This is a genomic window from Spirabiliibacterium pneumoniae (genome assembly GCF_014884995.1).
Taxonomy (GTDB): Bacteria; Pseudomonadota; Gammaproteobacteria; order Enterobacterales; family Pasteurellaceae; genus Spirabiliibacterium; species Spirabiliibacterium pneumoniae.
Genome location: NZ_JABMII010000012.1, coordinates 1 through 57,671, shown reverse-complemented (window position 1 = coordinate 57,671; position 57,671 = coordinate 1). Strand labels below are relative to the sequence as shown.

The window sequence follows — 57,671 nt, the reverse complement described above, 5'->3', positions numbered from 1 at the left end:
TAATGATCCGCCTGCTTATATGGCTGTAGATGTCAATGGTACTCAAATGGATCTCACCTTGGGTGAAAATGCAGATGTACCTGGATATAATGACCTACGTTATGATGAAAACATCGATAGCCGTTACAGCACAAATTATCAACATAGTGTGTTTGGTTATGTTATTGATAGAAAAGCGAAAACGAGCAACTTCTTCGCGCAGGGTGAAAGCACGCTCGAGGCGAAAATGCCATCTGAAGGCAAAATCAGTTATCACGGTGATACGCTATACTTCGCGGGTGGCGACTTACAAGAGGGCAGCGCAAATATGTCAGCTAATTTTGGTAAAAAAACGGTTGAAGGCGCCATTATTCATCGCGATGGGCATGAACTGGCCAACTTCCGAGGTCAAATTCACGGAAATCGCTTCACTGCGCATGAAGGCTTGAACGTAGACGGTGGCTTTTATGGCGACAGCGCACAGGAAGCGGCAGGTCAATTTGAAGGCCGTGTAAATGATAAAGAAATTACGGGTGCATTTGCCGTTAAACAACAATAATCACGCCCAGATCGCAAAAACCTCACGCAATAGTGAGGTTTTTTGTGGCATAAAGTGCGATAAAACCGCACTTTGTAGGTTTATTTTGCAGATTTAAACGCAAGTGTGCCTGTCAATTGTAGGGTTTGCGCTTTATCGTCTTGCAATTGGTATGGCAGTTTTGCTGTTGCGCCGAGGATTTGATAGCCGTCTTGAGCTTTGCGCAGTGTCAATTCCGCTACGCCGTCTTTGATGACCACATCGTCAAGATCGCCTGCTTGGTCTTCAAATTCAACATTGTTGAACGGCTGACCGTTGTAGGTAACCAACACTTTCAGTTTGTCGCCTTCTTTTAAGGTCAGGGGGTTGCTCAGTGGAGTGACTTCCAATTTCAAGCCAACGGGTTGGCTGTAAGCGTCATTCCAGGTGAAGATGCTTTTGCCGAGTTTGTAGATGTGGCGCGAGTCGAAAATAACGCCTTGCACTTCAGTGCGTGGTTTGTGGAAATGTTTGTCTGCGGTGAAGGTGAAATAACCGTAGTCGTATTCTGCGGTCATTAAGCCAACTTGCGCTTTTTCGTCTTTTAGGCTGACGTTGCCGTTTTGGAAGTCAAAGCCGACTTTCAAACGTTTGCCGTCGTTGTTGTAGGCGCTCACGCCGATCACTTGTTGAAAATCAGGCAACTCCCAGTGGTCATCAGCCCAAAATTGAATACCATAGCCTTGTTCTGTTTGCACAGGAAATAGGTTGTGGGCGTTGGCACTGGTGGCGAAAAGCCCTGCGAAGGCGAGGGCATAAAGTGATTTGAGTTTCATTGAAATATCCTCTTGTGAACAAATTGCTAAGGGATATTATCACGAATGAGAACCGTTATCAAAAAATAAAGTGCGGTTGACCGCACTTTATCGTGGCAAGTTGATTTGATTGCGCTCGTTATACAATGAGCGATACCCAAAATGTAGTGCGCCGAACAGCGACAAGCTGACCACGGTGCAAATGGCGATCATAATCGCAATTTGATATAACACGGCGGTGCTTGGCAGCGTGCCGGAGAGAATTTGTCCTGTCATCATGCCTGGCAGCGCGATGATGCCCATGCCGAGCATGGAGTTGAGGGTGGGTAAAAGTGCGGTTTCGACCGCTTGATTGACATAAGGTAGCAGAATTTTTTCAGGTGCTACGCCAAAATTGAGCAAGGTGCTTATTTTATCGTTTTCACTGCGCAGGCTTTCGCGAAAGGTTTTCAGCCCAAGGTTAAGTGCGGTCATGGCGTTGCCCATCATCATGCCACCGAGCGGAATGACATACTGCGGGTTAAACACGCTTTGGTTAGCGACCACTAACACAAAAAAGGCGAGAATAGATAGCCCCGAAAGGCTTAACGATAGCATGACTGCCAGTTTAAAGCGCGGATTGAGCATCGGATTTTTCGACAGCACGCGATGAATGGCAAAGACGATCATGGCTGCCACATAGGCGATGGTAAACAGCGGATTTTCATGCCCGAAAATATAGGTTAGCACCCAGCCTGCAATGATCAATTGTACTGTCATGCGTAAGCTGGCAACAAACAGCAGCTTAGATTGCTGAATATGATTTTTTTTCATCACATAAAGCACAATCAGCAACAAGATATAAACCAGGCTGAAATTCATCACATTCATGCTGACGGTGTTCATGCTGTCTCCTTGTGAATGGCGATGATATTTTGCGCAAAGTGCTGTACGATGTTGTCGTCGTGGCTAATGATCAGCGGCGTGATGATTTCTTGCTGGCAAAAGGCTAAAATGTCGCCCATGACACGCTTCGCAAGGCGTTCGTCAAGGGCTGATGTGGGTTCATCGAGCATGATCAGCTTAGGTTTAAGGCTTAAGGCAATGGCGAGAAAAACACGCTGCTGCTCGCCGCCAGAAAGGTGGCTGCAATCATTATCCAGCCCAAAATCCAGCGCTTGTGTGAGGGCGAGATACGGTTTGATTTCATCATCGCTGAGCGGAATTTTATCCAAATAGTGATAAAACAGGTTAAAGTTATCACGAATGGACCTCGCGAAAAGATAAAGCCGCTGATTGACCAGCAAAATCTCACGGCGCAAGGTTATGGTATCAAGGGTGGCAATGTCTTGCCCTTGATAGAAAATCGTGCCGCTATAAGGCGTGAGCGTGGCGTTAAGCAGCTTAAATAATGTACTCTTGCCTGCGCCGCTTGGCCCTTGCAAAAACGTTGTTTTTCCTTGTTCAATGCAGATGTTGGGATAACGTAGGCAGGTCTGTGCCGAATAGCAGACGTTGTCTAGTCGAATAAGTGCATCCATAAAATATCCTGATAAAATTTGTTACTATTAAGCCAAATCTTGAGGCAAATTTCAAATTGCAGTGGCTGTCTGACCGCACTTTGCTATTTGCGTAACTTCACTTGTGCGATTTTATGGTTAGCGCCTTTCACCAAAATCAGGTTTGCCCGTTCGCGGCTTGGCAGGATATTTTCTCGCAAGTTAAGCCCGTTGATGTTATCCCAAATATGATTGGCGGTGGCCACCGCTTCAGCTTCTGAGAGTTTGGAGTAGTGGTTAAAGTAGGAGTTAGGGTCACTAAATGCGCCTTTGCGAAAATTGAGGAAACGCTTGATATACCAACTTTTTAATAATGATTCTTTGGCATCGACAAAGATCGAGAAATCGACAAAATCGGAGACAAACAGGCGATCGGGGTGTTTGATGTGCTGGGCGCTGGTTTGCAACACGTTTAAGCCTTCTAGAATCAAAATATCAGGCTGATCAACCACATTAAACTGATTGGGGATGATGTCGTACGTCAGGTGAGAATAGATCGGCGCTTTGACCTCACGTTTGCCAGATTTTATATCCGAGATAAACTGGATTAATCGCTGCGTATCGTAAGAAATAGGAAAGCCTTTTTTGTGCAATAAATTATTTTTTTGCAAATAGTCCAACGGATAAAGAAAGCCGTCGGTGGTGATTAAATCGACTTTTCGTGGTTGCGGCCACTGGCTTAAGAGCGATTGCAAAATCCGCGCGCTGGTACTTTTGCCCACTGACACACTGCCTGCAATGCTGATAATATAAGGCACTTTGGGTGGTTTTACGCCTAAAAAACGGTGGAGCACCGCTTGGCGGGCCAGATTTTCTTCGATGTAATAATTGACCAAACGTGTTAGCGGCAGATAAATGGTGCTGACTTCATCCAGTGACAGATCTTCGTTAAACCCCAGCAGCGGCTCAAGATCTTGCTCGGTGAGTGTCAAGGGCACACTTTTACGCAATGCCGCCCACTGTGGGCGGTTAAATTCCATAAAGGGTGTGTATTTTTGGTCAGCTTTCATGACGTATCCTTTGCGTTCACCTAACGTCATAGTATCACGAGTTATCAATTAAACCTAAGTGCAAAAGCGCATTTTTTAAGCCGTCTTGCTCAATATCACCACAAACATAGTCCGCTTTTGCCTTGAGTTCGTTGTGCGCATTGCCCATCGCCACCCCAAAGCCGACCGCACTTATCATCTCCAAATCATTTAGCCCATCTCCGAAAGCCACAGCATTTTCTGGGGAGAGGTTGAAATGCGCAAGCACTGCGTTGATACCGCGCGCTTTCGAGCCATCACGGCTGAGCACATCCACTGCGTCTTCATGCCAGCGCACCGTGCGAAGGCGAGTTTGTAGCAGCGGTGATTGCGCCACAAGGTCATCATCACTTTCATCATAAAACGCCAGCATTTGGTAAACCGCACTTTGTTGATAGTAGTTCGGGTCAACGATATAACGCGCCGTAATAGGGCGCAGCGCGTTGTCAACTTTGTCGGTTTGACGGTTGACGGCAATGGCATCGTGGCCGACAAAAGCATAATCAATGCCCAGGCGGGTGAAAAACGCCACCATCTCTTCAATGTCGTCTCGCGCAAGCGGGAAGCTGGCAATGGTTTCGCCTTGATAACAGTTATATTGCCCATTGATGCTCACAAACAACGTGATCGGCAGCTCGGCGATCAGCTGATCAATGTCTACTGGCAGCGCACACAACGCGCGGCCTGTTGCAATGGCGGGAATGATGCCGTTGTCTTTGAGTTTGGTGAGTGCGGGCAACACGGTGTCGGGTAAATAGTGCTTATTTTTAACGTAAAGTGTTTCATCAATATCAAAAAATACGATCTTAATTTGTTGTGGTGAAAGCATAGCGTCCATTGATTAAGTGTAGTAAAGCGAGCATCTTACCATTTTTTCGCGCCTGATCGCATAATTGCGTTGAGAAAAATGTAGTAAAGCGCACATTTTGGCATGATATTGCCATGCAATCTTTCCACTTTTTATTGGCTAACGCGTTAGGTGCGCGCTGTGTATTATGCCATCAACGGTTGCACCTTGCGCAGTTTGGCGTGTGTAGCCGCTGTTATCGTGCGTTGTCTCAATGGGCTTATTGCGGGCGTTGTGGGCAGATTTTACCGCGCCATGAACAGCACTGTGGGCAGTGTTTACATCACCCGCCACGCTGGCATCATCTTGTGCATGTCAGCCCTTTTCAACCCCCATTGAGCGGCTTGATTCACCAGTTTAAATTTCAGCAAGGTTACGCTCTCGACCGCACTTTAGCCCGTTTGTTATTGCTGGCGATTAAGCATCATCAGCGGTTGTATCAAACGCCAATGCCCGATGAAATTATTCCCGTGCCCTTGCACACCCGCCGCCATAAGCGACGGGGCTATAATCAGGCAGAATTACTCGCACGCCAACTAGCACACTACCTCCAATTGCCCGTGAATCTCCGTGCGCTTGAGCGCGTTTATGCCGTTGCACCGCAGCGAGGGCTGAGCGCACGCGCGCGGCGTGAAAATGTTCGTCATGTTTTTCAAGCCACCCAGCGCTTTGATGGCAAGCATATTGCACTCGTTGATGATGTGGTCACTACAGGGGCAACGGTCAATGAGCTATGCCGAGTGCTTAAGCGCGCGGGCGCACGGGAGGTGAGCATTTGGTGTTTGTGTCGCAGCCAACGCCATTGAAGGCTGGAAAAAAGTGCGGTTTAGGCGTATGATAGCAGGCAAAATTCCGACAAATTAAGTCGGATATTCACGAACAATTAAGGACAGTTATGTACATTACCATTTCTCAAGCCGCCCAAGCGCACTTTCGCAAATTGCTCGATCAACAAGAAGACGGCACCAATATCCGCATTTTTGTCGTCAACCCTGGCACCCCGAATGCCGAGTGTGGCGTGTCATACTGCCCACCCAATGCGGTGGAAAGTGCGGACACTGAGCTGAAATACGACACCTTTTCTGCCTTTGTTGACGAGGTGAGCTATCCGTTTTTAGAAGATGCGGAGCTGGATTTCGTCACCGATGATATGGGGTCACAATTAACGCTTAAAGCGCCAAACGCCAAGATGAAAAAAGTCGCCGACGATGCGCCGCTTATTGAACGGGTCGATTATGTGATTCAAACTCAAATCAACCCACAACTGGCCAGCCACGGCGGGCGCATTACGTTAATTGAGTTGACCGAAGACGGCTACGCCATTTTGCAATTTGGCGGCGGCTGTAACGGCTGCTCAATGGTGGATGTCACCTTAAAAGAAGGGGTGGAAAAACAATTGCTGGAGCAATTTGCAGGGGAGTTGCACGGCGTGCGTGATGTCACCGATCACCAGCGTGGCGAACACTCTTACTATTGATTTTTATATGATAAAAGTGCGGTTGGGTTTAAAACCACCGCACTTTTTGTTATGTTAGCCCTTTTAAACGAACCCATTAAAGATCATGTTAAACCAACACATTAGCCAAACGATTGCTCACGAATTGAACGTTAAGCCAGCGCAAATTCTCGCTGCCATTGAGCTTTTCGACGCGGGCAACACCATTCCGTTTATCGCACGTTATCGCAAAGAGGCAACCGGTGGGCTTGATGACAGCCAGCTGCGCCATTTTGAAACTCGCTTGAGTTACCTGCGTGAGCTTGAAGAGCGTCGCCAAACCATTTTGAAATCCATTGACGAACAAGGCAAATTGACGGACGAATTGCGCGAGCAGATCACCACCTGCGAAAGCAAAACCGCACTTGAAGATCTCTATCTGCCGTACAAACCTAAACGGCGCACCAAAGGGCAAATTGCCATTGAAGCAGGGCTGGCACCGTTGGCTGATGCGCTTTGGGCGAATCCAAGTTTGGTGCCCGAAACGCTGGCGCAAGATTATTTAAACCCTGAACAGGGTGTCACAGACAGCAAAGCCGCCCTTGATGGCGCGCGCTATATTTTGATGGAGCGTTTTGCCGAAGATGCCCAACTGATTGCAAAAGTGCGGTCGTATTTACAAAAAAATGCCTATTTGGTTTCCCAAGTGGTGGCGGGCAAAGAGGCGGAAGGGGCGAAATTTCAAGACTATTTCGATCACCGCGAGCTGCTATCCAAAGTGCCCTCACACCGCGCGTTGGCAATGCTGCGTGGGCGCAATGAAGGCGTGTTGCAATTGAGTCTTGATGCCGACCCAGAGCGCGAAGATAAACGCCAAAGCTACTGTGAAGACATTATTCGCGCGCACTACGATGTGCGCCTTAATCAGCAACCCACTGACAGCTGGCGCGCACAAGTGATTAGCTGGACGTGGCGAATTAAGCTGTCATTGCATTTGGAAACCGAGCTTATGGCGGCATTGCGTGAAAAAGCCGAAGGTGAGGCGATTGATGTGTTTGCGCGCAACTTGACCGCACTTTTAATGGCACCGCCTGCGGGTGCGCACACCACTATGGGGCTTGACCCGGGTTTGCGTACTGGAGTGAAAGTGGCTGTTGTGGATAGTACGGGGAAATTATTGGCAACGGAGACGATTTATCCACATACGGGGCAAATTGATCGTGCTGCACAAAGCATTTATCAGCTCGGCAAGCGCTTTAATGTTGGGCTAATTGCCATCGGCAACGGCACTGCCTCGCGTGAAACAGAGCGTTTTATCGCTGGCGTGTTGTCTCAATCGAAAGATTGGCAAGCGCAAAAAGTGGTGGTCAGTGAAGCGGGCGCATCGGTTTATTCTGCCTCTGAGCTGGCTGCGAAAGAGTTCCCTGAGCTTGATGTTTCTCTGCGTGGGGCGGTGTCTATTGCTCGGCGCTTGCAAGATCCGCTCGCGGAACTGGTGAAAATTGACCCGAAAGCCATCGGCGTGGGGCAATATCAACACGATGTTAATCAAAGCCAACTGGCGCGTAAGCTCGATGCGGTGGTGGAAGACTGCGTTAACGCTGTGGGCGTGGATTTAAACACGGCCTCAACCGCACTTTTAACGCGCGTGGCAGGCTTAAGCTCGACCTTGGCACAAAATATCGTCCATTATCGCGACGAAAATGGGCGTTTTGATAACCGTGAGCAATTGAAACAGGTGCAACGCCTTGGCCCGAAGGCCTTCGAGCAGTGCGCGGGCTTTTTACGTATCTCGGGCGGCTCTAATCCACTCGATGCCTCTAGCGTACACCCTGAAGCCTATCCTGTGGTGGAGAAAATTTTGCACGCCAGCGGTGAACGCATTGATGCGTTGATGGGCAACGCGGCGCTGGTGGGCAAGTTAGACCCAGCGCAGTTTATTGATGCGCGCTTTGGGCTGCCAACCGTGCGAGATATTCTGCAAGAATTGGAAAAACCTGGGCGCGACCCGCGCGGTGAATTTAAAACCGCGACTTTTAAAGAGGGCGTTGAAACGTTAGAGGATCTGAGCGTGGGCATGATCTTAGAAGGCACGGTGACGAATGTGACCAATTTTGGTGCGTTTGTGGACATCGGCGTGCATCAAGACGGCTTAGTGCATATTTCTGCGCTGTCTGACCGTTTTGTGGAAGACCCGCATCAAGTGGTAAAAACAGGGGACATTGTCAAAGTGAAAGTGCTTGAGGTGGATTTGCCACGCAAGCGCATAGCACTGACCTGCCGCCTTGACGACAAGGCGCAATCTAAAGGGCAAAGTGCGGTGCGCACCGATAAAAAAGCGCAAGGCTTGCGTGCGAAATCCGCGCCACACAGCACAATGGGCAATGCCTTTGCTGATGCCTTGAAAAACTGGAAAAAATGACCGCACTTTAGTCACATTCTATTGAAGAAATTATTTTATCTTATTAAAAAATAAAAAATTCTAAATGGAATGTGACATTGTTCTCAATTTTCATAATCGAAAATTAACAACCCCATTAAACGTGATATTATGCCCTCAGACACAGTTGTCTTTGAATTGTGCCAAATTTAATAATATCAATGATTAATAAGGGGTGACTTATGATAGGTTTTCTAAAACCGAGTGCTGACAAGCCTTTGTTACCAAAAGATCAAATTGACCCAACTTATCGTCGCTTGCGCTGGCAAGTGTTTATGGGGATTTTCTTTGGTTATGCGGCCTACTATTTTGTGCGGAGTAATTTTGATTTAGCCCAAAAAGGGTTGATTGAAGCGGGGCTTTACACCAAAACCGAACTGGGTGTGATCGGGATTGCGCCAGGGTTGGCTTATGGTTTGTCTAAATTTTTAATGGCGTCGATTTCTGACCGTTCCAATCCAAAAATTTTCTTGCCAGTGGGGCTTGCGCTCTCAGGGCTTTGTATGACGCTTATGGGCTTGGTGCCGTGGGCGACATCGGGCATTTTGATCATGTTTATTATGCTCTTTATTAATGGTTGGTTCCAAGGCATGGGCTGGCCGCCATGTGGGCGTACTATGGTGCATTGGTGGTCTAAAACTGAACGTGGGACTATCGTGTCTATTTGGAATACTGCACATAACCTAGGCGGTATGGTGCCTGCATTGCTAGTTGGTTTAGCAACAATGATCTATGCTTCAAATCACCCTGAAGTGACTAAAGTCACCTTCGGTGATATTTGGCAACAAGCGCTGTATTACCCTGGTATCGCCGCTATGGTGGCATCTGTTGTTATCTACTTCTTAATGAAAGACCGCCCACAAAGCTGTGGTTTGCCACCGATTGAAGTGTATAAAAATGACTACCCAGAAGACTACGACGAGAAAACCGCGGAAAATACTCTCACCGCGAAAGAAATTTTTATCACCTATGTGTTGAAAAACCGCCTGTTGTGGTACATCGCCATCGCCAACGTGTTCGTCTATCTCATCCGTTATGGCGTGTTGAAATGGTCACCTGTTTACCTTGGTGAAGTTAAACACTTTAACATTAAAGCCACTGCGTCAGCGTATGCGATTTATGAATTTGCGGCGATTCCTGGCACGCTGATTTGTGGTTGGATGTCGGATAAGGTGTTTAAAGGTAAACGCGGTTTAACAGGTCTTGTATTTATGATTATGGTGACTGTTGCGGTTATCGTGTTCTGGCTCAATCCAGCAACACCAGCCGATGAAATGGCGAAATACGCCGAATTGCCGTGGTATCAAAATCCATATCAATTAACAGACTTCATTATGATGACTGTGATCGGCTTTTTAATCTACGGCCCAGTTATGCTTATCGGCTTGCATGCGCTGGAATTAGCACCGAAAAATGCCGCAGGTACGGCAGCAGGTTTCACTGGCTTGTTTGGTTACTTAGGTGGTACGGTTGCCGCTAGTGCTATCATCGGCTGGGCTGCAGATAAATATGGCTGGGACGGTGGCTTTTACATCATGGTCGGCGGTGCTATTATTGCCTGCTTATTGTTGCTCTTAACTATGATTGAAGAAGGCAAACATAAAGCACGTATTGCCGCAGGTGACCGTTACGGCAACTAATCATTAAGCCAAAGGCGAGGGGAAACATAAACCTTCGCCTTTTTTATACATAAAATAAGACAAAAGGAGCAAATATGAAGAAAATTAATGTATTAGCTATGTCGCTTTTGTGCAGTTCTGTACTGATGGGCTGCGCAGGGCAACAAAGTGCGGTTGAACATAATAATCAAGATAAGTTAGTGATTGCTCACCGTGGGGCGAGCGGTTATTTGCCTGAACATACATTGGAGTCCAAAGCACTGGCCTTTGGACAAAAGGCTGATTACCTTGAGCAGGATTTGGCAATGACCAAGGATAATCGCCTCGTGGTGATTCACGACCACTTTTTAGATGGCTTAACCGACGTGGCGCAAAAATTCCCAAAACGTCATCGTAAAGATGGGCGTTATTATGTCGCCGATTTCACTTTGGCAGAAATTCAACAGCTGAATATGACAGAGAATTTCAAAACCGAGAAGGGCAAACAAGTGCAGGTTTATCCTGACCGCTTCCCAATGTGGAAATCGCACTTTAAAATTCACACCTTTGAAGATGAGCTTGAATTTATTCAAGGGTTAGAAAAATCCACGGGCAAAAAAATTGGTATTTATCCAGAAATTAAAGCCCCATGGCTGCATCACCAAGAAGGCAAAGACATTGCCCTAGCCACGCTTAACGTGCTGAAAAAATATGGCTACACCAGTAAAGACAGCCCAGTGTATTTGCAAACCTTTGACTTCAACGAACTTAAACGCATTAAAACCGAATTGTTGCCAAAATTGGGCATGGATATCAAACTGGTGCAACTGGTGGCTTACACCGACTGGCATGAAACCGAAGAGAAAAATGCCCAAGGCAAATGGGTTAACTACAATTATGATTGGATGTTCAAACCAGGCGCGATGGCTGAAGTGGCGAAATATGCCGACGGCGTAGGCCCAGGTTGGTATATGTTGATCGATGATAAAAAATCGAAAAAAGGCAATATTCAATACACTGAAATGGTTGCCGATGTTGCTGCGAACAAGCTGGAATTGCATCCATATACCGTGCGCAAAGACGCATTGCCTGATTTCTTTAGCAATGTCGATGAAATGTATGATGCCCTGTTTAACAAAGCGGGCGCCACAGGCCTTTTCACCGACTTCCCTGATCTCGCAGTGAAATTCTTGGGTAAAGATAAATAACCTGATTGATCGCAACACGACCGCACTTTGCTCAATGTGCGGTTTTTTAACGGCTAAACAACGCCGCGCCGCCGCTGGCTGGCAGGGTGGTGCCGTAAATTAGCGAGATGCCTAATATGATTAATAGCACGCCAAACACGATTTTCACCCACAGCCCGAGATGTTGGCTTAATTGTGGCGAGAGATACCAACGCCCGAGTTTGACGGCATACTGGCGAGCGAACAGCACCAAGCAGGCAAAGCCCGACAGGGAAAGCCCCGTGCCTACCGCCATTGTCATGGTTGCCAACATACCCCATGGATAAAGGTCGAGCATATAGGCGAGAAACAGCACAAAAATCGCGCCCGAACATGGTCGCAGGCCGATGCTGAAAATGATCATCAGTTGTGATTTCCAATCACTGGCGTGAGCCAGCTCTTGTGCGTTGGGGGCGTGTTTGTGCCCACAGCCGCAGGTATCATTCGTGCTGCTCATAGGCGGCTTGCGCAATGCCATAGCGCCTGTGGGCAGGGGCTGAAAAGGGCTGTCAATGCGCTTGATGTTGAGCGATTTAATGTGAAGTGCGGTTTTTGGGCGCAGTGAACGCCAGAGCTTTTTGCCGTTGCTCACCAGCCAATAGGCCCCGATAATCATCATAATCGCAAAACTGGCGCGCTCCATCCATACTTGCGTGAGCTTAAAATAGCGTGAGGAAAGCGTGAGCGCCACCACCACGATCGAGGTCATTAAAATCGCCACCAACCCTTGCAACAGTGAGGCTGCCAGCGTGAGGCGAATGCCTTTTTTAATTTGCATGACGTTGGCGGAAAGGTAACTGGCGATGATAAATTTGCCATGTCCTGGGCCGACGGCATGGAACACGCCATAGAGAAAACTGACCAACACCAAATAGCCGCCAGCGTGTGCGGGGGATTGGCGCACGAGGTGAAGATTTTCGCTAATCGATTGGTTAAATAACCGCTGCCAGTGCATGATCTGTGCTAACACACTGGGGTAAAAATACCACAGCAACAGGCAAAGTGCGGTTAGTATGCCAAGATTAATCCAAAGGGCTTTTCTACTTAAGGGCATGTCAACTCCACGCGTTGGGCAAACTGCACGCCAAGCGAAAAGTCTTCATCTTTTTGAGATTTGTCTAATCCACTGGCGTATTGCTTGAGGGTCTCATCAATGCTCGGGGTGGTTATGCTCACTTTACACTGGCTGCCCGCAGGCGGGTGTGCGCCTTGATTATTCGGATAGCTCATTTCCACATAGTAGCTGGGATCGTAGGTTTGCAGCAATGCGTTGAACCCTTTCAGTGGCTGCGGGTGGGTGAGGTTGAGCGTGAAATAAAACAGTAATTGGTGGTCTTTAACCTCAAAGCCGTAATCACTCGGCTTGCTGGTGTATTTAATTGGCTCGTGTTGGGCGTTGTAAAAATAACTGAAATAGTGCTGATTGACGATGTTTTGCATAATTTCGTCAGCTAACGCTTTGCGTTTTTGTGGGCTGTTATGGCTTGTTTTGAGTTCGTAGAGAATTTCAGCAGATGATGGCTCATCAAACAGCCAGCGCATTTGCATGCCCGTGAGTTTGTCTTGTTGACTGACAAACGTAGTTTGCAAATCAATAAAAGCATGAGGGTGCGCCGCACTTTGCTGAGCGTACATCGCTAATAATAAGGCCAAGCCCCCAAACCGCACTTTTTGCATATCCGCCCCCTAAATCGTGTGTAATTCAGACATATTCGCGGTGATAAAGTTCACCGCGAATGTAGATAGTGCGGGCTTGCTGACTATTTTTTACGCGGACGCGCCCAGCCAGTGATATGGCGTTGTGCCACGCGGGTGATGACCAACTCATCTTTGGCCACATCTTTGGTGATGGTGCTGCCTGCACCGATAGTCGCGCCATCGGCCACATTGACTGGTGCGACTAATTGCGTGTCTGAGCCCACAAACACATCATCGCCAATCACGGTTTGGAATTTATTGGCGCCATCGTAATTGCAGGTGATCACTCCCGCGCCGAGATTACAGTTTTTGCCCACACGAGCATCGCCGACGTAGGTGAGGTGGTTGACTTTGGAGCCTTCTCCAATGTGCGCTTTTTTGATCTCAACAAAGTTACCCACATGGGTGTTGCCTGCCAGCTCAGCACCTGGGCGCAGGCGAGAGAACGGACCGATGACCGCACTTTGCCCAACGCTAGCGTCTTCAATCACGCTGTAAGGCTTGATTTCTACATCATCACCAATACGGCAATTTTTTAGCACGCAGCCTGCCCCTACGCGCACGCGATTGCCGAGTACCACATCACCTTCGATGATCACATTGACATCCATTTCCACATCTTTGCCGTGGGTGAGATTGCCACGAATATCAATGCGTTGCGGATCGATGAGCATTACCCCGTCGAGTAATAATTTTTTCGCTAAACGCGCTTGGTAGTAGCGCTCAAGGGCGGCGAGTTGCAGGCGATTATTCGCACCTTCCACTTCCATTGGATCTAAGGCTTGCACCCCCACCACTTGGCAGCCGTCTTGATTGGCCAGTGCAATCACATCGGTGATGTAGTATTCCCCTTGCGCATTATTATTGTCTAATTTCGCCAACCAGCGTTTGAAACTTGCACCACTGGCAACCATTAAGCCTGAGTTGGCCTCTTTGATGGCGCGTTGTTCGGCGGTCGCATCTTTTTGTTCCACAATGCCGACGATATTTCCATTTTCACCACGCAAAATGCGCCCGTAGCCCGTTGGATCATCAAGGTTGACCGTCAGCAGCGCTATGCCGTTGTCAGGCTTGGCGTTGATCAATTGTGTCAGGGTTTCTTCGGTGATGAGCGGACCGTCGCCGTAGAGCATCAAAATGTTTTCATCATCGGCAAAGTGCGGTGCAGCTTGTTGCATCGCATGCCCTGTGCCGAGTTGTTCAGCTTGCAGCACCCACTCGACTGGCTCGTCTTTTAAACGCGTTTGCATCAGCTCACCGCCGTGGCCGTAAATCAGATAAATATGCTCAGGCGAGAGCTTGCTCACCGTGTCAATCACGTGTTTGACCATCGGTTTGCCTGCCACATTGTGCAGCACTTTGGGTAAATCGGAATACATACGGGTGCCTTTGCCAGCGGCCAGCACCACAACGCTTAGTTTTTGTGTTGTCATTGTGTTATCTCTCATCAATGCACGCCGTAGCGGCGTGTTTGTCAGCTTCAAAGTATTGATCCATTTCAAACGATGGCACGCCGTCAGCGTTGCCACGGGCGATAATTTTGGCAGGCACACCCGCAGCGGTGGCATAGGCGGGTACAGGCTGTAGGACTACAGAGCCTGCACCAATTTTAGCAAATTGCCCAATTTCAATATTGCCTAAAATTTTAGAACCAGCGCCAATCATCACGCCAGCTCGAACTTTCGGGTGGCGATCGCCTTCGACTTTACCCGTTCCGCCAAGGGTTACGCCTTGTAAAATTGACACGTCATTTTCCACCACGGCGGTTTCCCCCACTACAATGCCTGTTGCGTGGTCGAGCATAATCCCACAACCAATTCGCGCCGCAGGGTGAATGTCCACATCAAAAGCAACAGAAATTTGGTTTTGCAGATAAATCGCTAGCGCTTTGCGATCTTGCTGCCACAAGTAGTGGGTGATGCGGTAACTTTGCAATGCGTGATAGCCTTTTAGGTATAACAGTGGCGTGGAGAGCATCGTCACCGCAGGGTCACGTTCACGCACCGCACTTAAGTCGTGGGCGGCAGCATCAATCAGCTCAGGATTGTGCTGGTAGGCATCTTCAATGATCTCTTTCAGTGCAATGGCTTGCATAATCGGGTTAGCCAGTTTGTTGGCTAAAATATAGCTTAGCGCTTGACCCAAATGGTGATGCTTTAAAATCGTAGCGTGGAAAAAACTCGCCAGCATCGGTTCATTTTCCGCCAGCGAGGTGGCTTCATCACGAATGGCTTGCCAAAGTGCGGTCAATTCATCTATTTTCATTGTATTATTCATTGGCTAAACTCTTCCGTTTTTTTGCGCCCTAACAAGGCGTGAGCGGCCTCTTTGGCATCTTTGCCGCAAAACAGCACTTGATAAATCTGCTCAGTGATTGGCATTTCCACGCCCTGTTGCTGGGCTAATAAATGGGTTTCTTTGGTGTTATAAAAGCCTTCTACGACTTGCCCAATATTGGAAAGTGCGGTTTGCGCATCAAACCCTTGCCCCAGCATGAGCCCAAAACGGCGGTTGCGCGATTGATTATCGGTACAGGTGAGCACCAAATCGCCCAAGCCTGCCATGCCCATAAAGGTTTCTGGCTGTGCGCCAAGGGATAATCCTAGTCGCGTGATTTCCGCTAAACCCCGAGTGATAAGTGCGGTGCGCGCATTGGCACCGAAGCCCATGCCATCCGAGATGCCCGCGCCAATGGCAATCACGTTTTTCACTGCGCCGCCAAGTTGCACGCCGATAAGATCGTTGTTGACATACACGCGAAAATGCTTGGAGCAATGAATACGCGATTGTACTTCTTTGGCAAAATTGACGTCGTCTGAGGCAATGGCAATCGCCGTTGGCATCCCCGAAGCTAGCTCATGGGCGAAAGTGGGGCCTGAGAGCACCGCCAGCGGATAGTGATAGCCTAAAATATCTTGTGCTACCGTATGCAGCAGCCGTCCTGTATCACGTTCAAGACCTTTGGTCGCCCAAATCAGGCGGTGATTGGGTTGTAAGTGTGGTTTAATCTGCATCAGCACGTCAGCAAATACATGGCTTGGCACCACCAGCAAAATATCGCGCGAGAGCTTAAGTGCCCGCGCCAAATCAGGTTCAATATTCAGGCTGTCAGGAAAGGGAATATCGGGTAGAAAGTCGCGGTTTTCGCGATCAATATTCAAACGCGCAAGCTGCTTTGGATTATGCCCCCATAAATAGGTGGGCGCGCCGTTGCGTGACAGGGCAATTGCCAGTGCACTACCAAATGAACCCGCGCCTAGCACGGTCATCGGAATGTGGCTGATGGCATTCGTCATCTTATTCTCCTTACGCTGTTTTTGCTGATTATAAAACAAAAACGCAGGACATGCCTGCGTTTTATGCTATTGCGATAAAGCGATTAATGCGTGGTTTCTTCGCTTTGTGCTTCCTCTTGCGCTACTTGTTCTTGCAATTGCTGCATAAATAACGCATCAAAATTGATTGGAGAAAGGTTCAATGCAGGGAAGGTGCCGCGGTTAACCAGACTTGAGATCAGCTCACGCGCATAAGGGAAGAGCATATTTGGGCATTGTGCGCTTAAGCAGTGCGCCAATTGTACGCCTTCAAGCCCTGTAATGGTGAACACGCCTGCTTGTTTCACTTCACATAAGAATGCCACTTCTTCGCTCTCTTCCATTTTTGTTTCAACGGTGAGATTTAAGCACACTTCATAGACATTTTCTGCCAACACTTGAGTTTCGGTGTTGAGATCAAATGACAATTGCGGTTTCCATTCTTGTTGAAAAATGGTTGGTAGATTTGGCGCCTCAAACGACACATCTTTGATGTAAATGCGTTGAATTTGCAAAGACGCCTCAACTTGCTCGTTTTCAGTTGCAGTGTTGCTTTCTTGTTGGTTTTCGTCAGCCATAAAAACTCCCTGATTAATTAATGTTTAACAAGCGGTAAATTGGCACCGTTCCAGCCAGCAATGCCTTCTTTCAGACTATAAACTTGGCTAAAGCCTTGTTTATAAAGCGCGTTAGCCAGCTCCACAGAGCCTAAACCTGCACTATCGACCACAATGGCAGGCACAGCTTTGTATTTTTCCAGTGCGGGAATGTGTTTACCTTTGATCTCACTTGGCAAGGCTTGCACGCTGCCTGCAATATGCCCACGGGCAAATTCTTCATCGCTGCGCACATCAACCACAATGCCGTTGTGTTTGTTGATCAGTTGAGTGAGTTGCGCGTTGTCAATCACTTTGGCCTTTGAGGTGGCGGATTTCACACTGGTGACAATCACAGCGACAAACACAGCCACCCAGGCAATCACCATGATGGTGTGATTACGTGCAAATTCCATCGCTTGGGGTAAAAATTCTTGCATGCTTTGCTCTCAATTTATAAAAGATAAACAGTCGGTAAGTATAACCGCACTTTGGTTGATGACCAAATAAAATACGCATCAAAATAAAACACTTCTTTACGTGAGCAAAGAAGTGTTTTTTATAAGCGATTAGAGGTAGTATTTTTTCACTACGTTGAAGTCTTCGTCCAACTCATAGACCAACGGCTGACCGGTTGGAATTTCAAGCCCCATGATGTCTTCATCACTGATGCCTTCAATGTGTTTAGCCAAGGCGCGCAGTGAGTTACCGTGCGCAGTCACTAACACACGTTTACCGTCTAACAGTGCAGGGGCGATTTGGTCTTCCCAGAATGGCAACACACGTTCTAAAGTCACTTTCAAGTTTTCACCATCTGGCACCACATCGCTTGGCAGATTCGCATAACGGCGGTCATTGTGGGCAGAGTTTGGATCGTTTTTGTCCAACAATGGTGGCAAGGTGTCGTATGAACGGCGCCAAATGTGGACTTGCTCTTCACCGTATTTTTCCGCAGTGGCTTTTTTATCTAAGCCTTGTAATTGACCGTAGTGACGTTCATTCAAACGCCAGTTTTTCACTTGTGGAATCCACAATTGGTTGGACTCTTCCAACACGATATTACAGGTTTTAATCGCACGGGTCAGCACAGAGGTAAACGCAATGTCAAACTCAAAGCCCGCGTCTTTTAATTTTTTACCTGCCGCTTTAGCTTCTTCCACGCCGCGCTCAGTCAAATTCACATCACGCCAGCCAGTGAACAAGTTTTTGGCATTCCACTCACTAAAACCATGACGAATAAATACTAATTTCATTTTAAACTCCTTAAGATATCAAAATACTTGCGCCTTTATAGCAAATAATGGCCGAAGTTTAAATAGGGTGAGATCAAGTTTCATGATATTTTCGCGAAAGGCTGATTTTTTTATGATTAACGCGTAGAATAGTGAGATTATGAATTTTGGGGAGGTCGTGTGCAAAAGCGAGTTTTATTAACCGTGCTATCAACGCTGTTGCTCAGTGTTGGGGCATGGGGAGCGAATAACGATCTTGTGGAGGTGCGCAGCCAAATTAAAGCGCAACAGCAAAAGCTCAACGCCCAGCGCAGCGAGCACACCCGCTTGCAACAGGAGCTGAAAAAGCACGAAAGTAACATTAACGCGGTGCTTGGTGAATTGCGCAAAACAGAGCAAGAGCTTAGTGCGGTGCGTAAAGACATCGCCGAGAGTGATCAACAAATTGCCCGCCTTGAAAAGCAACTGAAAGCACAAAAACAAAAACTCGCCGAACAGCTTGACGCCGCCTACCGCGCGGGGCTAAATCCCTCAGTGATTGAGCGCATGCTCAGCGATAAAGCCCAGCAAAGCGGGCGAATGTTTGCTTATTATCAAGAGTTCAATCGTAAACGCATGGCGCTGATTGCCGATATTAAACACACGCAAGAGAGCCTTGAGGCGCAAAAAGCGCAGGCGCAAGCGCAACAAAGCCAACTACAAGCCATTTTAAGCAAGCAGAAAAAAGCGCAAAGCAGCTTAGAAAAAAATCAGCGCGAGCGTAAAACCACCCTGAGCAAGCTGGATCGGTCGATTAAACAAAGTGAAAACCGCCTTGATGTGCTCAAGCAAAACGAGGCCAAACTCAAAAGCTCCATTGCGGCGGCGGAAAAACGCGCGCGTGAGCAAAAACAGCGGGAAATCGCCGAATATGAACGCAAGAAAGCCGCACAAGAAAAAGCCAATAACAAGCCTTATCAACCCACCGAACAAGAGCGCCAACTCACACGCAAAGGCGGCGGCTTGGGCGCGGGCAAGCAGCAATATGCCATGCCTGTTGCGGGCAGCGTGGCGAACCGTTATGGCAGCGTGCAAATGGGCGAGTTGCGCTGGAAAGGCTTGGTTATCAACGCGCCAGCAGGCGCGCCAGTACACGCCATTGCTGACGGGCGCGTGATTTTAGCCGATTGGTTGCAAGGCTACGGGTTAGTGGTGTTGATTGACCACGGTGCGGGGGATATGAGTTTATATGGTTACAACCAGCGCATCAGCGTGAACAATCAACAATATGTCAAACGCGGGCAGAAAATTGCAGAAGTGGGCAACACGGGCGGGCAAGGGCGCGCGGCGCTGTATTTTGAAATCCGCCGCAAAGGCAAGCCGCTGAATCCGCAAAGCTGGGTGAGGTAGCCATGAAGAAAACCGCACTTTGCCTTATCAGCGCACTTTTCGCCTTCAGCGCACACGCGGCGAAATTAGCCATTGTAATTGATGATGTGGGCTATCGCAGTGACGATCTCAAAATCTACGCCATGCCGAACACGCTAAGCGTGGCGATTATTCCCTCCGCGCCTTATGCCACAGAGCGCGCGAACAAAGCCTTTGCGCAAAAGCGCGACATTCTTATTCACCAGCCCATGCAGCCCAAAGGCCAGCACAAAATTGAGCCTGAAGCGTTGCTGATTGGCATGAGTGCCGCGCAGGTGGCCGCCAAGGTGGACTACGCCAAAAAGCGGGTGCCGCACGCCATTGGCATGAACAACCACATGGGCAGCGCCGCCACCTCTGACCGCACTTTGATGACCCATTTAATGCGAAAATTGTCACAGGAAAAATTGTTCTTTTTAGACAGCCGCACCATCGGCTCAAGTGTGGCTGAAAAGGTCGCGAAAGAACAAGGCGTGGGGGCGTTGAGCCGACATATTTTCTTAGATGACAGCGACGCGCTGGCGGATGTACAGCGGCAGTTTCAAAGTGCGGTCAATTATGCCCGCAAGCACGGCAGTGCCATTGCCATTGGCCATCCACGCAAAAACACCATCGCCGTGTTGCAGCGTGGTATCGCCAATTTGCCGCAAGATATTCAATTGGTCAGCATCGCCAGCCTGTGGCGCAAAGAAAAGGCGGTGCCCGTTGCGCCGTTTATCTTATTGTTTAACGACATTCCTGCCACCACCTCACAAGCGCCTTTCACAAAAGTACCGCTGTTGCGTGGCGTGCCCAATTAAAAACCGCACTTTGATCAAAGTGCGGTCGCATTAATATTCCCATTCCTCTGGATTGATCCCTAGCGTGCGCATCACTTGTTTGGCTTCTTCTGGGATTTCATCGCTACGGTCTTTCATCAAATCGTCATCGGTGGGCAAAGGCTGGCCTGTGAAGGCGTGCAAAAAAGCCTCACACAGCAGCTCGCTGTTGGTGGCGTGGCGCAGGTTGCGAATTTGCCGACGAGTGCGCTCATTGGTCAAAATTTCCAAGACTTTAATCGGGATTGAAACAGTAATTTTTTTCACTTGCTCACTTTTTTTGCCGTGTTCTGCATACGGACTAATGTATTTTCCATCCCACTGTGCCATCGTTTCGCCCTTTAGCCATAAAAATAATAGGCGTATTGTAACAAAATTTTTAAAAATAACAATCTAGACGTCAAGACTGCTAAAGGCTAAATGAAGCGATGTGCTCTCCATATTGTTTTATCTTTAAGTACTATAATAAGCGTATTGTGAACCAAAACGTCACATTACAAGCTCGGTGAAATCCACTAAATTTTATTGTGTTGTGTGTGCTGGATTACAGTCATTTGGGTATTTTTCTTTAAAATGAGGCTTTCAATTCATTAATAAGGGTAACAATATGACTCAATCATGTGAAGTTTTAACAGGTATCGGGCTAAAAAAACGTCTGCTGGTGGGCGCTATCGGTGGTATTGCCGGTGGCATAGCTTATGCTATTTTTATGCAACAAATGAATATGTTTCCAGTGCTGGCGCAACAAATGGGAATGTCGTCTGCTGTTGAAGGGATGATGATCCATGCCATGATCTCAATCATTTTTGGTATGGGATTAGGGTTATTACTCAATAAAATGCCATCGTGCTTGGGCAAAAGTATCATGTTTGCTGCACTGTATGGTGTATTCCTGTGGGTGATAGGACCTATGATGGTAATGCCAATGATGATGGCTCAACCGCTATTTCATTGGACACCTATGAGCCATGCTGCATTGATTTGGCATATTATTTTCGCTATAGTCGCCCTGTTGATCATGAGAATAATTTTATTATTGTCAGGCAATAAACAATGAACATTATCTGCCGTCATTGTCTTGAAGACATGATGGCATCTAGAAAAATGATTACCATGCTAAAAACACTCGACATTCATCAAGGGCATCCTTGTTTAAGTGAAGTTTCGCTATTTCAGGATGTCCCTGAAGAGGAAATGCGCGAATTAAATGCGCGGCTGCCGCTAAAACACGTCAGCGCTGGCGAGCTGATTTACACGCCACATTATCATCACCATGCTTTATTCATTATAAAAGCAGGTCGGGTCAGGGTTTTTCAAACATCTGCTCAAGGCAAGGCATTGACCATTGCTATTTTGGAAAAAGGCAGTGTTTTTGGCAGCCTGCCGCTTTTGGGACAACGGATGGGGAATAACTATGCAGAAGCAATGGAGGACAGCTTAATTTGTCAACTCAATGAGGCGCAAATTGCACAGCATTTTCTCTCCGATCAACGAATAGCTGTTCGTGTTGCTAAAATTCTCGGCGAACGAGTCAATGAGCTTGAAGAGCGATTGGCAGACTTTGTCTTTAAACCACTGCCACAGCGCTTGGCGGGATTATTGCTTAAATTGGCGACAACATCATCATTACCACTGGGAACGAAAAAGCATATTGTGTCACTCACACATGAGCAACTCGGGTCTTTAGTGGGTGCCACGCGTGAAGCTGTTTCAAAGATTTTGTCTTCCTTTGTGCAAGCGGGTTTAATCGCCCAAACGAGAGGAAAAATTATTTTACTCTCACAAGAGGGATTAAAGCGCCTTAGCCAATCGGACATTTTCAATTAAATCTAAACCTCTATTTCTGACAGGCATAATCAGGCTATTTCACCAAATCAATAAAGATGTAAAATCTACCTGCGCTATCGGTTCGCCACCGCACTTTTATTTTTTAATCCCCTCTTATCTCTTCAGTCATCTGATTGACGTGCTTAAGGTGATGTTTATAGTGCACTTTTGTTAGCCCAAAGCAAAATTTTGCAGTAAAATGGCGCAAAAGAGGTGAACATGAACAAACTTGCAGGGAAAAATATCGTTGTTGGCATCACAGCTGGCATTGCGGCTTACAAAAGCATTGAGTTTATCCGTTTGTTGCGCAAAGCGCAGGCCAATGTGCGCGTGGTGCTGACCAACGCGGCGCAGGCGTTTGTCACGCCCTTGACATTGCAGGCCATTTCAGGCAATGCGGTGGCCACCTCGCTGCTTGACCCGCAAGCTGAGCTGGCTATGGGGCATATTGAGTTGGCGAAATGGGCGGATATGGTGGTGATTGCCCCTGCCACTGCCGATGTGCTTGCCCGCTTAGCCTGCGGTCAAGCGAATGATTTGCTGACCACTTTGTGTTTGGCTACGCGTGCGTCGTTGTTGCTGGCGCCAGCGATGAATCAGCAAATGTTTGCTCATGCCGCCGTGCAAGCCAATTTAACGCAACTTAAGGTGCGTGGTGCTCATACGGTGGGGCCAAATGCGGGGGAGCAAGCCTGTGGCGATGTTGGCCTTGGGCGCATGGCGGAGCCTGCTGAAATAGTGGCGGCGCTGACCGCACTTTTGGTCAGCGATGATACGCTTTCAGATTGGGTGGTTACTCTCACGGCAGGCCCGACCCAAGAGGCGATCGACCCTGTGCGTTATATTAGCAATCACAGCTCAGGCAAAATGGGCTTTGCCCTTGCGCAAGCCTTTGCTGAGCGTGGTGCGCAGGTGAATCTGATTGCCGGCCCTGTGGCGCTGCCAACGCCCGACAAGGTGACACGCATTGATGTGCTCAGCGCAGATGAAATGTATCAGCACGCCCTTGAATTAGCCACGCAAAGTGCGGTTTTTGTTGGCTGTGCGGCGGTGGCAGACTATAAAATGGCACAGGTAGCAGCGCATAAATTAAAGAAAACAGCGGCGCAAGATACCCTAACCCTGACCTTAGTGAAAAATCCTGATATTATTGCCTCAGTGGCGGCGTTGCAGACTAATCGGCCATTTGTGGTTGGCTTTGCGGCGGAAACGCAAAACGTGGCAGAGTATGCTCAAAGCAAGCTCGTGCGTAAAAAGCTGGATATGATTTGCGCCAATGATGTATCGCAAAAAGAGATTGGTTTTGGGCGAGAGCAGAATGCGCTGAGTGTGTTTTGGCCAGGTGGGCAGGCGGATTTACCGCAAGCTGACAAACTCAGCATTGCTCGCCAAGTGGTGGATTTGATCATTGCGCAACGAAATCACATTCAAAGTGCGGTTTAAAGAAAGAGAGAACGATGAAAAGCATTGATATTAAAATTTTAGACCAACGCATCGGGCGGGATTTTCCTCTACCAGCGTATGCAACCCCTGGCTCTGCGGGGCTTGATTTGCGCGCGATGCTTGATGCGCCTTTAACTTTACAACCAGGCGAAACTCAGTTGATTCCAACGGGCATTGCCGTCCACATTGCCGACCCTGCCTTGGCGGCCGTGATTTTGCCTCGTTCTGGTTTGGGGCATAAAAACGGCATTGTGTTGGGTAATTTAGTTGGCTTGATTGATTCCGACTATCAAGGCCCGCTGATGGTTTCATTATGGAATCGTGGCGACAGTGCGTTCACTGTTGAGGTGGGCGATCGTATCGCGCAATTGGTGTTTGTACCAGTGGTGCAAGCGCAGTTTAACGTGGTGGACGACTTTGAGGCCAGCAAACGCGGCGCAGGCGGGTTTGGGCATTCAGGTAAGCAATAAGCATGAAACAGCCAAAAGAAAAGCGCCCAATAAATGAACGCAGAAAGCAAGTGTTGACTGTATTAGCGCACTTATTGCACTCTGACCGCGGCATGCAGCGCATTTCCACCAAACGCTTAGCTGAAGAAGTGGGTGTGTCGGAAGCGGCACTTTATCGCTATTATGACAGCAAAGAGGCGATGTTCTCTGCTTTGATTGACCTGATTGAAGAAAATTTGCTTTACCGCATTCGTATGTCGTTGAAAAATGACACCGACAGCGTTACTCGTGTGCATAATATTATGCTGTTGATTTTGGATTTTGCCCGCAAAAACCCAGGCATGACGCGTGTGCTCAGTGGTCATGCGTTAATGTTTGAAGAGCCAAAACTTAAACAACGGCTGGTGAAGTTTTTCGACAGCCTTGAAGTGCAGTTTAATAATATTTTACAAATGCAACGCCTACGCAATGGTAAAGCATTTGCAATTGATGAAAAAATTATCGCTGCACATTTAGTCACATTTTGTGAAGGACAGTTTGTTCGCTATGTACGCACCAATTTTCGACGTAATCCTTACAGTGATTTTGAGCAGCAATGGCCACTATTTGCGTCATTACTAAAATAGGGTTACTATGATAATACCGTGGCAATCACTTAACAGTGACACTCTCCAAAATGTGCTTGAAAGCATTGTCCTGCGCGAGGGCACAGATTATGGCGCGCATGAATTGACGTTATCTGAAAAAACAACACGCCTACGTCATCAGTTGGAGCAAGGTCATGTAGTGCTGGTGTGGTCAGAGCTACACCAATCACTCGACATAAAAGAGAAATCTTCCTTTGGGCAATAGGGCTTGAAGAAAGTGCAGTAAACTTAAGAGGTATTTATGCAAGAGCAAACACCAGCCCAAAAACAACCACAATCTAATATCAACGGCGCCAATAGCAATGCTAGCACCACAACAGACCCAACATTGGATTGGTTTTTATCCCATTGCCACATTCATAAGTACCCTGCGAAAAGCACACTGATTCACGCTGGCGAGAAAGCAGAGACTCTATACTATCTCATCAAAGGTTCTGTATCTGTGTCTATCAAAGATGAAGATGGCAAAGAGATGATTCTTTCCTATCTTAACCAAGGAGATTTTGTTGGTGAAATTGGTCTGTTTGAACAAGAAAGTGAACGCACCGCATGGGTACGTGCGAAAACGCCATGTGAAGTAGCAGAAGTTTCCTACAAAAAATTCCGCCAATTAATTCAAGTTAACCCAGAGGTATTAATGTATCTCTCCACACAGCTTGCACACCGCTTACAGCACACCTCACGCCAAGTGATGAACCTCGCTTTCCTTGATGTAACAGGCCGCATCGCACAAACTTTGCTGAATTTGGCTAAAATGCCAGAGGCAATGACCCATCCAGACGGCATGCAAATAAAAATCACCCGCCAAGAGATCGGACAAATCGTCGGCTGTTCGCGCGAAACCGTCGGACGCATCCTCAAAATGCTCGAAGATCAAAATCTCATCTCAGCCCACGGCAAAACGATCGTCGTCTACGGCACTCGCTAGCATCAAAAGCCCTCATAGAGGGCTTTGTTAAATTCAATATGTTGGGTTGTTGTAATCACGAGTCTACTTTGTATGACAACTCACACCACCCGATAAAGTCGGGAGCAGACAGCGCCTGAGGTTTTTTCTTTTACGAGTTGCCAGTTTTTGGGTGGGCAAAGTGCGGTTAGGGTGGCTTCGCTTTCGATGTAGATGAGAGCGTTGGCGGCAAGCCAGTGGTGTTGGGTGAGCGCGTGAAGCGTTGGCGCGATGAGGTTTTGGTGAAATGGCGGGTCAAGAAACACAATGTTAAACGGCGTGTGTGGTGGCGTTTGTAGCAGCGTGAGGCTGTCGCCTTGGGTAAGGGCGGCATTGTCTGCCCCAAGTCGGGTGAGATTTTGGGCTAAAGTGCGGTGCGCCTGCGGGTTAAGCTCAAAAAATTGCACAAATGCCGCGTGGCGTGAAAGCGCTTCAAAGCCTAAACTGCCACTGCCTGCGAACACATCAAGACAGCGGGCGTCGATGATGTCATTCATCAGCCAATTAAATAGCCGCTCTTTAATGCGATCGCCTGTTGGGCGTAGCCCTTCGGCGTCAAGCACTGGCAGCTTGCGCCCACGATAGCGCCCTGCAATGATCCGCACTTCGCCTGTGGGCGCGCGGTGTTGTTTGATCGGTTTTTTCGTCATAAAAAAGTGTTGGTTTTTGCGTTGCGGCTATGATCCCTTAATTGAATGGCGTAAGTCAATAAACGATGTGTGATTTTGTGTTACGACTAAACATAACGAGCGCCTAGATGGTGAGATCTACTGCAAAAACCGCACTTTTAGGCTATAATCACACTTTTATCCGTTTATCAGCCATTTTTTATTGATTATGTTACCCGATACCCATGCAATTATGAGTAAAGTGCGGTATTACCTGCACCATAAAGGCCATCAAACGTGGCGGTTGTCGCGCAAAAGCATTGAATTTATTTGTCTGCTGATTGGGGCAGCGTTGGTGGCGTTGGTGTCGCTGGGCTTTGCGCTGCTCTCTGAAATGGGGCTGGAGTGGAATGCGCATTGGGCGCAGCATTATCCTTATGTCATTTGGATTGCGTTGCCGTTAGGCTTGCCGATATTGGCGTGGTTCACCCAGCGTTATACGCCATTTGTCAGCGGCAGTGGTATCCCGCAGGTGATCGCCTCTCTCTCTCTGCCTCATGGCGCGAATAAAACCCGCCTGATCACCTTTTGGCAAACGATTTGGAAAATCCCGCTGACTTTTTTGGCGATGTGCTTAGGCGCCTCAGTGGGGCGAGAAGGGCCGTCGGTGCAAGTGGGGGCGGCGGTGATGCTGGCGTGGGGGAATTTTTGCCGTAAGCATAGCATTGCATTTAAAGGATTGACCACCAATGAACTGATCGCAACGGGTGCGGCGGGTGGTTTGGCGGCGGCATTTAATGCGCCGCTTGCTGGAGTGATTTTCGCCATTGAAGAGCTGGGGCGTGGCTTGTTGTTGCGCTGGGAGCGCCGCGTATTATTAGGCGTGTTGGCGGCAGGTTTTATCTTGGTGGCGATTCAAGGCAATAACCCCTATTTCCCGCATTATATCGGCGAAACAGAAGTGCCGAAAATGTATCTGTGGGTGTTGATTTGCGCAGTTGTGTGCGGTGTGTTCGGGGGGCTGTTTGCGCGCCTTTTAAGCAAAGGCTTTGCCGCTTATTCACCTGCAAAGTGGCGTGGCTGGATTCGTCGTCATCCGCTGGCGGTAGCATTTTTCATGGGGCTGATTTTGGCAGCCCTAGGCGCTTATACCCAAGGGCGCACATATGGCACGGGGTATGAGCAAGTGACCTATTTATTAAACGACGCTCCCATCCACCCAGAGGGTTTTGGGCTGGCGAAATTATTCGCCACCGTTGCCACGTACTGGGCTGGCATTCCAGGTGGGATTTTCACGCCTGCGCTGACCACAGGGGCAGCCATTGGTGCTCATATTTGGGATTTTTCAGGTGGCGTGGTTGATCAACGCTTACTGGTGTTGCTGTCTATGGCGGCATTTTTGGCTGCAGCGACGCAATCGCCCGTGACTGCCAGTGTGGTGGTGATGGAAATGACTGGCAGCCAACCTGTGCTATTTTGGATGCTGATCTGCTGTTTGGTGGCGTCGATTGTCTCTCGCCAGTTCTGCCCGAAACCGTTTTATCACTTTGCCGCTGGGCGCTTTCGCCAACGCATTCAAGAAGAAAATGCACTGCAAGCCCATTTGCAGCAAGCTCAAATGCGTGATGAACCCTCGACAGAAGACGCAAAATCGCAAGGATAATTATGCACGATATTACCCAAGCGCGGCGCTTTAGCGTCGCGCCTATGCTGGATTGGACTACCCGCCACTGCCGTTATTTTCATCGCCAATTTAGTCGTCATGCGTTGTTGTACACGGAAATGGTGACGACAGGCGCAGTGATTCATGCGAAATATGATCACCTCACTTACAGAGAGGAGGAGCAGCCATTGGCGTTACAGCTGGGGGGAAGCGATCCGCAGCAATTAGCGCATTGTGCTAAATTAGCCGAGCAGCGCGGTTATAATGAGGTTAATCTCAACGTGGGTTGCCCGTCGGATCGCGTGCAAAACGGCGCTTTTGGTGCTTGCCTGATGGCGCAAGCGGATTTGGTGGCGCGTTGTGTGGGTGAAATGCAAAGTGCGGTCAGCATTCCTGTCACGGTAAAAACCCGCATTGGGATTGATGAACTCGATTCCTATGATTTTCTATGTGAATTTATCGACACTGTGGCACACGCAGGTTGTCGAGACTTTATCATTCACGCGCGCAAGGCGTGGCTATCAGGGTTAAGCCCGAAACAAAATCGCGAAATCCCGCCGCTGGATTATGCGCGCGTTTATCAATTGAAAAAAGATTTTCCACAGCTTTGGATTGGCATTAACGGCGGGATCAAAACGCTGGATGACATGCAAACGCACCTTGCGCACGTTGATGGCGTGATGGTCGGGCGCGAGGCGTATCTCAACCCGAGCCTGTTAGGGCAGATTGACCGCACTTTCTATGACAGCCAAAGTGCGGTTGTCAGCCCCATTGACGCGGTGCAGGCAATGCTGCCGTACATTGAACGTGAACTGGCGCAAGGCACACGGCTACAAAGCATCACGCGGCATATGATCAACGCTTTTGTGGGCTGCAAGGGCGCCAAGCAGTGGCGACGTTATTTAAGCGAAAACGCGCATAAAGACGGCGTAGGGCTGGAAGTGGTGGAAACCGCACTTTCATTTGTGATATAACTCAAATATATTTCATTTATCGCTATTAACTATCAACATTGTGTGCAAAAGTTGTGTACACTGTCAGGATATGAATAAAAAACAGGAGAATAAAATGGCATCACGTAGAGAACTCGCCAATGCGATTCGATTTTTGAGTATGGACGCCGTGCAAAAGGCTAAATCGGGCCACCCAGGTGCGCCGATGGGTATGGCGGACATCGCTGAAGTGTTATGGCGCGATTTTTTAAATCACAACCCAGCTAATCCAAGCTGGGCTAACCGTGACCGCTTTGTACTGTCTAATGGGCATGGTTCTATGCTGATTTATAGCCTATTGCATTTAACGGGCTATGATTTATCGATTGAGGACTTAAAACAATTCCGTCAACTGCACTCTAAAACCCCAGGGCACCCTGAATATGGCTACACCGCAGGTGTGGAAACCACAACAGGCCCGCTCGGTCAAGGGATTACCAACGCTGTGGGCATGGCAATTGCAGAAAAAACACTGGCTGGGCAGTTTAATCGTGATGGACATGACATCGTTAATCACTACACCTACGCCTTTTTGGGCGACGGCTGCTTGATGGAAGGCATCTCGCACGAAGCGTGTTCACTGGCGGGCACCTTAGGCTTGGGCAAATTAATTGCGTTTTATGATGACAACAATATTTCCATTGACGGTCATGTGGATGGTTGGTTTACTGACGACACGCAAAAACGCTTTGAAGCCTACGGCTGGCACGTTATCCCAGCGGTGGACGGGCATGATGCTGAACAAGTGAAAAGTGCGGTTGAAAAAGCGCGCGCTGAAACCAACAAGCCGACCTTGATTATTTGTAAAACGATTATCGGCTACGGCTCACCGAACAAAGCCAACTCTCATGATAGCCACGGCGCACCATTGGGTGATGACGAAATCGCCGCCACCCGCAAAGCGCTGAACTGGGAATACGACGCGTTTGAAATCCCACAAGCGATTTACGACGAATGGTCTGCCCTTGAAAAAGGTAAAAAAGCCGAACAAGCGTGGGACGAAAAATTCGCCGCCTATGAAAAAGCACACCCTGAATTGGCGAAAGAATTTTTACGCCGTGTGAAAGGTGAGCTGCCAATTGACTTTGATGCTAAAGCCAATGAATTCATTGCGAAATTGCAGGCAAATCCTGCCAACATCGCCAGCCGTAAAGCCTCACAAAATGCGATCGAAGCCTACGCGCCATTGTTGCCTGAATTGTTGGGCGGCTCTGCCGACTTAGCAGGGTCTAACTTAACCTTGTGGTCTGGCTCAAAACCATTGCGTGCCAATGTGGTGGACGGCAACTACATCAACTACGGCGTGCGTGAATTTGGTATGTCAGCCATCATGAACGGCATTGCGCTGCACGGCGGCTTTATCCCTTATGGCGCAACTTTCTTGATGTTTATGGAATATGCCCACAATGCGGTGCGCATGGCAGCGTTGATGAAACAACGCGTGTTGTTTGTGTACACCCACGATTCCATCGGTTTGGGTGAAGACGGCCCAACGCACCAACCTGTGGAGCAAACAGCCGCCTTGCGTTTGGTACCAAATTTAGTCACCTGGCGCCCATGTGACCAAGTGGAATCTGCTGCGGCGTGGAAAGCAGCCATTGAGCGTCAAGATGGTCCAAGTGCGTTGATCTTTAGTCGTCAGAATCTCACCCAAATGCCACGCGATGAGGCGCAATTAGCCAATATCGCGCGCGGTGGTTACATCTTAAAAGACTGCGACGGCACCCCTGAGCTGATTTTGATTGCAACTGGCTCTGAAGTGGAATTGGCGGTGAAAGCAGCAGAACAACTCAGTGGTGAGGGCACAAAAGTGCGGGTTGTTTCCATGCCAAGCACCAATGCCTTTGACGCGCAAGATGAAGCCTATCGTGAAAGTGTGTTACCAAGTGCGGTTGGCAAACGTGTGGCGATTGAAGCAGGCATTGCCGATTTCTGGTTCAAATATGTAGGCTTGAACGGCCGCGTTGTGGGCATGCACGGTTTCGGTGAATCCGCACCAGCAGGAGAATTGTTTAAACTCTTTGGTTTCACTGTTGAAAATGTGGTAAAAACCGCGAAAGAGATTTTGTAACCTCCTAAGAAAAAAGCAGCGTTAACGCTGCTTTTTTTCGGTACAAGTGCGGTCAAACCGCACTTTTTATTTCTTATCGAAAAAGACTTTTTTCAAGCCCAGCTCCAGCCCGCGGAATTCGGCGAGGCCTTTGAGGCGGCCGATGGCGGAGTAGCCTGGATTGGTTTTTTTATGCAGGTCATCAAGCATTTGATGTCCATGATCTGGACGCATTGGAATCAAGCGTGTTTCACCATTATCTAAACGGCGATACTCTTCGTCCAGCAAGGCTTTCACCACATTAAACATATCCACATCGCCTTGCAAGTGCGCCGCTTCGTGGAATGACAGTGGATTTTCTTCACGGCATGTAGAGCGTAAGTGCGCAAAATAGATACGATCAGCAAAACGTTTGGTCATTTCGACTAGATCATTGTCTGAACGCACACCGTATGACCCAGTACACATGGTAAAGCCGTTGGCTGGCAGCGGCTGGGTGTCCACATACCACTGCATATCTTCAATGGTGGAGACAATGCGTGGTAGGCCTAAAATCGGGCGAGGTGGGTCGTCGGGATGCACCGCCATTTTGATGCCCACTTCCTGTGCAACAGGAATGATTTCGTTTAAAAAATGCGCCAAGTGTTCACGGAATTTCTCAGGAGAAATGGCTTTGTAGCGGTCTAATTGCGCCTGAAATTCCGCTAAGGTGTAGCCTTCTTCTGCGCCAGGTAAGCCTGCGATAATATTGCGTGTGAGTTTGTCAATATCCGCTTGGCTCATATGCTCGAAATAGATTTTGGCTTGCGCCAGTTCTTCTGCACTGTAGCCTTGTTCTGCCCCAGGGCGTTTTAAAATATGCACTTCAAATGCGGCAAATGCAATTTGGTCAAAACGTAGCGCGCGCGAGCCGTCAGGCAATTCATAGGCAAGATCGGTGCGCGTCCAATCGAGCACAGGCATAAAGTTGTAGCATACGGTATCAATACCGCACTTGGCTAAATTGCGCAGGGTTTGTTTGTAGTTTTCAATCCAGGTTTGATAATTACCCGTTTGGGTTTTAATCTCCTCGTGCACAGGCACACTTTCCACCACTGACCAAGTGAGGCCTGCGTCTTCCACAGCTTTTTTGCGTTTTTGAATTTCTTCAATGCTCCACACTTCGCCATTTTTAATATGATGAAGTGCGGTCACAATGCCCGTTGCGCCCGCTTGACGAATATCACTTAGGCTTACTGGGTCATTTGGGCCATACCAACGCCATGTTTGTTCCATAATCGTTCTCCAATTAAATCCCCACGGTAACGGGGTTAATATTAAATAAATAACCGTCAAAATTAGGATCGTCTATATCTGACAGTTCAAACAGTTTTTGTTTCACATTTTCAATGTGTTGCCACATTGCTTTCTTCGCCGCGACTGGATCTTTGCGCTGAATGGCATTAATAATATTTTGATGATCCGTAAGCCACAGCACGCGGTAGTTTTGGTTCGGAATATGCGAATGCAGCGCCTGCCACATGTGGCTGTCGGTGCGATAGCGCCACAGATTTTTTTGTAGCCGAATAAGTGCCTCATTTTGCGTGATTTCCGCGATGGCGATATGGAAATCTTTATCGGCGATGTAGTCTTCATCGCCATGCTCCAATGTTGCTCGTTCACGATCTAAAATAGCTTTGAGTTTAGCAATGTCTGAGCGATTCGCCTGAATGGCTGCAAACTCTGCGATACTGCTCTCAAGCAGTTGGCGCGCTTGCAAAAGCTCAAATGGACCAATATCGCCAGTGTAGTGACTTACTTGTTTCGTTTGGCTTGGCAGTGCAACAACATAGCTACCTGAACCTTTGCGAATTTCAATTAAGCCTTCTAGCTCTAGCATAATCATCGCTTCACGAATTACCGTGCGGCTTACGTTCAGTTCCTCAGCAAAATCGCGCTCTGGTGGCAATCTATCACCAACGGCATAGAGGCCAGAGGCTAATTTTTGTTTGAGCATTTCGCCGATTTTTTTGTATGAGCGAAATGCTTGTTTCTCAGTCATGGGACAACCTTATGGTAACAAAGGGTTAGAATTGGTCTAACCAAATGTTACCATATTTCTCACCATTATTTCACCGCACGAATTTGTTCAACCAATTTAAACAACGCAGGATTGCTCTTTTCCAGTTCAGTGTACATCGGCGCTACGGCTTCTTTGAATGGCGCTTTATCCACTTCAATGAATTCTACGCCTTGTTTGACCGCACTTTCACGTTGTTTATTTTCTGATTCCACCCACAATGTTTCCATTTTTTCAGTGGCTTCTCTAGCCGCTTGTTTAATGGCTTTCTGATCTTTTTCTGGCAAGCTATCCCATACTTTGGTTGAGATGACTAACACATCAGGCACCATGGTGTGCTCATCTTGACTGAAGAATTTCGCCACTTCGCTATGACGGCTGAGTGTGTATGATGGAATATTATTTTCAGCGGCATCCACTACGCCTTGTTGAAGTGCGGTATAGAGTTCGCCATAAGCCAGTGGTGTTGGGTTACCACCGAGTTCTTTAACCATATTTACCGCTGTTGGGCTAGGTTGCACCCGCACTTTTAAGCCGCTTAAATCTTGTGGCGTTTTGATCGGTTTCTTCGCATAGAAACTGCGTGCGCCAGCATCTAAATAAGCGATGCCAATAAAGCCACTGTCACGAGAGGCTTGTAAGATTTTTTCACCGATCTCGCTTTTCATTATGCGGTGATATTGGTCTTTGCTATTAAACAAATAAGGCAGATTATACACACCATAATCTTTCGCAAAGGCTTCTAATTCAGCAGCATTGGATTTGGCCAAGCCAAGAACGCCTTTTTGCACTAACTCAAGTGATTCACGTTGTGAACCGAGTTGCGCATCAGGATAAACTCTCACTTTAACATCGCCGCCGCTAAGCTCACCAGTGCGTTTAGCAAAAAAGTCTAGTGCCGCATGCACGGGATGTGAGCGGTTTTGATTGTGACTGAGTTTCAATGTTACGCTGGCATAGACACTGCTGGCAGCAAAGGTCAGGGCAAAGCCTGCAAGCATAGCTTTCATTAATTTAGTGCGTTTCATAACATCCCCTTTTTGGTTGTGAAAGTAAATTGGTATGCCGATATTGCGATTATTTTTGCGGGTACGCAAATATATTCTACCAATATTGTGAGGAAGCTCACATAAAAAACATAAATTGGCATTCCAATTATAAAAGTGTGATCTCTGTCTATTTTCTAAAACCTACCTTGCTCCTACAATGGCAACGTGTTTCTCAACTTGAGTGGAAAAACTATGGATAAAGCTGTTAATTTTATGAACCGCTGCATGATGCTGTTTTCTGTCTCCTTGTCGGTGTTGTTGGTATTTTGTGTCGTCTGGCAGGTGATTTCGCGCTATGTTTTAGGCGCGCCGAGCATCGTAACCGATGAGCTAGCGCGGTTTTTGTTTATGTGGGTGGGGCTGATTGGTGCTGCGCATGCAACAGGGTTAAAGCAACATTTGGCGATCGATTTATTGCTGATGAAAACTGAAGGCAAAAAGAAAGTGCTACTGGAGCTGCTCATTTTAAGCCTGATGATCTTTTTCGCTGCCTATATCCTTATTTATGGTGGCGGAGAATTGGCGTGGGATACCCACACCAGCGGGCAAATTTCCCCTTCGCTGGCCATTGATATGGGCTTAGTTTACCTCTGTTTGCCGATTTCGGGCGCAATTATGCTCTTTTATCTTACGATTGATTTTATCCAAAAAATCAGAACATTAAACAAAATTGGTCAACCAATTTAAGGTGTTGTTATGGAATGGACAATTATTCTCACACTGTTTGGCAGCTTTGCTGTTATGTTAGCTCTCTCTGTGCCCATCTCGTTTGCCATTGCGATTGCAACGCTAATTACGATTTCGATGAGCATGCCAAGTGATATGGCCATTACGGTGATCACTCAAAAATTGGCCTCAGGGTTGGATAATTTTGCGTTGTTGGCAATTCCGTTTTTTATTCTTGCGGGTAATATCATGAACCGTGGCGGCATTGCACGACGCTTAATTGCATTGGCGAAAGTGCTTGGTGCCAAATTGCCTGGTTCACTTTTTCACTGCAATGTGTTGGCCAATATGATGTTTGGCTCCATTTCAGGATCAGCGGTGGCATCTGCCGCGGCGATGGGTGGGATTATGTCGCCACTGCAAAAGAAAGACGGCTATGACCCTGAAATTTCGGCAGCGGTGAATATCACATCGTGCCCAACGGGGCTTTTAATTCCGCCAAGTAATACACTCATTGTGTATTCTTTGGTGTCAGGCGGCACCTCAATCTCTGCCCTTTTCCTAGCAGGTTATGTGCCAGGAATCTTAATGGGATTAGGCATTATGCTGGTGGCGGGCTTTATTGCTAAGCGGCGTCACTATCCTGTTGAAACCCTGCCACCGTGCAAAGAGGTATTGTGGAAGTTTTTAGATGCGTTGCCGTCATTGCTCTTGATCGTGATTGTTATCGGCGGAATTATAGCAGGGATTTTCACCGCAACAGAGGCATCGGCGATCGCTGTTGTGTACACATTTGTTTTGGCGGTGGTGATTTATCGTGAGGTGAAACTTAAAGAGTTACCGCTGATTATTATGAATTCAGGCATCACAACGGCCATTGTCTTGCTATTAATTGGTACGTCGTCAGGGATGTCATGGGCGATGGCGAATGCCGATATTCCGTTTTTAATCCAAGATGCGCTAAATTATATTTCAGATAGTCCCATTGTGATTATGGCGGTGATTGTTGGCATTTTGTTGATTATTGGCACATTTATGGATATGACACCTGCGGTGCTTATCTTTACGCCAATTTTCTTGCCTATTGCCCTTGATATTGGCGTTGATCCCGTGCATTTTGGCATTATTATGACCTTTAGCCTGTGTATCGGTATTTGTACACCGCCTGTGGGCAGTGCATTATTTGTAGGGTGCTCCGTGGGTGGGGTGAGTATTGACAAAGTGCTCAAACCGTTAATTCCATTCTTTGTTGTGATGATTGTTACGCTACTTTTGGTGACATTTATTCCTGATTTAAGTTTAATTTTACCAAAAGTATTACTTGATTATATGCCGTTGTAAACGACATAAGGACAGATGATGAACAAAATTGAAGACATTGGTTATGATAAATCGCAGCTGAAAAGCCGTATTTTACATCTTGGATTTGGTGCGTTTCACCGTGCGCATCAAGCATTAATTACTGATGAAGTGGCGCGCAAATCCAACAGCGATTGGGGTTATTGTGAAGTCAACCTCGTTGGCGGTGAGCAGCTGATCGAAGATTTAAAAGCGCAAGCACTGCAATACAGCGTGTTGGAAAAAGGGCAAGAGAATAATACGTTAAAACGTATTAATGCTGTGTGTGAAGCCTTCCATCCTGCGTTGGATGGGCAAAGTGCGGTGCTAGAAAAAATGGCAGATCCGAACATTGCGATTGTATCGATGACCATCACGGAGAAAGGCTACTGCATTGATCCTAGCACGGGTAAACTTGATCTCAACAATGCGTTGGTAAAAAAAGACATTGAGGACATCACACAGCCACAATCAGCGCTTGGCTACATTGTTCGTGCATTAATGCTACGTCGTGAACGTGGCATTACCCCATTTACCGTGATGTCTTGTGACAATGTGATGGAAAATGGTGCTAAGGCGAAAAGTGCGGTTGTGCAACTGGCGGCAAAAATCGATCCTGCGCTTTCCCAGTGGATTGAGCAAAATGTGCCGTTCCCATGCACCATGGTTGACCGCATTGTGCCAGCCGCTACGCCTGAAACATTAGCGCAAATTGCGGCTATCTTAGGCTATGAAGACCCGTGCGGAATCGCCTGTGAAGACTTCCGCCAATGGGTGGTGGAGGATCACTTCGTCAACAATCAACGCCCTCAATGGGAGCTTGCGGGTGCGCAATTAGTTGACGATGTCCGTCCTTTTGAACAAATGAAATTGCGTATGCTTAACGGTGCACATTCATTTTTGGCCTATCTTGGTTATTTGGGTGGCTATGCTCATATTTCAGATACCATGCAAGATGCCCATTACCGCAATGCTGCCCTGAAATTAATGCTCAACGAGCAAGCGCCCACCTTGACGATGCCTGCGGGAACAGACTTAGACGGCTATGCGCACTTGTTGATTGCCCGCTTCACCAACCCAAGTTTGAAACACCAAACCTATCAAATCGCTACCGATGGCAGCCAAAAATTGCCACCGCGCCTGCTTGAGTCCATCAGTTATCATCTCGCCCACGGCAGTGACTTTTCATTGTTAGCCTTAGGCGTAGCTGGCTGGTGTCGTTATGTGGCAGGTGTTAATGAAAACGGTGAGCCGTTTGAAGTACACGACCCAATGGCGGCGCAATTTGCTGAGATTTATCAAAAGTGCGGTCTAGGCGAGGAGATGGTAGATGAATTATTACACTTATCAGCGATTTTCCCAATGGCCTTGCAGCGCGAACCGCACTTTATTGAAGCAGTGAAAGCCGCCTACGCCATGCTGCTTGAGCGTGGAGCTAAAGCCACCGTGGCACACTACCTCACACAAGGAGAATAAGATGAAAGCATTTATGGACGAGGATTTTTTGCTCTCGAATGAGGTGGCGAAAACGCTCTATCACGACTACGCGGCAAGCATGCCGATTTTTGATTATCACTGTCACCTTGACCCAAAACAGATCGCAGAAAATCATCAATTTGCTGATATGGCGGAGATTTGGCTTGCTGGCGATCACTACAAATGGCGTGCGATGCGCACAGCAGGCATTGATGAGCACTTCATCACAGGGCAGGCGAGCGCTTATGACAAATATATGGCGTTTGCCAAAACCGTGCCACTGTGCATTGGCAACCCGATTTATCACTGGACACATCTCGAATTGCGTCGCCCATTTGGCATCACGAATACCCTGTTCAACCCAGAAAGTGCACCGAAAATTTGGCAAGCGTGCAATGCCATGTTGCAAACGCCTGAGTTTAGCGCGCGCGGTATTATGCAAAAGATGAACGTCGCCTTAGTGGGCACCACCGATGACCCGATTGATAGCCTTGAGCATCATCAAGCACTGGCGAAAGACCGCACTTTTACCATTGATGTGGTGCCGAGTTGGCGCCCTGATAAAGCCTTAAAAATTGAGTTACCGCACTTTGTTGAATATCTTAGTGTGCTGGGTGAGGTGGCAGATATAGACATTCGCTGCTTTGATGATCTCAAGCAAGCACTACTCAAACGCTTGGATCATTTTGAAAAGTGCGGTTGTAAATCAGCTGATCATGGCATGGAAATTGTCCGTTATGCCCCTGTGCCTGATGACAATACCCTTGACCGTATCTTGATGCAGCGCCTTAATGGCGAAGCGCTGAGTGCGCTAGAGATTGCGCAATATCAAACCGCACTTTATGTGTTCTTAGGGCGGGAGTATCACAAGCGCAACTGGGTGCTACAAATGCACATCGGCGCACTGCGCAACAACAACACCCGGATGTTTAAACAACTGGGTGCTGACAGCGGGTTTGACTCTATTGGCGACCGCACGTTTGCCGACAATTTAGCGCGCCTGCTCGACAGCCTTGACCAAACCAACCAACTGCCGCGCACCATCTTATATTGTCTCAACCCACGCGACAACGAGATGATTGCCGCCATGATCGGTAACTTCCAAGACGGCAGCTGCCCAGGCAAAATCCAATTTGGTTCAGGCTGGTGGTTCAACGACCAAAAAGACGGCATGGAACGCCAATTGCAACAGCTCTCCCAACTTGGCTTACTCAGCCAATTTGTCGGTATGCTTACCGACTCCCGCAGCTTTTTGTCTTACACTCGGCATGAATATTTCCGCCGCATCCTGTGTGAATTGATCGGCCGCTGGGTCGTCCAAGGCGAAGCCCCAAACGACACCAAACTGCTCGGCAACATGGTGCAAAACATCTGCTTTAACAACGCCAAGGGGTATTTTAAAGCGTAATTAATTCTTCCTCATACAAATTAGTTTTTTTGATACAAAAGGAGACATTTATGAAAAAACTTGCCATTACATTTGCACTGACAATGTCGCTATCTGGCATTGCATTTGCTCAAGATGATCTTACTTACGATCAAGAGCAACATGCAAAAATTCAGTTAGGTTCAATTGATTATTTTATTCAGTCTAAACAGGGTGCTGGAGAGAAAAATCAAAAAGTTTGTGAAGATGGTTTATTTTTTAATGATCATTATCTTGCCGTTTTTGATGGGGCTACAGATAAGTCAGGTAAAAAATATGATGGTAAAAAAGGTGGTAGAGTAAGCCGTGATATTATTCAAAATGTTTTTCAATCACTTGCACCAAATACATCTAAAGAGGAAGTGCTAAGAAAAATTAATCAGGAATACCAGAAATTTTACCAAGCCAACAAAGATATTGATTTTGAGAAAAATCCATTGTTTAGACCAACGGCCACATTAATTTGGTATAATCTGGATTCAAATGAATTGGTCGCCATCGGTGATTCTAAGGCTCGAATTGATGGAATTCCATATAATGATGAAGAGAAACTCGTTGATACACTAAACAGCGCATTACGTGTACGCGTCATTAAGGAATTAGGACTAACCAATGAAGACATTGCAGAGAATGACTTGGGGCGAGCTTATATTATGCCATTGTTACAAAAACAAGCTGAATTCCAAAATAATCCTAAGGCCCCTAAGGCATTTCAATTTTGGGCAATCGATGGATTTGATATACCACAAAATGAGTTGCGTGTGTGGAAATTTGATAAGGCGCCAATGGTTATTGAGCTAAGCTCAGATGGCTATGAAATATATCCTAATGAAGCCAGTGTGTCGGCTTATGAAAGTACGGTTCAAGATGTTATCAAAAATGATCCTATGCGTATTAAACATCCATCCACAAAAGGAATAAAAAAAGGAAATTATAGCTTCGACGATCGCGCTGTATTAATTTTTAAACGAAAAGGGGTGTAGTATGAAGAAATATGCTTTTAAATTTTTATTTGGTTTTGCTTCTGAATATTGTTGAATCTCAAATTTTTGCTACGGTTAGTCAGAATACACTCGAACAACATACGTTGTCTGATAAATTGAACAAGTTCACTTTCTCTAAGGGCAACTTAATGCTAAATCTGTATGATGATAAAGTGGATTTAACATTATTAGAAGATGTTTTAAAGCAGTACAGTACTAAATTAGTGCGACTGCGTAATGCACATAAAGTCAGTGAACCTATGATATAAGATGGAGAAGAAAGCTTCTCTGGGGAATAAGAATTACTATCGTATTCCTTATGATGAATTAAAGTGAGTTGTTAAAGTGCGGTTAGTGTGGTACTTTGCGGATTTCTTGCTGTTAGCAGAACTTGTCAGTGATACTAGATACGAGCGATACCGACAATAACATATATAAAAAATTTAAAATATACTTCATAATGCTCAACCTAAAACACCCAATGAAAAGCACTACATAAAAATAGCGTTTTACTCTATAATATAGTGCGAAATTTATCCAATCTATTAGCCTAAGGATCTACTATGCACGCGAATCGCCCTATCCGTCAGGCTTTGTTGTCAGTTTCTGATAAACAAGGTATTTTTGAATTTGCCAGTGCACTACATCAGCGTGGTGTTAAGCTGCTTTCCACTGGAGGCACGGCAAAACTCTTGCTAGAGAAAGGATTGCCAGTGGTGGAAGTTTCTGATTATACGGGTTTCCCTGAAATGATGTCAGGGCGTGTGAAAACGTTGCATCCTAAAGTGCATGGCGGTATTTTAGGCCGACGTGGTATTGATGATGCGGTGATGAATGCTCATCAGATTGAGCCGATCGATATGGTTGTGGTGAATCTGTATCCTTTTGCCCAAACGGTGGCCAAAGCGGATTGTACGTTGGAAGATGCAGTGGAAAATATCGATATTGGTGGGCCGACAATGGTGCGTTCTGCTGCGAAAAATCATAAAGATGTCGCCATTGTGGTAGATAATCGCGATTTTGACCGCATTATTACTGAGTTAGATGCCAATCAAAACAGCCTCACCTTAGATACTCGCTTTGATTTGGCAATTAAAGCCTTTGAGCATACAGCGCAATACGATGCGATGATTGCTAATTATTTTGGCTGTTTGGTAAAACCGTATTTGGGTGCGGATGATGATGAGAAAAATGCAAAGTGCGGTCAGTTCCCACGCACATTGAACTTGAATTTTGTGCGTAAACAGACCATGCGCTATGGCGAGAATAGTCACCAGAATGCGGCGTTTTATAGTGAATTTGCCCCGCAAGAGGCCAGTGTAGCCACTACGGTACAATTGCAGGGCAAAGCGCTGTCGTATAACAATATTGCCGACACTGATGCAGCACTGGAGTGTGTGAAAGAGTTTAGCGAGCCAGCGTGTGTGATTGTCAAACATGCGAACCCTTGTGGTGTGGCACTGGGTGAGGATATTTTAGAGGCTTATGAGCGGGCTTATCAAACTGATCCAACGTCGGCATTTGGCGGTATTATTGCCTTTAACCGCACTTTAGATGAAAAAACCGCGCAAGCCATTATTGATCGTCAGTTTGTTGAAGTGATTATTGCTCCAGAGGTGAGTGAAGCAGCGCAAGCGGTATTGAAAGCGAAGAAAAATGTACGGGTACTCGCTTGTGGGCAGTGGCAAGCGCGCCATTCGCGGTGGGACTTTAAACGTGTCAATGGTGGACTGTTGGTGCAAGAAGCTGATTTAGGCATGGTGGGGTTAGATGATCTTGAAGTGGTGAGCAAACGTAAGCCAACAGCACAAGAGTTGCAAGACTTGCTGTTTTGCTGGAAGGTGGCGAAATATGTGAAATCTAACGCCATTGTTTACGCTAAAAATCATCAAACCATTGGCATCGGTGCAGGGCAAATGAGCCGAGTATATTCGGCGAAAATTGCTGGCATTAAAGCCGCAGATGAGGGCTTGGAAGTAAAAGGCACTGTGATGGCGTCCGATGCGTTTTTTCCATTCCGTGATGGTATTGACGCTGCCGCCAAAGCAGGCGTGAGTTGTGTGATTCACCCAGGTGGCTCAATGCGTGATCAAGAGGTGATCGACGCGGCTGATGAGCACAATATGGCGATGGTGCTCACCAAAATGCGCCATTTCCGACATTGATTATTATAATCAGATGGATAAAGTGCGGTTAATATTTGACCGCACTTTTTGTTTTTTATCCTAAATTAGGATCAATGTTTGGTATATATTGCAAAATATTTTAAACTTAAACATACGGTTATTTTAATAATAAGGGTTAAGTTATGCAGTTTGCTGTTATTGGATTAGGTAAATTTGGTCTCACTGCCGCATTGGAATTACAAGGACTGGATAATACTGTTACCGCAATTGATCATGATGAAAAACTCATTGAGAAAATTGGTGAGCGTTTACGTTATGCGGTTATTGCAGATTCTACGGATAAATCTGTATTGGAAGAGTTAAATATTACAGATTATGATGCTGTTTTGGTTGCAATTGGCTCGGATATTGAGGCAAGTTTATTAACTGTGTTGAATTTACAAAGTCTACATGTAAAAAATATTTGGGTGAAGGCTAAAAACCAAGCACATGCAACTGTTTTGAAGGGGCTTGGGGTTGTTAAAGTGATTGAGCCTGAGCAAGATATGGGAATACGTATTGCACAAGCAATGAATTATCCAATGGTGAGTCAGTATATGCCGCTTGGAGATAACTATTTTTTAATTAAAATTGTTGTTTCTTCTACTGAACATAGCCTAGCAAAACTTCAGCATAAATATCCACATGATAAATTTGTTGGTGTCATGCGTGATGGGCAATTAATTCCTGAATTGTCTCATGATTTCCATTTTATGGAGGATGATCGTCTATTGGTGATAGGTGAGCTTGAAAGTTTAAGAAAATTAGCATTAGAGTTTAAAGTGTAATGAAAGTTTATCATTCTTCCACAAAACCATTACGTCTACTGATATTAGGTTTTTTTTGTTTTATCTTTATTGGTGGGTGCTTATTAAAATTACCATTTGCTTATAATGGCGATTTAACATGGTTAAGTGCTTTTTTTACAGCTACCTCTGCTGTCACTGTCACAGGGCTTGCGGTTACTGATACTACTCATTACACGCTCTTTGGGCAAATTGTCATTATGCTCCTGATCCAGACTGGAGGATTAGGATTTATGACATTAGCTATTGCAGCAATGATGAGTATCGGCATTCGGATTAGTTCGGGGAGTCAGCAAGTTGCACATGAAGCATTGGGAATTGTTCCAATGCATTTGATCGGTAGTACAGCACGTTTAGTGATAATTTTTGCCTTATTGTTTGAATTTATTGCAGTTCTAATTTTAACTTGGCATTGGCATAGTCATATTGGATTATCTCGTGCACTCTACGAAGCGATATTCTATGCAATATCTGCGTTTAATAACGCTGGATTTGCATTAAATTCTGATAGTCTTATGCCCTTTGTGGACGATATTACTGTTAATTTTACGATAACAGCGTTAATTATCCTTGGTGGTTTGGGATTTACTGTTTTAATTGATATCACTCAGAATCGTCGTTGGAGTAAGTTTAATTTAAATACACGCTTAATTTTAATTACTACTCTTTTATTAAATATTGGCGCATTTTTATTTTTCTTTTTCATGGAAACAGATAATCCTAATACACTGGCAAATGCAGGGTTACAGGAACAATTACTTGCTTCATGGTTTCAAGCTGTGACCCCGCGTACCGCAGGTTTTAATTCAATAGATATTAGCCAAATGACCGATGCAAGTACTATGGTGATGATGTTTTTAATGTTTATTGGTGGTGGTTCTTTATCAACGGCCAGTGGGATTAAAATAGGAACATTGGTTGTCTTGATGGTTGCAACGCTGTCTTATATTAAGCGCAAGGACTCCGTTACAATTTTTCGTTATACGATCAGTTCAGAACAGATACAACGTGCTATCGCGTTATTTTGTATTAGCTTAAGTTTAATTTTAGTGAGTCTTATAATTTTACTAATGATAGAGCATAAGCATCCATTTTTAGATATTGTTTTTGAGGTGGTTTCAGCATTAGGCACCGTGGGGGTATCAAGAGGCTTAACAGGGGATTTAACGCCACTAGGGCAATTTGTCATCATGATCATGATGTTTGTAGGTCGCCTAGGGCCATTGACCGTAGCTTACGTGATAGCCTTGCCAGTACGTAGTAAAGTACGCTATCCAGCCGCCACCATCCATATTGGATAAGCAAACAAATGGCAACATTACTTAATAGTTGCCTTTTTCATTCTTAAAAACTAGGTGTGATATTATATGTGATAATTTTCTGCCAATATGTGTCTAAGGCCACTGGTAATAAAAGTGCGGTCTTTCGAGTGTTTTCATACGGTCTTCTATAAAAAAGCCCATTGAGTGTGGCTCAATGGGCTGATGTCATTATTTTTTGAAGCTATAGCTGCCGTCACTGTTGCGGGTGAAGCTGCTGCCGTTGTCGAGCGTCAGGCGGCTCACGCGACCTTGGCTGTTGAGTTGAATGCGCACTTTGTCGCCTGGCTTGAAACGGCTGAGTGCACCGTTGGCGCCGTTGGCTTTGGTCATCGCGTTGACGTCAGAGATGTTCAAATTGTTATTGCGGAACACTTGCATTAAGCTTACGCCTTTTGGAATTTCCAGCGTGCGTGTAGGGCCTGCTGCAGGCGCTGGTTTGCTGGCAGGTTTTGCGTTAACCACAGGCGCGGCTTTTTGCGCAGGCTGGGTGTTTTTGCTTACCTGTGGCTGTGGCTTAGTCGGTTTTGGCGCAGGTTTGCGATCTTGCGCTTTTGGCGCTGGGTTAAGTACTTTGCGTTCAGCGGGTTGCGCAGGTTTGCTCACCACTTTTGGCGGCACCACCGCAGGCGGTGTGCTTTGTGCATTGGTATTTGTGCTAGGTGCAGTTTGTGTTTCTGTTTGTGGAGCAGCTTCAGGGGCGCTGGTTTCAACTTGTGACTCGGCGCGAGCGGGTGTTGTGTTGTCAACCGCACTTTCGTTGTTATTCACCGCCACGGCGTTGTTGTCGCCTTCAACCACTTGATTTGTTTGCTGTTCTTCCGATTGATTAAGCGGTTGGAACTCAATTGGCAAGGCGTTGCTGTTCTGATTTTGCAAAGCTTCAACAGTGGTATTATTACTTGGTTTAAGCCACAGAACTAAAAGTAATAAAACAATTAAAATTAATAAAGCAACAACTAAACGGCGATGTTTGGCTGGCAGGCGGTTTAAAATGCCCCACGTTTCAGGTTTTTTCCAGTTGCTTTTTGGCGCAACAGGTGGGATCACCGCACTTTGTGCTGGCTGGGTGTTGGTGTTTTCTTCAATGTCAGTTACGCTCACAGCAGGTTCAGCCACAGGCTCGAGATTCAGCTCAGGCTGCGCGCTGCTGGCGTCGCCCAAAATTGGCTCTTGGTGTGGTTTTTCTTCGTTTTTGTGGCGAAATTTAAACAGCGAGCCTTTTTCTTCCACGGGTTTTTTCGGAATAATTCGCTCAGCCTTGAAATCGGAATTGGCTGGCGCTTGGTTGTCAGCGCTCATGCCGTTGTTGTCTGTCGGATTGGTTGGATTGTCGTTCACGCAACACCTCAAATACATTATGGTTAGTTAATCTCCCTATTCTAACAATTCAGGCGAATAAAAACAGGGGGAAATGGTATTTTCTTGCTTAATCTTTGTAAAAATCCGGCGTGATGAGGGTTTTATTGGGCTGGTGGGCAATTTCGCGCGCTAAGCGTGGCACAAGGTAGCCTGAGGTGGTGGCTTGCAACTGTTGATAAAGTGAAAGTGCGGTTGCATCATCCACATAAAAATGTGCCGTGCCTGCCACTTTATCGAGTAAGTGCAGATAGTAAGGCAGCACGCCCACGTCAAACAGCGCATGGCTTAAGGCGTTGAGCGTGTCGGCATTATCGTTCACCCCTTTGAGCAGCACCGATTGATTGAGCAACACCACATTGGCGGCTTTGAGCTTGTTCAGTGCTGCACGCAGGCTATCGTCGATTTCATTGGGGTGGTTGATGTGGGTCACTAGCACGCAGTGCAGGCGCGAGCGATTAAGGCGATCGCAAAGTGCGGTTGTGATGCGCTGCGGGATCACCACGGGCAAACGAGAATGAATGCGCAGCGTGTTGACGTGTGCGATAGTCTCCAGTGCGGTGATTAAAAAATCGAGCTGGGTGTCGTTCGCCATCAGAGGGTCGCCACCAGAGAAAATCACTTCATTGATTTCACTGTGTTCAGCGATGTACTCCAGCGCGCCTTGCCACACGGCTTTAGAGCCTTGATGGTCTTGATAAGGAAAATGGCGGCGAAAGCAATAGCGGCAGTTGACCGCACAGCCGCCTTTGACCATCATCAGTACGCGGTTGTGATACTTATGCAAGAGCCCAGGGCGCACCGCGTCGTGCTCCTCCAGCGGATCGGTGACAAAGCCCTCCACCTGCTCAAATTCGCCCGCGCCACTCATTACCTGCAAAAAGAGCGGATCACGTGGGTTGCCTTTTTCCATGCGCGCGACAAAAGGCTTTGGCGCTAGCAGGGGGAAGAGTTTGCGCGCCTCAATGGCGCGCTCAAAGCCCGTGAGAGGGATGTCAAGTGCGGTCAATAAGGCTTCGGGGGATTTTATTGCCTGCTTTAGGCATTGTTGCCAGCTTAATTCTTCGCTATTTTGCATTTTTGGGTTATTATAAACACTTTGTGATAGTATTTTGCAATCTTAATCTAAGATAACATTTTTTCATAGTAACGAGGACACAATGGCTACATATTCTACCAGCGATTTCAAACCTGGCCTTAAATTTATGCAAGATGGCGAACCGTGCGTCATCATTGAAAATGAATTTGTCAAACCGGGCAAAGGGCAAGCGTTCACCCGCACCCGTATCCGCAAATTGATTTCTGGCAAAGTATTGGATGTCAACTTTAAATCAGGCTCAACCGTGGAAGCGGCAGATGTGGTGGACACCAACTTAACGTTTTTGTACAAAGACGAAGAGTTCTGGCATTTTATGAACAACGACACTTTCGAGCAATTAGCTGCCGACGCCAAAGCAGTGGGCGACAATGACAAATGGCTGTTGGACCAAGCCGACTGCATCGTTACCTTGTGGAACGGCGCACCAATTAGCGTGACCCCACCAAACTTTGTGGAGTTGGAAGTGGTGGACACCGACCCAGGTTTGAAAGGTGATACTGCCGGCACTGGCGGCAAACCAGCGATATTAAGCACAGGTGCAGTGGTGAAAGTACCATTGTTCGTGCAAATCGGCGAGGTAATCAAAGTGGATACCCGCTCTGGTGAGTACGTCTCCCGCGTAAAATAATTCTATTTTGATGACAACCGCACTTTTAAGTGCGGTTTTTTTTGCGCCTGAAAAACACAAAAGTGCGGTCAGCCGAAATAAAAAACTTGCAATACACCTTGAAATTTGCTAAAGCGGCGCCATATAAGCTACGTGAACGACGAAATGTCAAGAATTTAGGAGAGCTTATGAATATCGAAAAATTAACCACCAAATTTCAACAAGCTATTGCCGAGGCGCAGTCCCTTGCCCTTGGCGGTGAGCAGCAATATATTGAACCCTTGCACTTGATGACCGCACTTTTAGATCAACAAGGCGGCTCAGTGCAGCCACTTTTAACCAGCTGTGGCATTAACACAGGCGAGTTAAAAGCGCAATTGCAACGTGAGATCGCCCGCCTGCCGCAGGTCTCTGGCAACGGCGGCGATGTGCAAGTTTCACCACAGTTGGTGCGGCTGCTCAACCGCTGCGATCAATTAGCGCAAAAACGCAACGACACCTTTATCTCTTCCGAGCTGTTTGTACTTGCGGCATTGGAAGACAAAGGCGCTCTGGGCAGCATTTTGCGCAATATGGGGCTGAAAGCCGACAAAGTGGAAGCGGCGATTATGCAAATGCGTGGCGGTGAAAGCGTCAATGATCAAGGCGCGGAAGAAACCCGCCAAGCGTTGAAAAAATACACTATTGATTTAACTGAGCGCGCTGAAAAAGGCAAACTTGACCCAGTGATCGGGCGTGATGAAGAAATCCGCCGCACCATTCAAGTGTTGCAACGTCGCACCAAAAATAACCCTGTGCTGATTGGTGAGCCAGGGGTGGGTAAAACGGCGATTGTGGAAGGCTTGGCGCAGCGCATCGTCAACGGCGAAGTGCCAGAGGGCTTGCGCCATAAACGTGTGCTGTCCCTTGATATGGGGGCATTGATTGCTGGGGCAAAATACCGCGGTGAATTTGAAGAGCGGTTAAAAGCCGTATTAAATGAAATCAGCAAAGAAGATGGACGCATTATTCTCTTTATTGATGAAATTCACACCATGGTCGGCGCGGGCAAAACCGACGGCGCAATGGACGCGGGCAACTTACTTAAGCCATCACTAGCACGGGGTGAGTTGCACTGCGTGGGCGCGACTACCTTAGATGAATACCGCCAATACATCGAAAAAGACGCCGCCCTTGAGCGCCGTTTCCAAAAAGTGTTGGTGGACGAGCCGAGTGTGGAAGACACCATTGCGATTTTGCGTGGGCTAAAAGAGCGGTATGAAATCCACCACCATGTGCAGATCACCGACCCTGCGATTGTGGCGGCGGCGACGCTTTCGCACCGTTATATTTCCGATCGTCAGTTGCCTGATAAAGCGATTGATTTGATCGATGAAGCGGCGTCAAGTATCCGTATGGAAATTGACTCCAAACCGCAACCGCTTGACCGCTTAGAACGGCGCATTATTCAGCTCAAACTGGAGCAACAAGCGCTGCAAAAAGAAGACGACGAAGCCAGCCTCAAACGTTTGGATATGCTCGAAAAAGAACTGAGTGATAAAGAGCGTGAATACTCTGAGCTTGAAGAGGTGTGGAAAAGCGAAAAAGCCGCCCTTTCTGGCACCCAGCACATCAAAGCCGAGCTGGACAATGCGCGCATTCAAATGGAGCAAGCGCGTCGGGCGAGTGACTATGAAAAAATGTCTGAGTTGCAATATGGCGTGATTCCAGAATTGGAAAAACAATTGCAAGTGGCAGAGAGCCAAGAAGGCAAAGAGATGACCTTGTTGCGCTATCGCGTCACCGACGAGGAAATTGCCGAAGTGCTCTCCCGCGCAACAGGTATTCCTGTTTCACGCATGATGGAAGGCGAGAAGGACAAACTATTGCGTATGGAGCAAGCGCTGCATAAACGCGTGATCGGGCAAAGTGAAGCGGTGGACGCCGTTGCCAATGCCATTCGCCGCTCGCGTGCTGGGCTGTCTGACCCGAACCGCCCAATTGGTTCATTTCTGTTCTTAGGGCCAACAGGGGTGGGTAAAACCGAGCTGTGCAAAACGCTGGCGCAATTTATGTTCGACAGCGAAGAGGCGATGATCCGCATTGATATGTCGGAGTTTATGGAAAAACATAGCGTCTCTCGCTTAGTGGGTGCGCCTCCAGGCTATGTCGGCTATGAAGAGGGTGGTTATTTAACCGAAGCGGTACGCCGTCGTCCGTATTCTGTCATTTTACTCGATGAGGTGGAAAAGGCTCACAGCGATGTGTTCAATATCTTGCTGCAAGTGCTTGACGATGGCCGCTTAACTGATGGGCAAGGTCGCACCGTGGATTTCCGTAATACGGTAGTGATTATGACCTCCAACTTGGGTTCAGATTTGATCCAAGAGAATAAAGACATCGACTACGACGGCATTAAAGCGCTGGTGATGAACGTTGTGGGGCACCATTTCCGTCCAGAGTTTATCAACCGAATTGATGAAACCGTGGTGTTCCATCCATTGGATAAAGAGAACATCAAAGCGATTGCGCAAATTCAGTTGAATCGCTTGAGCAAACGCATGGAATCCCATGGCTATGTGCTGCATTTTGCCGAGTCAGCCTTGGAGTTCATCGCCAAAGTGGGCTACGACCCGCTCTTTGGTGCGCGCCCGCTCAAACGTGCTATCCAGCACGATATTGAAAATGCCTTAGCGCAAAAAATTCTCTCGGGCGAATTGTTGCCAGGCAAGCCAATTACGGTGAGCATTGAAAACGACCGCGTGGCGACAGCACAATAAATTGAAACCGCACTTTGCATAAAAGTGCGGTTTTTTGTATTATCAAGGCGAACAACTAACAAAGGAGTGTTCTATGTTGAAAAAATCAATGTTATGTGTAGCCCTTGCGGGCGCATTGGCCAGTGGTGCCGTGTTGGCAGACACCCGCACAGTGTCTTTAGATTGGGCGCATGCGAATGTGAAAAATGCCAGTGATCTCAACGGCTTTGCGATTGGCTATCAGCACGAGTGGGACAACACCCAATGGGGCGTATTGGGCACGTTCAGCTATATGAAAGGCACAACGGATCAATCTTATTCTATCCCATTTGTTTTTGAAGGCCGTCAGCTTGCCGATAAAGGCCATTTGTCAGGTAATGTGAAATATTACTCTCTGTTGGCTGGTCCAACTTATCGCTTTAACCCTGTGTTCAGCGCTTATGCGCAATTAGGGTTGGCGCACGTGAAAGCTGACGTTGATTGGACTGGACAAAATCATGAAAGTGGCAACTACGTTCAACGTCGTAGTGGTTCAGAAAGTAAAACAACAACTTCTCTTGCCTATGCGGTGGGTGTAAAATTCGATGTGGCGAAGAACTTCTCTGTCAACGTAGGCTATGAAGGCACTAACGCTTCAATTGATGCACCTTACAACATCAAAGGCTTTGATAAATTCAATGGCTGGCGCTTAGGTGTGGGCTATTCATTCTAATTGACATCATAAAATACAATGCCAAACCCAAAGTGCGGTTTGGCATTTTTTTGACCGCACTTTTAATCAATCAAAATCGCAAGCCACGTCACCACGGTGATCACCATCGCGATAAACACCGCCGCCGAGCCGTAATCTTTGCCGCGGCCTGAGAGCTCATGGTGCTCCAGCCCGATGCGGTCAATAGCGCACTCCACCGCGCTGTTGAGCATTTCCACCAGCATCACCAACAGCACCGAGCCAATCAATAACACTAGCTCGACAGCACTTTGTGCAATCCAAAATGCTAGCGGGATTAAAATCACCGCCGCCAGCAGCTCGTGGCGAAAGGCGGTTTCGTGGTGCGCGGCATAGCTTAAGCCTTGCCATGAATATTGCGTGGCTTTGACCAGGTGGGTTAAGCCTTTGTGTTTGTATTCGCTCATGGGTGTCCTAGTTTGATAAACGTTTAGCTTCAATCACATCGTCAATGCGCAGCAGCGAGCTGAGCAGTCGTCCAAGCAGTTCGACATTCATTAGCTCAATTTCTAAGTCCATAGTGGCGGTCATTTTTTTTAAGTCGCTTTTGCAGGAAACACGAATGACGCTGACTTTTTCATTTGCCAATACGGTGGTGATGTCGCGCAAAAGCCCCGTGCGGTCGTTGGCCACCACGCGCACAACGAGGTTGAATTTGGTGTTGAAACTCTCGCCCCACACAGCCTCCACCACGCGCTCTGGGCTGGCCTCTTGCAGGTTGCGGATTTGCTCACAGTCGGCACGATGGATGGAAATGCCGCGCCCTTGGGTGATGTAGCCTAAAATCTGATCGCCTGGGATTGGCTGGCAGCAGCGCGCGATGTGGTGCATCAAATTGCCTACGCCCTCAATCACCACCTGACCACGTCCAGCATTATTACTTTGTGTTGCGGGTTTGTTCTCCACTTGGCGCAAGATATGCTCGTCCACTTGTTCGGCTGACGGGCGCAATAATTTCGCTTGCAAAAAATTCATCAGCTGATTCAAACGAATGTCGCCATTGCCAAGCCCAGCATAGAGATCATCGAGGTGTTTTAAATTGTGCCGTGGCAGGGCGTAGGTTTCCACCTGTTTAAGGGTTAGCCCTAATTTTACCATTTCCGCCTCTAACAGCTCTTTGCCAATCGGGATATTTTTCTCACGGTCTTGGCGCTTGAACCAGGCTTGAATTTTTGAGCGCACGCGCGCACTGGTGATAAAACCATTGTTTGGATTGAGCCAGTCGCGGCTTGGATTCGGATTTTTCTGGGTGATAATTTCGACTTTATCGCCCATTTGTAGCGTGTAGGTGAACGGCACAATGCGATCGCCCACTTTGGCGCCAATGCAGCGGTGGCCCACTTCGCTGTGAATGGTGTAGGCAAAATCGAGCGGGGTGGAGCCAGTAGGCAAATCCACGATGTCCCCTTGTGGGGTGAACACATAAATGCGGTCATCAAAAATTTTGCTGCGGGTTTCTTCTAGTACATTACCATTGCGGCTTAAGTCTTTTTGCCACGCCAACACTTGGCGCAGCCACGCAATTTTTTGCTCATAGCCACCGCGTGCAGCGCTTTCGCTTTCTTTGTATTTCCAGTGTGCCGCCACGCCAAGCTCGGCATCGTCGTGCATTTGCTGGGTGCGGATTTGCACTTCAATGGCTTTCTCGCCCTCGCCGAGTACCACGGTGTGAATGGATTGGTAGCCGTTAGGTTTAGGGTTGGCGATGTAGTCATCAAATTCACTGGCAATGTGGTTGAAGTGGCTGTGCACAATGCCAAGCGCTTTGTAGCACTCTTCTAGGCGCTGTACGATAATACGCACTGCACGAATGTCAAATAGTTGTTCAAAACGCAGATTTTTCTTCTGCATTTTTTTCCAAATACTGTAAATGTGTTTCGGGCGACCATAGACTTTAGCATTGCCAAGGTTTTCTTGGGCTAAGAAGTGTTCCAGCTGTTGGGTGAAATGTTGGATATACGCCACCCGATCACGGCGTTTTTCACCGATCATTTTGGCAATGGCGTGATAGTGCTCTGGGTCAAGGTAGCGAAAGCAGTAATCTTCCAGCTCCCATTTTAGCTGCCCAATGCCGAGACGGTTGGCCAGTGGCGCATAGATATTATGGCATTCTTTCGCCGCCAGCACTTTCTCGGCTTCAGAGATAAAATTGTTTTCTTCACGCAAAAACGCAATGCGTTCGGCGAGTTTAATCACCACGCAGCGGAAGTCATCCACCATTGCCAACAGCATACGACGCACGTTATCCACCTGTAGGTTAGAGCTGCTTTGTTTGGTATCCAGCGCGCGAATGCTGTCCATGTCCACCACGCCTTTGGCGAGCTTGCGAATATCAGGATTAAACGCTTCTTTAATGTCGTCATAATTGACAATGCGCCGCTTCGCCAGCGGGTAGAGCATTGCTGTGATGAGGCTGTCTTGATCCATATTAAGGCTGGTGAGCACTTCGACCATTTCGGTTGCGCAATACAACAAATATTGCCGCTCGGTGGCTTCGTGATTGTGCAGTTGGGGCAGAATATAGTGCCAGGCGTTTGAGAGTTTTTCCCGTGTGACACTCGAAATTGGCAATGCGTTCGCCCACAGCGTGAAGTCAAATTCGCTGCCTGTACTCAAATGTGATGCACGAATGGCGACCATACTACCTCCTTGATCCTGCTCGTTGGCGAAAATGTGCCATAGCCTCAACATGCCCCGTTTGTGGGAACATATCGACTGCCACACATTGCGTCATTTCAAAACCTGCGGCAATCAGCATTTCGCTGTCGCGTGCGAGCGTGGCGCTGTGGCAAGACACATACACAATCTCGCGTGGCTTCAATTTACATAAGTGCGGTATCACAAAGGCTGCGCCTGCGCGAGGCGGGTCTAACAGCACTTTGGTAAAGTGATTTTGCGCCCAAGGCTGAGCGCTAAAATCTTGGGCTAAATCCGCTTGATAAAACGCTATATTATCACATTTATTACACTTTGCATTGAATGTTGCACGCTCCACCATCGCCTTAACACCTTCAACCCCGACCGCACTTTGGCAATGCTGCGCCAGTGGCAGGGTAAAATTTCCGATGCCACAAAACAGATCTAAGACTGTGTCGGCGCGCGTGAGATGAAGCCAGTCAAGTGCAGTGTCGATCAAGGCTTGATTCATCTCGGCATTCACTTGAATAAAATCGCGAATGGCAAAATAGAGCTTTTGCCCGTTTGCCAGCTGATAATAAGGCGCTTCGCCGTGCCATTGTTGAATGTAATTTTCTTGAACGCTAACAAATAACAGCAGATGATGGTATTTGGCAAACTCCAGTAACCGCACTTTATCTTTTTCGCCGATCTCACCCACATGGCGCAGCAACAACGCTATGCCGTTGGCCGCTTCAGTCAGCTCAATGTGGCCTAAGCGTGTTTTGTGCTGCCAAGCGGAAAATAGGGCTTGCAGCGGGGCGAGCAAGGCATTAAGGGCAGGTGTGAGCACCTCGCAGTGGTTAATCGGCACAATCTGGTTTGAACCTTTGGCGCGAAAGCCCATCGCAAGGGTATTCGTTTTGCGATTGACATTGAGGCTCAAATGCGCACGGCGACGATATTGCCACGCGTTGCCGTGTTGGATAGCCTGCCCTTGAATGGGCGCGCTTTGCAAGGCTTGCAGGCGATCGAAAAGTGCGGTTTGTTTGAGATTTCGCTGCAGGCTTTCAGGCATATGCTGGAGCTGGCAGCCGCCACAACGGTGATAAAAACCGCACTTTGGTGTTATGCGCTCATTGCTCGGCTGGGTGATGTTCACCGCGCGAGCATGCCCGAAATGGCGCTTTTCTTGAGTAATGCGCGCTTGCACTCGCTCGTGTGGCAGCGCATTTTCCACAAACCACGTTTTATTATTCGCCCGACCAACGCCTAAGCCGTGGGCATCTAAGGTGTCGATGGTCAGTTCCAGCGCTGTTGCGCGGGGCTTGTGTGCCTTATCAGAATAAAAAAGCGCCATAAAATCCTTTAATTGCTTGATAATAAAATAAAAAGCAGCCGATTGACTGCTTTTTCTAGGCCAGTAAAGTGCCTATTTTTTAAATGCGCCTAAAATCCCACGTACGATTTGACGGGTGATTTGGTTACGAATATTGCGCCCAACACTTTTGCTCACACTGGAGACAATTTGCTCAGTGGCGGTGAGTTCTTCACCGCGTTTTTTCTTACCGAAAATCATGCGGCTTAATGTGCCCATCACGCCTTCATCTTGCTGTTGTTGCGCTTGCTCGGCCTGTTTGGCGGCCACGGCGGCGAGATCTTTTTGCGCGGTGAGCACTTCAAAGGCGGATTCGTTGTCCACTGCGTCGCGATAGACGCCATAGAGATCATCATCACGCACCCATTGCTCACGCTCGGCGTCGCTAATCGGCTTAAGCTGGCTGCGCGGTGGGTAGATGTAGGCTATTTCCACCGGCGTCGGCATGCCCTTTTCATCCAAGAACGACACCAATGCTTCCCCCACACCAAGAGACGTAATAGCCTCCACCACATTCACATTCGGGTTACTGCGGAAGGTTTCCGCTGCTGATTTCACTGCTTTTTGATCGCGTGGCGTGAAGGCGCGCAGTGCGTGTTGAATGCGATTGCCCAATTGCCCTAATACGGTGTCAGGCAAATCCAGTGGATTTTGGGTGACGAAATAAACTCCCACGCCTTTGGAACGGATTAAGCGCACAACTTGCTCGACTTTATTGATGAGTGCGGTTGGCGCACCGTCAAACAGCAAGTGAGCTTCGTCAAAAAACATCACAAAGGTTGGTTTGTCAGGGTCGCCGACTTCAGGCAAGTTTTCAAACAATTCCGCCATCAGCCACAGTAAAAAGGCGCTGTACATCTGCTTGGAGTTGATCAATGTTTGTGCATTGAGAATATTGATCACCCCGCGCCCATCATGGGTTTGCAGCCAGTCGTCCAAGTTCAGCGCAGGCTCACCAAAAAGTGCGGTAGCGCCTTCATTTTCCAATGTTAACAATGCACGTTGAATCGCGCCAACACTGGCGGCGGAAACATTGCCGTATTCCAAGCGGTAGGTGCTGGCGTTTTCTGCCACGTGGGTGAGCATCGCGCGCAGGTCTTTGATGTCGATAAGTAGTAAGCCTTTATCATCGGCGACGCGGAACACTAAATTGAGCAAGCCCTCTTGGGTGGCGTTTAAGTTCATCAAGCGTGCCAACAGCATCGGACCCATTTCGGAAACCGTGGTGCGCAGCGGAATGCCCGTTTGCCCAAACACATCCCAAAATGATACAGGGTAGCCTTTGAAATAATCACTGCCACCGAGGTTGAACAGTTCCACCCGCTCGCCCACTTTACCGCTTAGCTCGCCTGGCTTGGTTAAGCCTGAAATATCGCCTTTGACGTCGACTAAAAATACAGGGACACCATCGTCGCTAAAGGCCTCAGCCAAGGTGCGTAAACTGATGGTTTTGCCCGTCCCCGTTGCACCAGCGATCAAGCCGTGGCGGTTGGCCATTTTGGCGGTGAGTGAGAGCGTTTCGCCCGTTTTACTTTGGGCTAAAGGATAGCGTGCCATAATATTGTCCTGATCAAAAAAGTGTGTTCACTATACTCAATTTCGCGCGTGTTGTTAACCAAAAACCGCACTTTAGCGCACGGTTTGCACCAGCGCGCTGAGATCACCGTTAAACTGTTGCTGCTGAGCCATTGCACGGATGTCGTCAAGGCATAACGTCTTGCCATTATAAACGATCACCATGCTCACATCACCTGGCTGTAAAAAATGCGTTTCGCCAAAGGCGGTGTAACGCGTGGCGCCAATACTAATTACGGCTTGCTGCGGATAATCTGCGGTTTCAAGTAATGGTGCAATATGATGGGTTGGGCCAACATCTTGCTGATGATTCATGCGATCGATAATCCAATCTAACAATTGCTGATGGAAATAACTGTAACCCACCACGGGGCTATCCACGCCATAGGCATTCAGTTTACCATCGCGCAAATGAAAGCAAGCAATGCGATAGTCATCCAGTTTGCCGCCAGCATCAAGACCGTCAATATCAATCCATTGTGCAGAAAGCCCTTTGCTGTTCGCGCCCCAGTTTTTCTTATCGGCAATTTTATGCGCGTTCGGGCGACGAATTGAGCAGTCATTAAAGGCCGCAAAGGCGCGGGGCAAAAGTGCGGTCACCTTGTGATCCGCATCGTATGTTATATCACACAACAGCGCCACTTCAGGCTCAATTTGCAAGTTATCCGCATCATCGGGAAAGGCAATGGTGTCGGACGAAAGAGGATAAATCGATAAAAAACCTGTGGCAAAATTAGGCACATAAAACGGGAAAATCGCTTTCGGTTGGACCGCACTTTGCACTTTCACGTGCTTGAAATCAGCCGCTTCGCCTGCTTGTTCGAGGTGGCCGGCAAAATTCCCTGCCACACCAAAGCCAATAATTTCATTTAACGACATACTTTCTCCTGACAATAGAAAAGAAAAAGTATAACAATAAAAGTGAGACTGAGTGGGTGCAATGTTACAAAATTGTGAGCAAGCGCAAACATAAAGTGCGGTTTGCAGCTGGTTTGGTGAAATTTAATGCAATTGAGATGAGATTTAAAAAAATGATCAAAAAAGGCTTGCAAGCATAAAAATTTTGCCTATAATACGCCTCCACAACGACACGCTATCGTGGAGAGTTAAAGTGCGGTGGCAAGGTGTCGTTTTTTGTTCTTTAACAATATATCAGACAATCTGTGTGG

Annotated in this window: 53 protein-coding genes and 1 pseudogene (1 of these 54 running past the window's edge); 29 read left to right on the top strand and 25 right to left on the bottom strand. The window is 47.4% G+C overall.

Annotated features, from left to right (window positions below; genetic code table 11):
- Window positions 1-538 carry the 3' end of a transferrin-binding protein-like solute binding protein gene (locus tag HPC38_RS08510; RefSeq protein WP_208120868.1) on the top strand. The gene continues 575 nt to the left of window position 1, outside the view, so the window shows 538 of its 1,113 coding nt (coding positions 576-1,113); its start codon lies beyond the left edge, outside the window; its stop codon occupies window positions 536-538.
- Window positions 539-618: 80 nt separating this feature from the next.
- Here HPC38_RS08510 and HPC38_RS08505 read toward each other — a convergent pair whose 3' ends face one another.
- The 5 genes from HPC38_RS08505 to HPC38_RS08485 all read right to left on the bottom strand — a co-directional run bounded on the left by HPC38_RS08505 (window position 619) and on the right by HPC38_RS08485 (window position 4,715).
- The gene (locus HPC38_RS08505; protein WP_208120867.1) at window positions 619-1,332 is read right to left on the bottom strand and encodes a DUF4198 domain-containing protein; all 714 of its coding nucleotides are present in this window, start codon (window positions 1,330-1,332) and stop codon (window positions 619-621) included.
- An 87-nt stretch (window positions 1,333-1,419) separates the two neighbouring features.
- Entirely contained in the window at window positions 1,420-2,196 is a 777-nt protein-coding gene (locus HPC38_RS08500) for an ABC transporter permease (RefSeq protein WP_208120866.1), read from the bottom strand.
- Window positions 2,193-2,831 carry an ABC transporter ATP-binding protein gene (locus HPC38_RS08495; RefSeq protein WP_208120865.1) on the bottom strand — a complete coding sequence of 213 codons (639 nt, stop codon included), beginning with the start codon at window positions 2,829-2,831 and terminating at the stop codon, window positions 2,193-2,195. The genes HPC38_RS08500 and HPC38_RS08495 overlap by 4 nt, the downstream gene beginning before the upstream one ends.
- An 83-nt stretch (window positions 2,832-2,914) precedes the next feature.
- Window positions 2,915-3,859, bottom strand: coding sequence for a type I pantothenate kinase (gene coaA / locus HPC38_RS08490; RefSeq protein WP_208120864.1), 945 nt, complete (start codon window positions 3,857-3,859; stop codon window positions 2,915-2,917).
- 34 nt (window positions 3,860-3,893) lie between these two features.
- Window positions 3,894-4,715, bottom strand: coding sequence for a Cof-type HAD-IIB family hydrolase (locus tag HPC38_RS08485; protein ID WP_408021847.1), 822 nt, complete (start codon window positions 4,713-4,715; stop codon window positions 3,894-3,896).
- Between the two features lie 104 nt (window positions 4,716-4,819).
- Here HPC38_RS08485 and HPC38_RS08480 point away from each other — a divergent pair, with 104 nt between their 5' ends.
- The 5 genes and pseudogenes from HPC38_RS08480 to glpQ all read left to right on the top strand — a co-directional run bounded on the left by HPC38_RS08480 (window position 4,820) and on the right by glpQ (window position 11,405).
- On the top strand, window positions 4,820-5,530 hold the full coding sequence (locus HPC38_RS08480; protein WP_208120862.1) for a phosphoribosyltransferase family protein: 711 nt from the start codon (window positions 4,820-4,822) through the stop codon (window positions 5,528-5,530).
- An 89-nt stretch (window positions 5,531-5,619) separates the two neighbouring features.
- Complete coding sequence (gene nfuA, locus HPC38_RS08475) at window positions 5,620-6,201, top strand: Fe-S biogenesis protein NfuA (RefSeq protein ID WP_208120861.1); 582 nt, start codon at window positions 5,620-5,622, stop codon at window positions 6,199-6,201.
- 85 nt (window positions 6,202-6,286) lie between these two features.
- Window positions 6,287-8,458, top strand: a pseudogene (locus HPC38_RS08470) (Tex family protein); the annotation flags it as partial.
- Window positions 8,459-8,781: 323 nt separating this feature from the next.
- Window positions 8,782-10,239, top strand: a complete 1,458-nt coding sequence (gene glpT / locus HPC38_RS08465; RefSeq protein WP_208120859.1) for a glycerol-3-phosphate transporter — start codon at window positions 8,782-8,784, stop codon at window positions 10,237-10,239.
- A 74-nt stretch (window positions 10,240-10,313) separates the two neighbouring features.
- Window positions 10,314-11,405, top strand: coding sequence for a glycerophosphodiester phosphodiesterase (glpQ, locus tag HPC38_RS08460; RefSeq protein WP_208120858.1), 1,092 nt, complete (start codon window positions 10,314-10,316; stop codon window positions 11,403-11,405).
- A 46-nt stretch (window positions 11,406-11,451) separates the two neighbouring features.
- Here the strand turns inward: glpQ and HPC38_RS08455 are convergent, their stop codons facing one another.
- The 8 genes from HPC38_RS08455 to HPC38_RS08420 all read right to left on the bottom strand — a co-directional run bounded on the left by HPC38_RS08455 (window position 11,452) and on the right by HPC38_RS08420 (window position 18,284).
- The gene (locus HPC38_RS08455) at window positions 11,452-12,477 is read right to left on the bottom strand and encodes a nickel/cobalt transporter (RefSeq protein WP_208120857.1); all 1,026 of its coding nucleotides are present in this window, start codon (window positions 12,475-12,477) and stop codon (window positions 11,452-11,454) included.
- Entirely contained in the window at window positions 12,468-13,100 is a 633-nt protein-coding gene (locus HPC38_RS08450) for a DUF1007 family protein (protein WP_208120856.1), read from the bottom strand. Before HPC38_RS08450 ends, HPC38_RS08455 begins: the two co-directional genes overlap by 10 nt.
- An 83-nt stretch (window positions 13,101-13,183) precedes the next feature.
- On the bottom strand, window positions 13,184-14,554 hold the full coding sequence (gene glmU, locus HPC38_RS08445; RefSeq protein ID WP_208120855.1) for a bifunctional UDP-N-acetylglucosamine diphosphorylase/glucosamine-1-phosphate N-acetyltransferase GlmU: 1,371 nt from the start codon (window positions 14,552-14,554) through the stop codon (window positions 13,184-13,186).
- A 4-nt stretch (window positions 14,555-14,558) separates the two neighbouring features.
- The gene (gene cysE / locus HPC38_RS08440; RefSeq protein WP_208120907.1) at window positions 14,559-15,386 is read right to left on the bottom strand and encodes a serine O-acetyltransferase; all 828 of its coding nucleotides are present in this window, start codon (window positions 15,384-15,386) and stop codon (window positions 14,559-14,561) included.
- 8 nt (window positions 15,387-15,394) lie between these two features.
- Complete coding sequence (gpsA, locus tag HPC38_RS08435; protein ID WP_208120854.1) at window positions 15,395-16,417, bottom strand: NAD(P)H-dependent glycerol-3-phosphate dehydrogenase; 1,023 nt, start codon at window positions 16,415-16,417, stop codon at window positions 15,395-15,397.
- An 83-nt stretch (window positions 16,418-16,500) separates the two neighbouring features.
- A complete protein-coding gene (gene secB / locus HPC38_RS08430; protein WP_208120853.1) occupies window positions 16,501-17,013 on the bottom strand; it encodes a protein-export chaperone SecB in 513 nt (170 codons plus the stop codon).
- Between the two features lie 17 nt (window positions 17,014-17,030).
- The gene (locus HPC38_RS08425; RefSeq protein WP_208120852.1) at window positions 17,031-17,471 is read right to left on the bottom strand and encodes a rhodanese-like domain-containing protein; all 441 of its coding nucleotides are present in this window, start codon (window positions 17,469-17,471) and stop codon (window positions 17,031-17,033) included.
- A 129-nt stretch (window positions 17,472-17,600) separates the two neighbouring features.
- Window positions 17,601-18,284 carry a 2,3-diphosphoglycerate-dependent phosphoglycerate mutase gene (locus HPC38_RS08420; protein WP_208120851.1) on the bottom strand — a complete coding sequence of 228 codons (684 nt, stop codon included), beginning with the start codon at window positions 18,282-18,284 and terminating at the stop codon, window positions 17,601-17,603.
- 159 nt (window positions 18,285-18,443) lie between these two features.
- On the opposite strand from HPC38_RS08420, the gene envC reads away from it, so the two are divergent.
- Window positions 18,444-19,652: a murein hydrolase activator EnvC gene (envC, locus tag HPC38_RS08415; protein WP_328805256.1), complete on the top strand. Its 1,209-nt coding sequence runs from the start codon at window positions 18,444-18,446 to the stop codon at window positions 19,650-19,652.
- 2 nt (window positions 19,653-19,654) lie between these two features.
- Window positions 19,655-20,470, top strand: a complete 816-nt coding sequence (locus tag HPC38_RS08410) for a divergent polysaccharide deacetylase family protein (protein ID WP_208120850.1) — start codon at window positions 19,655-19,657, stop codon at window positions 20,468-20,470.
- 30 nt (window positions 20,471-20,500) lie between these two features.
- On the opposite strand, the gene metJ is transcribed toward HPC38_RS08410, so the two are convergent.
- Complete coding sequence (gene metJ / locus HPC38_RS08405; protein ID WP_208120849.1) at window positions 20,501-20,818, bottom strand: met regulon transcriptional regulator MetJ; 318 nt, start codon at window positions 20,816-20,818, stop codon at window positions 20,501-20,503.
- Between the two features lie 277 nt (window positions 20,819-21,095).
- Here metJ and HPC38_RS08400 point away from each other — a divergent pair, with 277 nt between their 5' ends.
- The 7 genes from HPC38_RS08400 to crp all read left to right on the top strand — a co-directional run bounded on the left by HPC38_RS08400 (window position 21,096) and on the right by crp (window position 25,782).
- Window positions 21,096-21,545, top strand: coding sequence for a hypothetical protein (locus tag HPC38_RS08400; RefSeq protein ID WP_208120848.1), 450 nt, complete (start codon window positions 21,096-21,098; stop codon window positions 21,543-21,545).
- Window positions 21,542-22,315, top strand: coding sequence for a Crp/Fnr family transcriptional regulator (locus tag HPC38_RS08395; protein WP_208120847.1), 774 nt, complete (start codon window positions 21,542-21,544; stop codon window positions 22,313-22,315). The genes HPC38_RS08400 and HPC38_RS08395 overlap by 4 nt, the downstream gene beginning before the upstream one ends.
- Window positions 22,316-22,534: 219 nt before the next feature.
- Window positions 22,535-23,758, top strand: a complete 1,224-nt coding sequence (gene coaBC, locus HPC38_RS08390; RefSeq protein ID WP_208120846.1) for a bifunctional phosphopantothenoylcysteine decarboxylase/phosphopantothenate--cysteine ligase CoaBC — start codon at window positions 22,535-22,537, stop codon at window positions 23,756-23,758.
- 14 nt (window positions 23,759-23,772) lie between these two features.
- Entirely contained in the window at window positions 23,773-24,228 is a 456-nt protein-coding gene (gene dut / locus HPC38_RS08385; RefSeq protein WP_208120845.1) for a dUTP diphosphatase, read from the top strand.
- 2 nt (window positions 24,229-24,230) lie between these two features.
- Window positions 24,231-24,833 carry a nucleoid occlusion factor SlmA gene (slmA, locus tag HPC38_RS08380; protein ID WP_208120844.1) on the top strand — a complete coding sequence of 201 codons (603 nt, stop codon included), beginning with the start codon at window positions 24,231-24,233 and terminating at the stop codon, window positions 24,831-24,833.
- Window positions 24,834-24,840: 7 nt separating this feature from the next.
- A complete protein-coding gene (locus HPC38_RS08375; protein ID WP_208120843.1) occupies window positions 24,841-25,059 on the top strand; it encodes a YheU family protein in 219 nt (72 codons plus the stop codon).
- 36 nt (window positions 25,060-25,095) lie between these two features.
- On the top strand, window positions 25,096-25,782 hold the full coding sequence (crp, locus tag HPC38_RS08370) for a cAMP-activated global transcriptional regulator CRP (protein ID WP_208120842.1): 687 nt from the start codon (window positions 25,096-25,098) through the stop codon (window positions 25,780-25,782).
- Between the two features lie 80 nt (window positions 25,783-25,862).
- On the opposite strand, the gene rsmD is transcribed toward crp, so the two are convergent.
- Complete coding sequence (rsmD, locus tag HPC38_RS08365; RefSeq protein WP_208120841.1) at window positions 25,863-26,450, bottom strand: 16S rRNA (guanine(966)-N(2))-methyltransferase RsmD; 588 nt, start codon at window positions 26,448-26,450, stop codon at window positions 25,863-25,865.
- 187 nt (window positions 26,451-26,637) lie between these two features.
- Between rsmD and HPC38_RS08360 the strand changes: the two genes are divergently transcribed.
- The 3 genes from HPC38_RS08360 (at window position 26,638) to tkt (ending at window position 31,134) form a co-directional block, all read left to right on the top strand.
- On the top strand, window positions 26,638-28,071 hold the full coding sequence (locus tag HPC38_RS08360; RefSeq protein ID WP_208120840.1) for a chloride channel protein: 1,434 nt from the start codon (window positions 26,638-26,640) through the stop codon (window positions 28,069-28,071).
- A gap of 2 nt (window positions 28,072-28,073) precedes the next feature.
- Window positions 28,074-29,045 (top strand): tRNA dihydrouridine(20/20a) synthase DusA, encoded by a 972-nt coding sequence (dusA, locus tag HPC38_RS08355; RefSeq protein ID WP_208120839.1) that lies wholly within the window; start codon window positions 28,074-28,076, stop codon window positions 29,043-29,045.
- 94 nt (window positions 29,046-29,139) lie between these two features.
- Window positions 29,140-31,134 (top strand): transketolase, encoded by a 1,995-nt coding sequence (gene tkt / locus HPC38_RS08350; protein ID WP_208120838.1) that lies wholly within the window; start codon window positions 29,140-29,142, stop codon window positions 31,132-31,134.
- A 66-nt stretch (window positions 31,135-31,200) separates the two neighbouring features.
- Here the strand turns inward: tkt and uxuA are convergent, their stop codons facing one another.
- From uxuA to HPC38_RS08335, 3 genes are all read right to left on the bottom strand, one after another.
- Window positions 31,201-32,388 (bottom strand): mannonate dehydratase, encoded by a 1,188-nt coding sequence (uxuA, locus tag HPC38_RS08345; RefSeq protein WP_208120837.1) that lies wholly within the window; start codon window positions 32,386-32,388, stop codon window positions 31,201-31,203.
- 13 nt (window positions 32,389-32,401) lie between these two features.
- The gene (locus HPC38_RS08340) at window positions 32,402-33,154 is read right to left on the bottom strand and encodes an FCD domain-containing protein (RefSeq protein WP_208120836.1); all 753 of its coding nucleotides are present in this window, start codon (window positions 33,152-33,154) and stop codon (window positions 32,402-32,404) included.
- Between the two features lie 65 nt (window positions 33,155-33,219).
- Entirely contained in the window at window positions 33,220-34,182 is a 963-nt protein-coding gene (locus HPC38_RS08335) for a TRAP transporter substrate-binding protein (protein ID WP_408021850.1), read from the bottom strand.
- Between the two features lie 231 nt (window positions 34,183-34,413).
- Here HPC38_RS08335 and HPC38_RS08330 point away from each other — a divergent pair, with 231 nt between their 5' ends.
- The 8 genes from HPC38_RS08330 to HPC38_RS08295 all read left to right on the top strand — a co-directional run bounded on the left by HPC38_RS08330 (window position 34,414) and on the right by HPC38_RS08295 (window position 44,382).
- Window positions 34,414-34,908: a TRAP transporter small permease gene (locus HPC38_RS08330; RefSeq protein WP_208120834.1), complete on the top strand. Its 495-nt coding sequence runs from the start codon at window positions 34,414-34,416 to the stop codon at window positions 34,906-34,908.
- A 9-nt stretch (window positions 34,909-34,917) separates the two neighbouring features.
- Entirely contained in the window at window positions 34,918-36,228 is a 1,311-nt protein-coding gene (locus HPC38_RS08325) for a TRAP transporter large permease (protein WP_208120833.1), read from the top strand.
- An 18-nt stretch (window positions 36,229-36,246) separates the two neighbouring features.
- Window positions 36,247-37,701, top strand: a complete 1,455-nt coding sequence (locus tag HPC38_RS08320; RefSeq protein WP_208120832.1) for a mannitol dehydrogenase family protein — start codon at window positions 36,247-36,249, stop codon at window positions 37,699-37,701.
- Between the two features lies 1 nt (window position 37,702).
- Window positions 37,703-39,109, top strand: coding sequence for a glucuronate isomerase (gene uxaC / locus HPC38_RS08315; protein ID WP_208120831.1), 1,407 nt, complete (start codon window positions 37,703-37,705; stop codon window positions 39,107-39,109).
- 50 nt (window positions 39,110-39,159) lie between these two features.
- Window positions 39,160-40,110: a hypothetical protein gene (locus HPC38_RS08310; RefSeq protein WP_208120830.1), complete on the top strand. Its 951-nt coding sequence runs from the start codon at window positions 39,160-39,162 to the stop codon at window positions 40,108-40,110.
- Between the two features lie 563 nt (window positions 40,111-40,673).
- Window positions 40,674-42,275 carry a bifunctional phosphoribosylaminoimidazolecarboxamide formyltransferase/IMP cyclohydrolase gene (purH, locus tag HPC38_RS08305; RefSeq protein WP_208120829.1) on the top strand — a complete coding sequence of 534 codons (1,602 nt, stop codon included), beginning with the start codon at window positions 40,674-40,676 and terminating at the stop codon, window positions 42,273-42,275.
- Window positions 42,276-42,418: 143 nt separating this feature from the next.
- Window positions 42,419-43,063 (top strand): potassium channel family protein, encoded by a 645-nt coding sequence (locus HPC38_RS08300; protein ID WP_208120828.1) that lies wholly within the window; start codon window positions 42,419-42,421, stop codon window positions 43,061-43,063.
- Window positions 43,063-44,382, top strand: a complete 1,320-nt coding sequence (locus tag HPC38_RS08295; protein WP_208120827.1) for a TrkH family potassium uptake protein — start codon at window positions 43,063-43,065, stop codon at window positions 44,380-44,382. Before HPC38_RS08300 ends, HPC38_RS08295 begins: the two co-directional genes overlap by 1 nt.
- A gap of 189 nt (window positions 44,383-44,571) precedes the next feature.
- Here HPC38_RS08295 and HPC38_RS10540 read toward each other — a convergent pair whose 3' ends face one another.
- Entirely contained in the window at window positions 44,572-45,741 is a 1,170-nt protein-coding gene (locus HPC38_RS10540; protein ID WP_208120826.1) for a LysM-like peptidoglycan-binding domain-containing protein, read from the bottom strand.
- Window positions 45,742-45,829: 88 nt separating this feature from the next.
- A complete protein-coding gene (gene epmB, locus HPC38_RS08285; protein ID WP_208120825.1) occupies window positions 45,830-46,837 on the bottom strand; it encodes an EF-P beta-lysylation protein EpmB in 1,008 nt (335 codons plus the stop codon).
- A gap of 82 nt (window positions 46,838-46,919) precedes the next feature.
- Between epmB and efp the strand changes: the two genes are divergently transcribed.
- From efp to HPC38_RS08270, 3 genes are all read left to right on the top strand, one after another.
- On the top strand, window positions 46,920-47,486 hold the full coding sequence (gene efp / locus HPC38_RS08280) for an elongation factor P (RefSeq protein WP_208120824.1): 567 nt from the start codon (window positions 46,920-46,922) through the stop codon (window positions 47,484-47,486).
- Between the two features lie 167 nt (window positions 47,487-47,653).
- Window positions 47,654-50,224 (top strand): ATP-dependent chaperone ClpB, encoded by a 2,571-nt coding sequence (clpB, locus tag HPC38_RS08275; protein WP_208120823.1) that lies wholly within the window; start codon window positions 47,654-47,656, stop codon window positions 50,222-50,224.
- A gap of 73 nt (window positions 50,225-50,297) precedes the next feature.
- Window positions 50,298-50,915 (top strand): outer membrane protein, encoded by a 618-nt coding sequence (locus HPC38_RS08270; RefSeq protein ID WP_208120822.1) that lies wholly within the window; start codon window positions 50,298-50,300, stop codon window positions 50,913-50,915.
- 62 nt (window positions 50,916-50,977) lie between these two features.
- On the opposite strand, the gene HPC38_RS08265 is transcribed toward HPC38_RS08270, so the two are convergent.
- From HPC38_RS08265 to HPC38_RS08245, 5 genes are all read right to left on the bottom strand, one after another.
- Window positions 50,978-51,340: a diacylglycerol kinase gene (locus HPC38_RS08265; protein ID WP_208120821.1), complete on the bottom strand. Its 363-nt coding sequence runs from the start codon at window positions 51,338-51,340 to the stop codon at window positions 50,978-50,980.
- Window positions 51,341-51,347: 7 nt separating this feature from the next.
- Window positions 51,348-53,573 (bottom strand): GTP diphosphokinase, encoded by a 2,226-nt coding sequence (relA, locus tag HPC38_RS08260; protein ID WP_208120820.1) that lies wholly within the window; start codon window positions 53,571-53,573, stop codon window positions 51,348-51,350.
- A 1-nt stretch (window position 53,574) separates the two neighbouring features.
- Entirely contained in the window at window positions 53,575-54,909 is a 1,335-nt protein-coding gene (gene rlmD, locus HPC38_RS08255) for a 23S rRNA (uracil(1939)-C(5))-methyltransferase RlmD (protein ID WP_208120819.1), read from the bottom strand.
- A 72-nt stretch (window positions 54,910-54,981) separates the two neighbouring features.
- Complete coding sequence (locus HPC38_RS08250) at window positions 54,982-56,484, bottom strand: helicase HerA-like C-terminal domain-containing protein (protein WP_208120818.1); 1,503 nt, start codon at window positions 56,482-56,484, stop codon at window positions 54,982-54,984.
- A gap of 72 nt (window positions 56,485-56,556) precedes the next feature.
- The gene (locus HPC38_RS08245) at window positions 56,557-57,381 is read right to left on the bottom strand and encodes a DUF5718 family protein (protein WP_208120817.1); all 825 of its coding nucleotides are present in this window, start codon (window positions 57,379-57,381) and stop codon (window positions 56,557-56,559) included.
- Window positions 57,382-57,671 lie beyond the last annotated feature (290 nt).

Bases quoted from the DNA above. Each gene is read 5' to 3' on its own strand.
- uxaC (WP_208120831.1), top strand. From the start codon at position 37,703: ATGAAAGCATTTATGGACGAGGATTTTTTGCTCTCGAATGAGGTGGCG.
- HPC38_RS08300 (WP_208120828.1), top strand. From the start codon at position 42,419: ATGCAGTTTGCTGTTATTGGATTAGGTAAATTTGGTCTCACTGCCGCA.
- secB (WP_208120853.1), bottom strand. From the start codon at position 17,013: ATGGCTGACGAAAACCAACAAGAAAGCAACACTGCAACTGAAAACGAG.
- HPC38_RS08340 (WP_208120836.1), bottom strand. From the start codon at position 33,154: ATGACTGAGAAACAAGCATTTCGCTCATACAAAAAAATCGGCGAAATG.
- purH (WP_208120829.1), top strand. From the start codon at position 40,674: ATGCACGCGAATCGCCCTATCCGTCAGGCTTTGTTGTCAGTTTCTGAT.
- glmU (WP_208120855.1), bottom strand. From the start codon at position 14,554: ATGACAACACAAAAACTAAGCGTTGTGGTGCTGGCCGCTGGCAAAGGC.
- slmA (WP_208120844.1), top strand. From the start codon at position 24,231: ATGAAACAGCCAAAAGAAAAGCGCCCAATAAATGAACGCAGAAAGCAA.
- HPC38_RS08455 (WP_208120857.1), bottom strand. From the start codon at position 12,477: ATGCCCTTAAGTAGAAAAGCCCTTTGGATTAATCTTGGCATACTAACC.
- metJ (WP_208120849.1), bottom strand. From the start codon at position 20,818: ATGGCACAGTGGGATGGAAAATACATTAGTCCGTATGCAGAACACGGC.
- HPC38_RS08500 (WP_208120866.1), bottom strand. From the start codon at position 2,196: ATGAACACCGTCAGCATGAATGTGATGAATTTCAGCCTGGTTTATATC.
- glpQ (WP_208120858.1), top strand. From the start codon at position 10,314: ATGAAGAAAATTAATGTATTAGCTATGTCGCTTTTGTGCAGTTCTGTA.
- HPC38_RS08395 (WP_208120847.1), top strand. From the start codon at position 21,542: ATGAACATTATCTGCCGTCATTGTCTTGAAGACATGATGGCATCTAGA.
- rsmD (WP_208120841.1), bottom strand. From the start codon at position 26,450: ATGACGAAAAAACCGATCAAACAACACCGCGCGCCCACAGGCGAAGTG.
- HPC38_RS08295 (WP_208120827.1), top strand. From the start codon at position 43,063: ATGAAAGTTTATCATTCTTCCACAAAACCATTACGTCTACTGATATTA.
- HPC38_RS08335 (WP_408021850.1), bottom strand. From the start codon at position 34,182: ATGAAAGCTATGCTTGCAGGCTTTGCCCTGACCTTTGCTGCCAGCAGT.
- HPC38_RS08360 (WP_208120840.1), top strand. From the start codon at position 26,638: ATGTTACCCGATACCCATGCAATTATGAGTAAAGTGCGGTATTACCTG.
- HPC38_RS08375 (WP_208120843.1), top strand. From the start codon at position 24,841: ATGATAATACCGTGGCAATCACTTAACAGTGACACTCTCCAAAATGTG.
- HPC38_RS08265 (WP_208120821.1), bottom strand. From the start codon at position 51,340: ATGAGCGAATACAAACACAAAGGCTTAACCCACCTGGTCAAAGCCACG.
- HPC38_RS08245 (WP_208120817.1), bottom strand. From the start codon at position 57,381: ATGTCGTTAAATGAAATTATTGGCTTTGGTGTGGCAGGGAATTTTGCC.
- efp (WP_208120824.1), top strand. From the start codon at position 46,920: ATGGCTACATATTCTACCAGCGATTTCAAACCTGGCCTTAAATTTATG.
- HPC38_RS08410 (WP_208120850.1), top strand. From the start codon at position 19,655: ATGAAGAAAACCGCACTTTGCCTTATCAGCGCACTTTTCGCCTTCAGC.
- nfuA (WP_208120861.1), top strand. From the start codon at position 5,620: ATGTACATTACCATTTCTCAAGCCGCCCAAGCGCACTTTCGCAAATTG.
- HPC38_RS08485 (WP_408021847.1), bottom strand. From the start codon at position 4,715: ATGGACGCTATGCTTTCACCACAACAAATTAAGATCGTATTTTTTGAT.
- dut (WP_208120845.1), top strand. From the start codon at position 23,773: ATGAAAAGCATTGATATTAAAATTTTAGACCAACGCATCGGGCGGGAT.
- HPC38_RS08250 (WP_208120818.1), bottom strand. From the start codon at position 56,484: ATGGCACGCTATCCTTTAGCCCAAAGTAAAACGGGCGAAACGCTCTCA.
- tkt (WP_208120838.1), top strand. From the start codon at position 29,140: ATGGCATCACGTAGAGAACTCGCCAATGCGATTCGATTTTTGAGTATG.
- uxuA (WP_208120837.1), bottom strand. From the start codon at position 32,388: ATGGAACAAACATGGCGTTGGTATGGCCCAAATGACCCAGTAAGCCTA.
- HPC38_RS08320 (WP_208120832.1), top strand. From the start codon at position 36,247: ATGAACAAAATTGAAGACATTGGTTATGATAAATCGCAGCTGAAAAGC.
- coaA (WP_208120864.1), bottom strand. From the start codon at position 3,859: ATGAAAGCTGACCAAAAATACACACCCTTTATGGAATTTAACCGCCCA.
- HPC38_RS08420 (WP_208120851.1), bottom strand. From the start codon at position 18,284: ATGAAATTAGTATTTATTCGTCATGGTTTTAGTGAGTGGAATGCCAAA.
- HPC38_RS08400 (WP_208120848.1), top strand. From the start codon at position 21,096: ATGACTCAATCATGTGAAGTTTTAACAGGTATCGGGCTAAAAAAACGT.
- HPC38_RS08425 (WP_208120852.1), bottom strand. From the start codon at position 17,471: ATGCAAGAATTTTTACCCCAAGCGATGGAATTTGCACGTAATCACACC.
- HPC38_RS08505 (WP_208120867.1), bottom strand. From the start codon at position 1,332: ATGAAACTCAAATCACTTTATGCCCTCGCCTTCGCAGGGCTTTTCGCC.
- HPC38_RS08325 (WP_208120833.1), top strand. From the start codon at position 34,918: ATGGAATGGACAATTATTCTCACACTGTTTGGCAGCTTTGCTGTTATG.
- HPC38_RS08495 (WP_208120865.1), bottom strand. From the start codon at position 2,831: ATGGATGCACTTATTCGACTAGACAACGTCTGCTATTCGGCACAGACC.
- HPC38_RS08480 (WP_208120862.1), top strand. From the start codon at position 4,820: ATGCAATCTTTCCACTTTTTATTGGCTAACGCGTTAGGTGCGCGCTGT.
- dusA (WP_208120839.1), top strand. From the start codon at position 28,074: ATGCACGATATTACCCAAGCGCGGCGCTTTAGCGTCGCGCCTATGCTG.
- epmB (WP_208120825.1), bottom strand. From the start codon at position 46,837: ATGCAAAATAGCGAAGAATTAAGCTGGCAACAATGCCTAAAGCAGGCA.
- gpsA (WP_208120854.1), bottom strand. From the start codon at position 16,417: ATGACGAATGCCATCAGCCACATTCCGATGACCGTGCTAGGCGCGGGT.
- relA (WP_208120820.1), bottom strand. From the start codon at position 53,573: ATGGTCGCCATTCGTGCATCACATTTGAGTACAGGCAGCGAATTTGAC.
- coaBC (WP_208120846.1), top strand. From the start codon at position 22,535: ATGAACAAACTTGCAGGGAAAAATATCGTTGTTGGCATCACAGCTGGC.
- HPC38_RS08330 (WP_208120834.1), top strand. From the start codon at position 34,414: ATGGATAAAGCTGTTAATTTTATGAACCGCTGCATGATGCTGTTTTCT.
- clpB (WP_208120823.1), top strand. From the start codon at position 47,654: ATGAATATCGAAAAATTAACCACCAAATTTCAACAAGCTATTGCCGAG.
- HPC38_RS08270 (WP_208120822.1), top strand. From the start codon at position 50,298: ATGTTGAAAAAATCAATGTTATGTGTAGCCCTTGCGGGCGCATTGGCC.
- crp (WP_208120842.1), top strand. From the start codon at position 25,096: ATGCAAGAGCAAACACCAGCCCAAAAACAACCACAATCTAATATCAAC.
- rlmD (WP_208120819.1), bottom strand. From the start codon at position 54,909: ATGGCGCTTTTTTATTCTGATAAGGCACACAAGCCCCGCGCAACAGCG.
- HPC38_RS08310 (WP_208120830.1), top strand. From the start codon at position 39,160: ATGAAAAAACTTGCCATTACATTTGCACTGACAATGTCGCTATCTGGC.
- HPC38_RS08450 (WP_208120856.1), bottom strand. From the start codon at position 13,100: ATGCAAAAAGTGCGGTTTGGGGGCTTGGCCTTATTATTAGCGATGTAC.
- cysE (WP_208120907.1), bottom strand. From the start codon at position 15,386: ATGAAAATAGATGAATTGACCGCACTTTGGCAAGCCATTCGTGATGAA.
- glpT (WP_208120859.1), top strand. From the start codon at position 8,782: ATGATAGGTTTTCTAAAACCGAGTGCTGACAAGCCTTTGTTACCAAAA.